Below are 57,671 nucleotides of genomic sequence, written 5' to 3'. Positions count from 1 at the left end.
GTATAGAACTATTGAAGGAGTGACTAAATGAAAAGCAGTAAAACAAAAGACGTCATGGTCGTTGGCTTCGCGCTGTTCGCTATCTTTTTCGGCGCGGGCAACTTAATCTTTCCGCCTTACTTAGGATTCCAGGCAGGTGACTCGTGGACATCGGTTATGCTGGGCTTCCTTTTAGCGGACCCGGTTATCCCCATTATTACCTTAGTCGTCACCATTTTTGCCGGCGGTAAAGCCGTGGACTTGGGCCGACGGGTCAATTACCCCTTCGCTCTGATCTTAGCCGTTGCGGCCATGATCAGTCTGGGTCCGGTCTTCGCCATCCCGAGAACCGCCGCCACCACCCACGAAGTCGGTATTCTTCCCTTCTTCTCGGGCGCACCGATTTGGGTTACATCCGGCATCTTCTTTGCCATTACCTTGGCCCTGTCTATTAAGGAAACGGGCGTTATCGACATTATCGGTAATTACATTACGCCGGTTCTCTTACTTTTCTTAGGCATTATTATCGCAAAAGCCATTATCACCCCCATCGGGCCCATTCTTCCCGCGGAAGGTACCGGCTACTTTACCCAAGGGATTAAAGAAGGTTATCAAACCATGGACGCCATGGTATCCCTTCTCTGTACCGCCATCGTAACCGGCGACTTGATTCGAAAAGGCTACGGCGACGCGCCGAAGGAAGAAAAACAAAAGATGATCGTTCAGGTTTGTGTCTTGGCAATGGTGCTCTTAATCATCATCTACGGCGGCCTCACCTACGTCGGCGCCCAAGGCGGCACCCACTTCGCACCCGATGCAACCCGCGTCGAAATCCTCGTCGGCAGCGTCGGCCTGCTCTTAGGCAAATGGGGTCAAGCGGCATTGGCTGTGGCAGTCAGCTTGGCCTGCCTCACCACCTCCGTCGGTTTAACCTCGGCATGCGGAAACTTCTTTAACTCCGTTACCAACGGCAAGTGGAAATACGAATACGTCGTCTGCGTATCCGTCCTCGTCAGCTTCACCTTCTCCCTCGTCGGCGTCGAAGGCATTATCGGCTTGGCTGGTCCGGTTCTGGACATCGTCTATCCCGCCATTATCGCCATGTCCTTCATTATGATCTTTGATCGTAAATTGCCCTACGACGGCACCATTATCGGCATGGCCGTGGGAACCCTCCTTACCGCTGCCATTACCACGATCTTTAACATGACCGGTTCCTTCGAAGGCGCCGCCAACATTATCGATCAAATGCCCTTAGCGGAATTCGGCTTCAGCTGGTTCGTACCCGGCATCATCGGCGCCTTAATCGGCACGGTTTGCGGCAAAATGGGCATGGGCAAGAAACGCTCGGATCACGACATAAAGCCCGCCTTCTAAAATAATAAGATAGCAAAATGCGTACTTCGGTGCGCATTTTTTTATTGCCGAAGCGGGGATTTAATAGCCGGGGATAAAAAAAGAGATCGACGAAAAAGCAAAGATGCCTCGGAAGAAAGGCCGCGAAAAATTTTGCATCGCCGGGTAAAAAAAGAGCCCGAGGCAATCGTTTTTATTATTTTCGCGGCGGGCAAAGTTAAAGGAAAAGAAAAAAAGCATCTCGTTTTCGGCGAAAGATCGACACAGAAATAACGAATAAAGCAAATATTGAGGTGAAAACCCAAGCGTATACAAATATATAGTACACAGACGACAAAATAGGCACAGTTTTCGTTAATTGAAAAATTTACTTCAAAAAGGTATGTGATTTAGATATAATGTTACACAAAGGTAGAACGAACCTTAGAATTTTATAAAGGAGATGAGTTTATGAACAAAAGAACCCAAGATATCTTTGTCAGCGGTCTTGCCCTGTTCGCTATTTTCTTCGGCGCAGGTAACTTGATCTTCCCGCCTTACTTAGGTGTTACCACCGGTGACGGTTGGTTTGCTACCATGTGCGGCTTCCTTTTAGCCGACCCGGTCATTCCCATTCTAACCGTTTTCATAACAGCCTTTGCAGGCGGCCGTGCCGTTGACTTAGGTAAACGGGTCAGCCCCGGTTTTGCGAAGCTGTTATCCCTCGTTGCTATTATCTGTATCGGTCCTGCTTTCGCAATTCCCAGAACCGCAGCTACGACCCACGAAGTCGGCGTTATGCCGTTCTTCCCGAACGCACCCGCCTTCATTACGTCCATCATATTCTTTGCTATTACCTTCGCTCTCGCTTATAAAGAAAGCGGCGTCGTCGATATTATCGGTAAATACATAACGCCGGCATTATTGATCTTCCTCGTTCTCATTATTGCTAAAGCGATTATTACGCCCGTCGGAGCCATTGTTCCCGTCGAACACGACGGCGGCTTCTTCGTCAGCGGTTTCTATGAAGGGTATCAAACCTTAGACGCCCTGGCAGCTCCCTTATTCACCGGTATCGTCGTCGCCGACTTGATTCGAAAAGGCTATGGCGAAGTCAGTGAAAAGGAACGCCGTTCCTTCATTATGATGGTCGGCTTGGTCTGCTTCGTCGCCTTGGCCGTCGTCTACGGTGGTCTCACCTACTTAGGCGCACAAGGCAGCAGCATGTTTACCGGAGACGACTCCCGCGTCGAAATTTTGGTCAGCTTAGTCGGTATGCTCTTCGGTAACTTCGGTAAGGTCGCATTGGGTCTCGCCGTCGCACTGGCATGCCTCACAACCTCCGTCGGCTTAACCTCCGCTGCAGGGAACTTCTTCGAAGACATCAGTAACGGCAAGATCAAATACGGCGTTACCGTTATCGTCGTTACGGTCATCAGTTTTGCACTCTCCTTAATCGGCGTCGATGCCATCATCGCTTTGGCAGGCCCCGTGCTTACCATCGTTTACCCGATTATCATCGCCTTGGTATTCTACATGATGTTTGAAAAACGCGTTCGCTACGACATGGCCTACATCGTCATGGTCGCAGGCGTTCTTGTCGTCGCTATCATCGAAACCGTCGGCGAAAAGATTGGCCTGGGCGGCATGGCTGCTTCCATCCAAAATTTACCCTTAGGTCAATTCGGCTTTACCTGGTTCGTTCCTTCCCTCGTTTGCTTTGCCATCGGCTACCTCATCGGCAAGATGGGCGTCGGCAAAACCATCGACGATCACCCGGATACGGGAGGCTTCTAAAATACCTTTTAAAAAGAGTCCGCTTCGGCGGGCTTTTTTTATGGGGAAATTTTGCTGCCGAGGGAAGGGATGCAGAAAATATATTTTTATTCCGGAAATTAGTCGGATCTTAGAGTTCGTCGGCCTCTGTGGGCTCATTTTCGTGGCGCGTGGCGGCGTTTTATATTATAATGTCCTCATATATTCTTACTTACTAATGCAGGAAAGTATTCCACGAGGAGGATTGTAGCGATGAAAGCGACGAATGCGCCGAGAAAGGCGAAGCTGTGGGAGGCCCTGACGGTCTTTTTCGGCCTCGTCTTAATTATGTGCGTGAGCATTTTAAAATTTGAGATCGAACCCCACATTCCCATGTTTATCGGCGTGATCTTTGCCGCTTTAATGGCCATGCGGATCGGCTATTCATGGGACAGCATCGAAAAGGCCATGGTGCGGGGGATTTCTCAGGCCCTGCCTTCGGTGATGATTTTAATCACCATCGGGATTCTGGTGGGCATTTGGATCGCCACCGGCGTGGTGCCCTCCATGATCTACTACGGCCTGGGGATTTTAAAGCCGTCGATTTTTCTCGTGGCGGCCTGCTTGATCTGCTCCATTACCTCCCTGGCCACGGGGAGCAGCTGGGGCACGGCGGCCACCATGGGGATCGCCCTTATGGGCATCGCTCAGGGCCTGAACATTCCGGCCCCCGTCACCGCCGGCGCCATTTTGTCCGGCGCCTACTTCGGCGACAAGATGAGCCCCTTATCGGACACGACGAATCTGGCCCCGGCCATGAGCGGCACCGATGTCTTTACCCACGTGAAGGCCATGATCAAGCCCACGATGATTACTTATGTACTTACCTTGGCGATCTTCGCCTTCTTAACGACCCGTTACAGCGGCTCGGCCGGCGGGGCGGACACTTCGGGCATCGTGGCCCTTCAGGAGGGATTGAAGAGCACCTTTGTCATCAGCCCCCTGCTCCTCTTGCCCCCCATCGTGGTCATCGTCACCATCGCCTTTAAGCTGCCGGCCCTTCCCGGCATCGTCCTGGGGATCGTGGTGGCCACCTTTATCGGCCCGATGATTCAGCCCACCGTGGGCATGAAAGAAATATTGGGAAGCGGCATGAACGGCTATCTGTCTCAAACGGGCATCGAGAGTTTGGACAAGCTTTTAACCGCCGGCGGCCTCATGAACATGATGCAGTCCGTGTCCCTGACCCTAATCGCCATGATGTTCGGCGGCATCGCCGAGGAGACGGGGCAAATGGAAGTCATCGTCAAGACCGTGGTGCAGGGCATTCGCTCCGTCACGGGCCTCGTGACCGCCACGCTGTTTACCTGCCTCCTGTCCAATATGACCATGCCGGAGCAATACATTTCCCTGGTGGTGCCCGGCCGCATGTTTGCGCCGGAATACCGCCGGCGGGGACTGCACCCGAAAATGCTCTCCTCCACTCTGGAGGCCTCGGGGACGGTGACCAGCTGCCTCGTGCCCTGGAATACCTGCGGTGTGTACATGAAAGGCGTGCTCCACGTCTCTCCCATGGCCTATTTGCCCTTTGCCGTGTTTAACTACCTGATGCCCGTGGTGGTCATCGCCATGACGGCCCTGGGACGAAACACCTTCTATATTAAGGACGATCCCGACACGGTCATCGAGGTGGAATAAATCGTGAAGAAGAGAAAACGGAAACTCTTTCTCGCGGTCTTCCTCTTGGCGCTTTTCTTTATGCGGCCCCGCTACGAGCCGAATCGGGAGAGCGTCCACAGTCGGGAGGATTTTTTCTCGGCCTACGCGCCCCTGGCTCAGGAAGTGGGGAAGAAATACGATCTCTATCCCTCGGTGATTTTGGCCCAGGCGGCGGTGGAGTCGAATTTCGGCGAAAGCGAACTGTCCAAGGAATACAACAATTACTTCGGCATCAAGGGAAAGGGCGTGGTGCTTCCCACCATTGAAATGGAAGGGGAGCAGAAGATGGCCGTGGAAGACGGCTTTCGCACCTACGACTCCGCCCGGGAGAGCTTTTACGACTACGGCAAGCTCATCGCCAAGGCCGCCCGGTACGAGCCGGTGCGGCAAGCGGAAAGCGCCGAGGCCTACGCCATGGCCCTTCACCCGGCGGGTTACAGCACCAATCCCCGCTACGGCGACATTCTGATCGAGGTTATGACTGTCTACAATTTAAAAAGCTACGACGAAAATTAAGGCGCTTCGGCGTCTTTTTTATTTGCTCGAAAAGCGTCTTGAAAATCCCGCGGCCATAGCGTAGTATAAATAGCATATACTACATTTAGAGGTAAGATAGAAACAGACAGAACTTAACCACAATATGTTGATAGTTTGTGGATAAATCAGAGGAGGACAGGATGAAGGTAAGGAAACGAAACAAGAATGTGGTGGAATTCGACGCAGAGAAAATCGTCGTCGCCGTAAAAAAAGCCATGGCGGAAACGGAGGGGGGCGTGGACGAAGACGCGGCCCGGGCCGTGGCGAAGGAAGTGACGGAAAAATGCACCGGCGAAGAGGTCGTGGACATCGAGACCATACAAGACGCCGTGGAGCTTTCCCTTATGGCGAAGGATCCCGTGGCGGCGAAGAAATACATCCTCTACCGCCAAGAGCGCACGCGCCTCAGGGAACACGGCTGGGACATGACGGATCTGCAGCGGGACATTTACGAGAAGAAGTACCGCTTCGATTCGGAAAGCTTCGAAGGTTTTTTGGAACGGGTATCAGGCGGCAATTCCGCCATTAAAAAGGCCATCGCCAACAAGGAATTTATGCCGGCGGGACGGATTTTGGCCGGCCGCGGCCTGGACGCCTACGGAAAAAAGATCACCCTTTCCAATTGCTACGTCATGCCCCAGGTGGAAGACAATATCGAATCCATCTACGACACGGCCAAGTGGATGGCCCGCACGTACAGCTACGGCGGCGGCGTGGGCCTCACCTTAAACAAACTGCGCCCGAAAGGAGCCAGAGTCAATAACGCCGCCTCCTCCACCACGGGAGCCGTGAGCTTTATGGATCTCTACTCCCTCACCACGGGCCTTATCGGCATGCGGGGCCGCCGCGGCGCCCTCATGCTCAATATGGACGCCTCTCACCCGGACATTATCGACTTCATCAATGTGAAGAAGGATCTGGACAAGGTGACCAGCGCCAATATTTCCGTGAACTGCGGCGACGATTTCTTCAAGGCCTACAAAGAAGATGCGCCCTTTACCCTGACCTTCGACGTGGAAGCCACCGGGGAAAAAATCCGTCGGGAAGTCAGTGCCCGGGACATGATGCGCAATTTGGCCTACAACAATTGGGACATGGCCGAGCCGGGGATTCTCTTTAAAGACCGGATCAATTCCTGGCACATTATGAGCGAAGACGACACCTTCGAATACGCCGGCGTGAATCCCTGCGCGGAAGAGCCCTTGCCCGCCTTCGGCTCCTGCAATCTCTCCAGCATCAATTTAGGGGAATTCGTCAAATACCCCTTCAGCAAATTCGCCCGCTTCGAATTCGAATCCTTCGGCCGACTGGTGCGGGAAGGCGTCATCTATTTAAACGACGTGCTGGACGAAAACATGGCCCTGCACCCCTTAAAAGAGCAGCGGGAACTTTCCCGGGATCTGCGCCAAATCGGCCTGGGCATTATGGGCGTCGCCGACATGTTCATTAAAATGGGCATTAAATACGGCTCCTCGGAATCCCTAAACCTCATCAACCAAATCGGCCGCGTCCTCGTGAACGAAGCCCTGCGTCAGTCGGCCCTCTTGGCAAAAGAAGCCGGCCCCTTCCCCCGCTACCGAAAAGACAAGGTGCTGGCCAGTGAATTTATTCGCTCCAATGCCGACGACGACGTCTTGGCCTTAATCGAAGAGTACGGTCTGAGAAATTCCCAGCTCCTCACCATCGCCCCCACGGGCTCCATCTCCACCTTAATCGGCTGCAGCAACGGCGTGGAGCCCATCTTCCAAATCAGCTACGTGAGAAAATCCGAATCCCTCCACACGGAAGACACCTACTACACGGTGTACACGGAGATCATTCGCAAGCTCATGGAAGCACAGGGCCTTTCGAGGGAAGAAGATTTGCCCGATTACGTCATCACCACGTCCAATTTAAACTATCGGGACCGGATCAATGTGCAGGCCACCTGGCAGCAATTTATCGACGCCTCCATCTCCTCCACGGTGAACGTGCCCAATGAATTTACCGTGGAAGAAGTGGAAGACCTTTACGTCTACGCCTGGGAGCGGGGCCTGAAGGGCATTACCATTTATCGGGACGGCTGCGCCAGAAGCGGCATTTTGATTACGAACGACAAAAAAGACGGCGCCGACCGCATCAAAGAACTCCAAGACGAATTGAATCGGGAGATCGCCAAGCAGATGACGGAAAACCCGGACACCTGCCCCATGTGCGGCGGCACCATGAACCACAGCGGCGGCTGCGCCGAGTGCCAAGACTGCGGCTACAGCCCCTGCGCCATTTAAAATAGAAGAACTTAAGAGCGAAAAGCGAAGGCGAAATCCTTCGCTTTTTTGTGTGCTCGTGTTTCTTGTCATGAAACTGTCATCTTTTTGTAGTCTTTAGGCAATAGACGCGAGGGCATTCTCTGTTATAATAAGGCTCGTGCTCAAAAAGAGTTACAAAAAAGTAACGAATGAAGCTGCGAGGCTTCAAATCAATAGAGAAAGCGAGACATTCATGAACAAGATCAGACGAACAATCAATTTAGGCGCCCTGGCGGCAGTCATGGCGGCAGGCATGGTACATAGCCCGGTATTCGCAGCAGCGGCGCCGGCAGCCCCCGCCCCCGTCGCCGCGGAAGCGCAAAAGGCCGCGGAGGCCGTCAGCGTCACCGTGGGCGATGCGGTCTTCTACTTAAAGAACTCCGCCGATTACGACGCCCTTATGGCGAAACTGCAAAACCACTTTAAGGCTGAAGGCGCCACCGTGCGCCGCATGGATATCGAGCCTGAAATCAAGGCCCAAGCCGCAAAGACCGAGGAAAAGATCCTCACCGTGGACGAAGCCTTCAAGATGCTCTTAACCGGCGGCCGGGAAGAAGCGGTCTATGTGGCCGAGGAGACGGAATCCTTGGAATCCGTGGCCAAGAAATTCAATATGACCGTGGATGAAATCAAGGCATTAAACGCCAATTGGGAAGATCCCCTACACAAGGGATCGAAAATCAACGTCTTAAAGCCCGCACCCATGGTTACCGTCACCCTAGAGCAGGAAAAGAAGGCCCAATCGGCGGTCGCCTTTAAGACCGTGGAAAAAGAAGATCCCAATCAAGTGAAGAGCGTGCGTAAAGTCGTTAAGGCGGGCAAGGCCGGCACCATGGAGACCACTACCTGCGTGGAATCTGAAAACGGCAAGGTCACATCTTCCGTCACCGAAGCGAGCTGCCTGGTTCAGGAACCCGTGGATGAAATCGTCGCCGTGGGGACGAAAGAAGGCTTGGCCACGGGCAGCTTTATGACCCCCACCGTGGGCCGCCTCTCCTCGCCCTTCGGACCCCGCTGGGGCCGCTTCCACTACGGCATCGACCTGGCCAATGCCACGGGCACCAATGTCGTGGCCGCAGACGGCGGCGTCGTGACCCGGGCGTGCATGGCGGGAAGCTACGGCAATCTCATCATTATCGACCATCAAAACGGCACCTCCACCCGCTACGCCCATTTAAGCGCGTTTAATGTCAAGGCGGGCGACGTGGTGCAAAAAGGCCAGTCCATCGGGAAAATCGGCTCCACCGGCCGCTCCACCGGCCCCCACCTGCACTTCGAAGTGCGCGTCGGCGGCGTGGCGAAAAATCCCCTGGAGTTCATAAAACTGTAAAACAAAGCATATTGAAAAACGACCTTTTAAAACAGGGGCAAATCCTGTATAATGGTTTCGTTAAGTCAATATGCGGGGAGCGGTATCGAAGTGGTCATAACGGGGCTGACTCGAAATCAGTTTGCCTTCACGGGCACGTGGGTTCGAATCCCACCCGCTCCGCCAAATGAAAGACGGGATGCGTAGGGCATCCCGTTTTTTTGTGCACAGAACAAATAAAAGCACCCGCGTGGGTGCTTTTGTCGTTTATTTATTAAAAGGAAGCTTGTCGTAGAGATTTTTCGCGCCGCAGGCGGCTTCGGCGCCGAGCTTGTTCAGCCCCGGGCCCATGTCGTCCCAGGCCCATGTGGCGGGGATTTTTCTGAATTTATAGTCGGCGATCATTTTCATCAGGCCCATGTGGCCGGTCTTCAGGTAACCCGCCACGCCGGCCATGTCCCGCCAGCCGTCTCTAAAGTGGCAATTCGTGTCCGATTGAAAGAAAATCTTCGGCACCGCGTCGCCTGTGCTGTCTAAATAATAGAGGTAGGGGGTTTCGAAGCCCAGGTGGGTGAAGAGCTCCGTCTCGGGAGAGAAGCAGGCCTCCGCGCCGGTGATGTAGACCTTTCGGCTAAATTCGTCGCGCTTGAAGGTGGCGTGGAAGATGCCGCGAAAGCCCGCGGCCTTTAGGCGGGGATGGACGAGGCCGATGAGCTCGGGGATCCATTTCTGCTTCACATAGGTGGCCTCGCCGACAAATTCCGGGTATTGGCGCAGCACCTGCGTGGTGACGAAGCCGGAAAGTTCGCCGGCGCCTGCGTAGTAGAGGGAGGCGGCGTAATTGTCCGAGGCCTCGCCGGGCACGTAGCGCTCGGCGTAGAAATCCTCCGCCTCGATTTTTTCGAGAGCTCGGGAGAAGGCGGCGGCGCTCGGGATGTATTGAATCGGCGCCTCCTTTTTTCCGTCCCGGGATTTGATCAAACAGGGAAAGCCCAAGGTCGTGGCGATTTCCAGGGTGAGGTCATCTTTGCTGCCTGTAAGATCTCTTTGAGGCGGCATCAGATCCCGAAAGAGATCCGTCATGGCCCCGGAGGCGAGAGCTTCGGCGGAAGGCGCCGGGAAGCGGAAGTGGGCTTTCAGCACGGAAAAGTGCTCGGCCACAAAATCCGCATAGGCCGGCGTCGTGGGAAAAAGCACGGGCTTGTTCTCCGAGAGGGCGAGAAGGCTCTCTAAAAGAGCGGCCTCGCCCGCATCGGGCAGAAGGACGCTGTCTTTTGCGTAGCGACTGATGCCGTAGGGCGAGGGGGTCGCATCCAGGGTGGCGACTGAAATGCCGCGGCGGCCTAAATTTCTCAATATGGCTAAGGCGGTGGGGTTGTGCCCGTCGAGGACGAGGGCGGTAGCTTCTAAGGTCATAATGCCTCCTTTATCTTCCTATTATCATACCGCATCGGCCGGATTTTGGCGCAGAAGAATGAAAAAATAAAATCTCTCCCGGATTTTCTGTTAGTTTCCCGAGATTTAGGATATACATGTAATATATGATTTTGTGAACGAACCTAGGAGGTACATTATGTCCAGAGAAAATATTACATTTGGCGGAAACGCCATCAACATTTTAGGCGAAGAAATTAAAGTCGGCGACAAGGCACCGGATTTTGTAGCGGTAAACAACGATTTAAGTCCCTTTGAATCCAAGGAATTAAACGGCACCGTACGCATTTACTCCGTCGTTCCTTCCATCGACACCGGCGTTTGCGCCATTCAAACAGGAAACTTCAATCAAATGGCCACGGATTTAGGTGACAACGTCCACGTCATCACCATTTCCAACGACCTTCCCTTCGCACAAGAACGCTTCGGCGCCGCCGAAGGCATCGACCGCGCCAAACTCGTCAGCGACTATCAAATCTGCGATTTCGGTAACAAATTCGGTTTCTTGATCGAAGGCCTGCGTCTCTTGACCCGCGGCATCGTCGTCGTCGGCGAAGATGACAAGGTAAAATACGTGGAATACGTCCAAGAAGTGACCAATCACCCGGACTACGACAAAGCCCTTGAAGCAGTAAAAGCGCTGATCTAAGCATGCGCATACGGGTTCTGGCCCTCGGAAAGTTAAAGGATCCCGCGCTGAGCGCCTTGGTTTCGGAGTATGTAAAGCGGCTTCGGCCCTACGTCCCCACCGAAGTGGTGGAGCTCAAGGACGAACGGGCGCCGGAAAGTTTGTCCGAGAAAGAGGCTGAAGGGGTTCTTGCGCGAGAGGGCGAGGGCCTTTTGGCAAAAATCAATCCGCGGGATACGGTGATCGTATTGGCCGTGGAGGGAAAGCAGGTGGATTCACCGGCTTTTTCCGAAAAATTATACGATTTTCTTGAGACGACCTCGGGAGATGTGGTCTTCGTCATCGGAAGCAGCATGGGACTTTCCCCCGCCGTCAAGGCGCGGGCAGATTGGCTTTTGTCTTTTTCAAAGATGACCTTGCCCCACACCCTGATGCGCGTCGTATTAATGGAACAAATTTACCGGGCCGCGCGCATTCACGCCGGCCATGTGTATCACAAATAGGAGGATGTTGTGCCTAAAAAAGAAGAAAGCGCAAAAGCAAGAAGAGAACAAGAAAACCAAAACGACAAACACGCTCCGGCATCGGACATTTACAGCAAGGTAGCCGGCAAGGATCCGGAAACCGGCGTTGAAATCCCGACGGATGAAGCCGTTAAAGAATCCGTGGAATGGGTGAACGAAAACGCGAAATAAGCGTTTCATGTAAGGTACCGGCAGATGTCGGTACCTTTTCTATTTACAGATGGGGGAGAACATGGGCGAGAGAAATCGGGCCTATTATTTATACACGGATCAATTGCCCGACGCCGAGGGCTTTCTGCCCGTGGAGGCGGCTTATTCGGCGCGCTTAAAAGCGGGAGACGGCCTGTGGCTCATCGGCGATGAGCGGCGGTTTTACTTCGTCGACGGCATCACCGACGCCGGGGTGTATTTAACGGAGGCCGAGGGCCATTTCGCCGAAGCCGGGGACATGAATCTCCCCGCCATGCGCCACTCCGGGGCGCTGATGCCCATGGACAAAAAGCCCCTGGCCGTGGAAGTGGAACACGGCGACGGGACGGGCCCCGGGGAGATGATCATTCAGCTCTACGGAAAAGACGAAGGCGGGCTCTTTAAAACCGCGGGGGATGAAGAAGACGCCTATTTGGCGGAATCCCTAAAGGGGCTCTTGCGCATGCAGCTCAAGACCATGGAGTCTACGGCGGAAATCGGCAATTTGTGGATTCGCCGTCTGAGAGAAAAACAGAGGAGGAAGTAATGGCAGATAAAAGCCTTTTTGAGAGACAATTAAGCCACGTGACCATTCGGGAGTTTACCGACGAGCCCGTGGATCCCGCGTTGGTGGAAGCATTGAAAGACGTGGCCAATCGCACGGCAACCTCCACGGGGATGCAATCTTATTCCATCATTCGCATCGTGGATGAAGAGAAGAAAAAGGCCTTGGCCGACATCGGCGGACAGGATTACATCGCCCGGGCGCCGGAGCTGTGGGTTTTTGTCGCGGACGTGTACAGAAACAGCCGCATCGCCCGGGAACAAGGGGTGGAACTTGAAGCCGAGGCGGACAGCGACCGCTTCTTCCAGGGCTTTACCGACGCGGTCTTGGCGGCGCAAAACGTCACCAATGCCCTCGAGGCGGCGGGGCTGGGCGCCGTGTATTTGGGGAGTCTTTTAAACGACGCCCGCGCCGTCATCGAGCTCTTGAATCTGCCAAAGCTTACCTTCCCGGTCTTCGGCCTGGGCTTCGGCCATCCCAATCAATCGCCGCAGCTCAAGCCCCGCATGTCCATGGATCTGAAGTGCTTCACGGACAGCTACGTGGTATTTGACAATTACCTGGAAGCCATTAAGGATTACGACAAAGAAATGCAGACCTACTACGACCTCAGGGATGCCAACCGCCGGGTGGATTCTTTTTCCAACCAAGTGGTCGCCCGCTTAAAGGGCGCCACGAAAAATCGGGCGGCCCTCGCACAAATCGCCGAGGAACAGGGTTTTCGTTTATCGAAGGAGAAATAGCCCATGCTTCACTTAAAAGAAGGAAACAAAGAAATTTCCGTCGACGTCTTGGAGTTCGAGTACCCGCCGGGATGGGGCGTGGGCACGGGATTCGACGCCGATTATTTAATCTGCAAGATCCGTGCAACCGACGGAGAATCGCCCTTTGAGGCGGAAGACAGCTTCTTTAAATTCGAGGAGCTCGTGGCCATTTACGACGAGTGCATTCGGATTTTAGACGGCGACAGCTACGGCTTTGAAGCCGTCATCGAAAACAAACAACTGGGCTTTTACGTGGAAATCGAAGAGGGCATGCTCTCGGTGACCTTTAACTACCTGGACGACGATCTCTTTTCCGTGAACGAAAAGCAGACGCCGGTGGAATTTGAAGAAATGACCCACGAAATCTACGACACCATTCGCCGGTTTATGGATCTGTAAAAATTTGCAGGCAATAGATAAAGAACCCTTGACGGCATGGGCAATTCATGTGATAATGAACCTATCGATGGACGAACGTGCCGACTTACTCCTAGCTATAAGTTTTATTACTTAGAGTTGTTTCTTACTTACTGTTGCTTACCAAAAATCGGAATGGCATACCATCGAGAGGCTTCAAAAGCCGAAAAAAGTGGCCCGCGGGTCACTTTTTTTTTGAAAAATCCTGTGAGGTGATCCATGCAATCCAATCGAAGCGTCTTCCGCACCGCCCTGCCACTGTACTTTACTTATTTTATCCACGGCATCGGCGTATCCATCTTGTCCCAGTACAAATCCGCTCTGCAAAGCGCCTGGGGCGCGGCGGATATTTCCGCCGTCATCCAGGTCATCGCCGCCCTGGGATTGGGTCGCTTGGTGGCCCTTCCCGTCTCCGGCTACGTCTCCGATAAATGGGGGCGAAAGGTATCGGGCCTTTTGGGCGTCGTTTTGTACGCCCTGTACTTTTTCGGCATCGCCTTTTGCGCCTCCGCTTCCGCCGCCTACGCTGCGGCAGTCATCGGCGGCATGGCCAATTCCTTTTTAGACACCTGCGTCACGCCGACGATCCTCGAGCTCTTTAAGGAAAAGGGCCCGAAGGCCAATATGTTTACGAAATTCGCCATGTCCTTGGGCCAATTCGTGTTGCCCTTCGCCATCGGCTTCGCCGCGGCACGCTCCTTCTCCTACACGGCAGTCTTCGCCTTTTTAGGAGCCCTTATCGCCGCCGACGGCCTTTTGATTTTAACGGCCCCCTTCCCGGCCATGGAAAAGGCGCAGGAAAAGGCCAAGGGATCGGCGGGCATTCGCCGAGGCATCGTCCCCGTGGTGCTTATGGGCTTTACCGCCACCGCCACCTTCACCTTGTGGCTCAATTGCAATCAAGAGCTGGGAAGCCTCTACGGCATGGCGGATCCTTCCATGATTCAGTCCGTCTACGCGGCGGGCACCATCGTCGCCATTTTGGCCACGGCCTTTGTGGTGCTCAAAAAAATCGAAACGGAAGATGTCCTCGTCCTCTACCCGGCCATTTGCCTCTGTGCTCTCGCCTTTACCTATGTGGTTAAAAGCCCCGTCTCGCCCTTAATCGGCGGCTTTTTCATCGGCTACGGCGGCGCCGGCGGCGTCCTGCAGCTGGTGGTGGCCGAGGCCAACGGCCTTTACGAAGAGCACAAGGGAAAAATCACCTCCGTGGTCATGATGGCCTCCTCCCTGGCCAATTACGTGGTCCTCGCCGCGGCGGGAGCCGTGACGGCCACAGGGGGCGTCGATGCGCCGAGAAAAGTCGTGCTTTTAAACATGGCCATCACCGCCGCAAGCGTTGCTCTCGCCCTGTGGATCCGGCGGGGAAAAAAGGCGTAATGGATTTGAATAGTTGAGCAATCAAAAAGGAACCGATGGCATCTATCCGTCGGTTCCTTATTTTTTTAAACAGTCCGGGCAAATTCCCTCCAGCTGAAAGCGGTGGCCCGTAATGGCGTAGCCCGTGGCCCGCATAATGTGTTCGTCCAAGGCGTCCAGGGGGCAGTCGTCGATGGGGGCGAGCTTGCCGCAGCGGGCGCAGACGATGTAGTGGTGGTGCCCGCCGCCCTTCATTTCGTAATAGGTGCTCTCGTCCTGCTCCAGAGAGGCCTGCAAAATCCCCGTCTCCGTGAGCTGATTTAAGATCCGATACACCGTAGACAGGGACGCGCACACTTCTTTCGGCGTCTCCTTAAACACGTCCATGGCGCACATGGGCCCGGGGGCTTTTTCTAAAATCTTCAGCACTTCCAGGCGGCCTTTCGTGGCCTTTAAACCTTTTTCTCTCAATAATTCTTCCATGACCATCCTCCCGGATCCATCATAAGCCATGAAAAGAAAAAAGAAAAGCGATAGAAAAATTTTTATGAGAAGACTTCCCGACAAGGGGGAAACGTGGTATACTAAGCTCCGTTAAATAACAATGATTTTTATTTAGGAGGCAATATGAAAGTAAAACAAATCGTCGCCGTAGCCTGCGCCGCAGTCATGCTTACGGCCTGCGGATCGAATGCGGCAAACAACAATAATAATAACGACAACAACAATGACAATAAAAAAGTCGTCGCCACCGAGAGCCAAAAGCCCAAGGCGGAGGGCCTGAATGTGGTGACCACCACCTATATCCTTCGCGATCTCACCGAGGAAATCGCCGGGGACAAGGCCACGGTCACCTGTTTAATTCCCAAGGGCCAAGGGGTTCACGGCTTCGAGCCCTCGCCCAAGGACATGAACTCGGTGAATGAAGCGGATCTTTTCATCTACAACGGCGCCGGTCTGGAATCCTTTACGGATCGCCTGAAGGAAACCGCAGAAGGGGACGCCACCTTTGTGGAAGCCTCCGAGGGCATCGAGCTCTTAAAGGGCGGCCACCATCACCACCACGATGAAGACGCCGATCACGACCACGATCACGACGCCGCCGACCACGATCACGATCACGACGCCGCCGACCACGATCACGATCACGACGCAGCCGACCACGACCACGATCACGACGCAGCCGAACACGATCACGATCACGACGCCGCCGAACACGATCACGACCACGAAGGCATGGATCCCCACGTATGGATGTCTCCGGAAAATGCCGAAGAAATGGCGGAAAACATCTGCGAAGCCCTGTCGGCCAAAGACCCCGACAACGCCGCTTTCTATAAGGCCAATTTCGAAAAACTCAGCGAAAAATTCGACGCTCTCGACGACTCCTTCGAAAAGGTGCTCTCCAATGCCAAATACAAAGACATCGTCGTCAGCCACGAAGCCTACGGCTACTTGGCCAAGGAATTCGGCTTAAATCAAATCCCCATCGAAGGCATTAACTCCGAATCGGAACCGGATCCCAAAGCCATGAAGACCATCGTGGACGAAATGAAGGCCAAGGGCATTAAAACCGTCTTTACGGAACCCCACGAAGATGATAAAATAGCTCAAACCATCGCATCGGAAGCCGGGGCACAAGTAAAAGAACTGGATCCCATGGAATACGAAAGCGATAAAAACTATTTCGAACGCATGGAAAGCAATCTGAAAACACTGGAGTCTGCATTGCAATGAAAGAAATCTATCGGGTCAGTGACCTGCGCTTTTCCTACGGGAAAAACGATGTGTTAAAAGGAGTGAATCTCTCTGTTAAACAGGGAGATTTTCTCGCATTTATAGGGGCCAACGGCTCGGGAAAATCCACCTTAATCAAACTCCTTTTGGGCATCGAGAAACCCACGTCGGGCACCATCGAATACGACGGCAAGCCCCTGGGAAAAGACACGGACTTTTCCCGCATCAGCTACGTGCCCCAGCTGATGGTCGCATCCTACGACTTTCCTATTACGGTAAACGAGCTGGTGGATCTGGGCCTTTACGGGGAAAAATTAACGGCCGATGAGCGCGAACGTCGCATCGACGACGCCCTGTCCCTCGTGGATCTGGAGGGCTTTCATGATCGCCTCTACGGCGCCCTCTCCGGCGGGCAAAGGCAGCGGGTGTTAATCGCCAAGGCCCTGATCTCCATGACCGACGTGCTTATTTTGGACGAGCCCACGACGGGCATCGACTTTAAGGCCCGGGAAGAGCTCTTTCACATTTTGCGCCACCTCCACGACGTGCACGGGATCACCATTTTAATGATCACCCACGAGCTGCACCTGGTGGAAGACATGATCGACGGCGTCTACGTCCTGGAAGACGGCGTCCTTGAAAAGAGGCGAGGCTGATGGAACTGTTTCAATACGAATACATGATTCGGGCCATGATCGTGGGCCTGGTCCTTTCGATCGTCATTCCCGCCATGGGTGTGGTCATCGTGAATCGGCGGCTGGCCATGATCGGCGACGCCCTATCCCACGTGTCCCTGGCCGGGGTCATGTTCGGGCTTTTGGTGGGGATCAATCCCATCTTAGGCGCCATCATCACCTGTGCCGTGGCCGCCCTGTCCATGGAATGGATTCGCCGCCGCTTCCCCTCCTACGGCGAAATCTCCACGGCGGTCATTATGTCCACCGGCGTGGGCCTGGCCTCCATCCTCTCGGGCTTCGTGGAGGGCGGGGCCAATTTCGAATCCTTCCTCTTCGGCACCATCGTGGCCATTACGGATTTCGAATTCTACATGATCCTCGCCGTCTCCGCCGCCGTGGTGCTCTTTCTTCTGTTGAATTACAGAAAGCTCCTCTACCTGTCCTTCGACAGCATTTCCGCCCGCCTGGCCGGGATTCGCGGCGATCGCCTGAGCGGCCTCTTCGTCCTCTTAACGGGCCTCACCGTGGCCATTTCCGCCCGCACCGTCGGGGTTTTGATCATCTCATCCCTTCTCGTGCTTCCCGTCTCCTGTGCCCTGCAGCTGGAACTCAGCTACAAAAAAACCCACGTCGCCTCCGTGCTCTTCGGCATTCTGTTTACCGAAGGCGGCCTCATCCTCTCCTACTATCTGGGGCTCAAGCCCGGGGGGAGCATCGTGCTCCTCGGCGTGGTAACTCTTATCGTTCTGTTGGTAAAAAAACAACTCGCCGGCGCCGAAAAGTAAAAAATCGGCGGCGAGGGCGGGTTTTTTCGCCTTCCGTTGACTTTAAATGTCGTAACACGTAATATAAAAACGAACAGAGATGCCCGACGGCGGCATCAGCGAAGAAAACGCCATAAGGAGCGAACAATGATTAAACTTTTTACCGACGACGGCGCGGATATAAATTTCACCACCTCGGAACGCTACGGCATCGTGCAGTTGCCCATCGCCGTCTCCGACGGAGAAAACGAATTTGAAACGGGCCGGGCCATGGACATTTCCAATTTCTACGACAATATGCGGGCGGGCACGGTTTACAGCACCTCTCGCGTCATGCCGCAAGTCATGGAAGAGGCCTTTCGTAAAGCCCTGGAAGCGGGAGACGACGTGCTCTACATCAGCCTCTCCTCCGGCCTCTCCGGCTCCTACGAAGGGGCGGTCATGGTAAAGAACGCCTTGGAAAAAGAGTATCCGGGAAAAATCGAAGTGGTGGATTCGAAAGCCGCCACCTTCGGCGAAGGCCTTCTCGCCCTAAAGGCCGCCATCCTGCGGGATCGGGGAGAGAGCCTTCAGGCCATTGCAGATTACCTGAACAAAATCAAAACCACCTCCCACGAATGCTTTACCGTGGGCACCCTGGAGTATTTGCACCGCGGCGGGCGCGTGTCAAAAAAGGCGAAAATCGCCGGCGGCGTTCTGCAGCTTTGCCCCATGCTGGAACTGGAGAAAGAGGAGGGCACCTTGGAGCTTCTGGACGTCTACCGCGGCCAGAAAGCCTTTTTGAAAAAGCTGAAAAAATACATCCTCGAACACTCGAAAGACGGCAAATTCAATCCGAATCAACGGGTCTACGTTTATTCCGGCGATTGGCCCGAGCGGGTGGCGCTGGTCAAAGACTTTTTAATTAAAGACATGGGCATGGAAGAGAAAAACATCGACACGTCCCAGCGCGTGGGCTGCGTCATCGGCGCCCACACGGGCCCGGAAGTCTGCGTCGTCACCTTCGGCGGCGATCCCGACGAACTCTCCCTCATGAACGAATAAGTTTTCGCAAATGAATAAATTTTCGCACAAAAAAACCGGCTGCAAGGCCGGTTTTTCGCGTTAGGAAAGACTTTCTTCTTCCACCGGTTTCGGCTGTTTCAAAATGTGTTTGTAGTACACTTTTTCCACGAGCATGGAAATGGCGTTGTCGCCGGCCACGTTGGCGGCGGTACCGAAGGAGTCTTGAGTTAAATAGAGAGAAATCAAAATGGATGCCATGGGCGAGTTCGTCGCCACGCCGACGATGGGAAGGAATGGCAGTGCGCTCATGACGGCACCGCCGGGTGCCCCGGGTGCGGCGACCATGGCCACGCCTAAGACGGCGATAAATTGAATAATCAAGCCGAAGCTGTGGGGCATGTTGTACATATAGAGCAAGGTGTAGACGCAGGCCGTCAAGGTAATCATGGAGCCGGGCAAGTGGACCGTGGCACAAAGGGGAATACAGAATTCCCGAATTTGGCGGCTGACGCCCATTTGCTTGTTGCATTCCACATTGACGGGAATGGTGGCGGCAGAGGATTGGGTGCCCACGGCGGTAAAGTAGGCCGGGAACATCTTCGTAAAGGTCTTGAAGGGATTGCGCTTCGTCGTCGTACAAGCCACGAGGAACATGGCGAAGACGTAGAGCAGGTGCAGAACCAAAATGCAGCCGAAGATCCGAATAAAGACGGAAAGAATGGCAAAGACGCTTCCGGAGTAAGCCATGTTGGCGAAGTTACCGAAAATGAAGAAGGGAAGCAAAGGAATAATTGCCTTGGACAGGACCAAATTAATCATTTCGTTAAATTCGTTAATGAGCTTGTAGAAGGTGTCGCCGCTGTTTCTTTGGCGAAGAATCGACACGCAAAGGCCCACCATAAAGGCGAGGATCAAGGCGCCGGTGACGTCGATGGCCGGTTCCAGGGGAATTTCGAAGAGGGCGCTTAAGTTCTTTTCGGAGGCCGATTTAATCTGCTCGACCATTTCCTGGGAAATGAACGAGGGGAAGATGCCGTGGGCCATGGTATAGGACAAACTCCCGGCGATTAAAGTGGAGCAATAGGCCATGCCCACCGTGGCGAGGAGCAATTTTCCCGCCCCTTCCGACAAGTCGGCGATGCCCTTGGCAACAAAGGCGATAATCATCAGGGGAATGACAAAGTTCAAAAACTTACCGAAGTTCGCCGAGAAAGTGACGGCGATCTTCGTCACCACTTCCGGCAGGTAGGAGCCTACCAAAATACCCAAAACAATGGCAATGATAAGCTTGGGGATGAGGCCCAGAGTAAAGGCCTTTTTTTCAGACATAATAAACCTCCTTAATAAATGATTGAATTGGTATTATTATATCAAAACGAGGCGAAAAAGGGGGAAAAAGCCTAAGAATGCGTGTCGAATCGGTGAAAAGATTCTTTTCAAGGGCGGGTCGTTGTGATAGTATTTTTGTAAATAGAAGCAATCCCTTAGAATGGAGGAATATCGTGACCAACGATAAACGCAATTATCTTACATCCATTAGTTTCGGTGTCGCGACGGTTTGGTTCTCTACCCACTGCGGTGCGGGTTTCGCATCGGGGACGCAAGAGCTTCAATTCTTCGCAAACCACGGATGGTTCGGCACCTTAATGCCGATTCTGACTTTTATTTTGATCGCCGTCACCTACTACGTCGGCCTGGAAACGGCGCGGCAAACGGATAAGTGGGGCTACGACGCCTGGTCCAAGGAAGCTTACGGCAAGTACGCCAAGATCTTCACCCCGGCCATGGACGTCAGCGTCATCATTACCACCATCGCCGCATCGGCAGCCACCATCGCATCCGGCGGCCTCTTGGTTAATCAATACCTGGGCCTGCCCGTCCTCGTCGGCTCCGTCTTTATGGTCGTGGTCGTTACCCTGTTGGTTATTTTCGGCGAAGAACTCGTCCGGAAAAACGCCACCATTATGACCATTATGATTTTAGCTATTATCTCTATTGTTATCGTCTCCGGCCTCATTAAATTCGGTCCGGACATTGCGCGGCTCTTCTCCGAAGGCTACGTCAATCCCAATGCCACCAAATGGGGCATTTCCGCATCGGATCAAACCGTCCCCGGAAACATCGGCAACTCCCTCTTGTGGGCCTTGACCTATGCGGGCTTCCAAATCAGCGCCATCGGCGGCATTACGGCATCCTTTAAAGGCGGTCAATACAAAGAAGAAGCAAAAGGCGCCATGATCATCGGCTGCATTATGAACATTCTCATGCTCGTCGGCATCACCCTTTTGATCTTCTCTCAAATGCCCGACATTTATTTAGACGAAGCGTCTCGGGCGCTGCCCACCATCGCCGTCGTCAACAAATTGGACATTTCGATCCTCTCCGTCCTTTATCCGATCCTGCTCTTCTTGGCACTGATCACCACCGCCGTCGGCTTTATCTTCGGCATCGTGACCCGTATGGAACCCCACGTCATGAAAAACGAAACCAATTTGGTCAAGAAAAAGGCCATTATCGCCGTCGTTTCCTTGATCGTTTGCTACTTGGTTTCCACCCTGGGCTTAATGTGGATCGTACAAAATGCCTACAAATACCTGGGTATTTTCAACTGGGCATTGATTATTCTGCCCCTGTGGATCTTGGGCTTCAAAAACATCAAGCGACGGGATCAGGAAGCCGCCGGCAAATAATCGCAAGTTTATATCTCAGGGATTCGCTTTTATTCATATTCGAGGAAAGAATGGACTCAGGTCCATTTTTTTCGCGTATAAAAGGAGGCTTTCAGTGCACAAAGAAAAAGAAATAAAATCTTTTACGGGACTCCGCGCTCTGGCCCTGTGGGGCGTGATACTCTACCACTTGTATCCCCACAAAATCGTCGGCGGCTACTTAGGCGTGGTCATGTTTTTTTTGCTCTCGGGCTACCTGCTCATGAGCCAACATCTGTCGGAAAAAAACCACGCGCCCTTTAAAAAGCTCGCCAAACAGTACAAAAAACTGACGCCGCCCTTGGTCTTTGTCGTGGCCATGGTGGTATTCATCGCCGCCTTGGCCTTTCAGGGGGAATTTCGCGACGTCGCCGCCTCGGGAATCAGCGCCGTCTTCGGCGTAAACAACTGGCAGCAAATCCTCCGGGGCTTCTCCTACTTCGATCTTCACGGGAAATTTTTGCCCTTCACCCACTTCTGGGCCTTGTCGGCGCAGTTGCAATTTTATTTGATTTGGGCCGTTTTAAGGCAATTCTGCGGCAAAAATCGGGGCAAGCTCGCCCTCTCTTTGGCCGTCACCGGGGGAATTTCCCTTCTGCTCATGCCCGTCATGACGCCCTTTACGCAAGATGCGACCCGCATTTACTACGGCACGGACACCCGCTACTTCGCCTTCGCTATCGGCGCACTGGCCGGGCTCATGGGCGAGAAGGGCAGCTTCAAGGGCAGCCAAAAGGCGAAAGGGATGCCTGCGGCCGTTCTTCTCGGCCTCATGCTTTTGTCCTTCGTCTTCTTCGCCGAAGGACGTTTCCTCTACTACGGCGGCATGGCCCTCTTCAGCCTCATGGGGGCGGCCCTCTTGCTCTATACGGCAAAAGACGACAACGCCACGGCCAAGGCTTTGAGTGGCCCCGTGCTCCGCTACTTCGGCACCCGCAGCTACGAGCTCTACCTGTGGCAGTACCCGGTGATGCTCGTCTTTCAACAGGCCTTCTCCCACAGCGAACTTTCCTACTTCGCCGTGGTGCTCATTCAAATGCCCGTCCTCTTCATCCTGGGCGAAGTGACCTATCGCCTCTTTAAGCGCCCGGCGAAAAAGCGCGTCTTAACCGTCTCTGCCGCGGTCCTCGCCCTCATCACCCTCATCGGCACCTTCGCCTTCAGCCCGAAGCGCATGGCCGCCAAAGAAAAGGCCGAGGCGAAAAAAATCGAGGCCCGGGAAAAAGAAGCGGCCAAGGCCAAGGAACCCGAACCTTTGGACGATGAAAACCTCTCCGACGAAATCAAAGAAATCAACCGGCGCTGGCCGGCGGTGGCCCTCGGTGAAAAGGACGTGAACGCCCTGGCCGAGCGCGACGGCCTGATGATCGGCGACAGCCTCACGGAAATGGAAGCGGAATACATCAAAATGCTCCTGCCGAAATTTACCATCGACGGCAAAAAGAATCGCCAAATGGCAAAGGGCAAAGAGATTTTGGAAAGCCACGATTTAAGCGCCCTCGCAGACGACGCCCCCATCGTGATTCAGCTGGGCACCAATTACGACTTCAATACCAAGGTGCTTGACGACCTCATCGCCGCCACGGGAGAGCATCCCGTTTACCTCATCAACACGGTCATGCCCGATCCATGGGAGGGCGCCGTCAACGAAAAGCTCGCCAACGCCGCCAAGGCGTCGAAGCGGGTGCACCTCATCGACTGGTACAAAATCGCCAAGGAAGAAGACGAGCTCTTTATTTCCGACCACACCCACCCGAAAAATCTGGGCCTCTACCTCTTTCCCCAAGTGGTGGCCAAGGGCATCATGCCCTCGGTAAAGCCGGTGAAGGCAAAGCCGAAAGCCGACGCTGAGGATAAGGACAAGGCAAAAAGCGAAAGCAAAACCGAAGCGGGCCGCGAAAAAACGGCAGAGGAATAATGTATTCTTCGCCCATCTCCCTTGAAGACGCCGGGGTTTCAGGTGTATAGTGTTTTGCAACAACCGTATTGAAAGAAAGGGGAGCAATACCATGTATATGCCGAATTACCATCTGTCGAAAGACGGTTACGACGAATTGCCCGAGGTGTTGGCGTCGAGGGGCTTTAAAAAAGTCGCCCTCATCGGCGGCGAACGCGCCTTAAAGGCCGCTTCGGGAAAAATAAAAGACGCCCTGAAAGGATGCGATGTGGAAATTACCGGCACCTTCGTCTACGGCGTGGAGTGCACCAATGCCAACATCGAGCGGCTGAAAAATGAGCCCGCCGTGAAAGAAGCCGACGTGCTCTTCGGCATCGGCGGAGGCAAGGCCCTGGACACGACGAAGGTCCTCTCCCTGCGCGCCGACAAGCCCGCCTTTTCCTTTCCCACCATCTGCTCCAATTGCGCGGCCATGACCGCCATCGCCGTGGTCTACGACGAGTCGGGCCGGGTGGAAAGCTACGAATTTCCCAAGTCTCCCTCGGATATCTTCATCGACCTGAAAATCATCGCCGAAGCCCCGGAAATTTACTTCTGGGCCGGCATCGGCGACGGCATCAGCAAACAGGCGGAAGTCCTTTCCGCATCCAAAGGCGACGACTTGAGCCACATGGCCCGTCTGGGCGTGGGCATCGCCAAAACCTGCGAACAGCCTTTCCTGAAGTGGGGCAAAGAAGGCCTGGACGATGTGAAGCACAACCGCGTCTCCCGGGCCGTGGAAGAAATCGCCCTGGACGTCTTGGTCTCCACGGGCTACGTGAGCAATCTCACCAATCAGCCGGATTTCTACTACAATTCCTACATCGCCCACATCTTCTTCGACGCCGCCTGCCTGATCCCGAGAGAAGGGGAGTACCTTCACGGCGAAGTGGTCTCCTTCGGCGTCATGGTCCTTCACGCCTACGACGACAACGAGGCGGAGCTGGAAAAAATCGCCCACTTCAACCAATCCCTGGGCCTGCCCATTACCCTGGAAGACGTAGGCCTCACGGCAGAGGATCTGGACGAAATGATGACCTTCGTTCCGGAAACCACGGAGTACAAGCGCTCGAGCAAAAACATTTCTCCGGAAAAAATAAAAGCCGCCGCCTTAAAGGCCGATGCCTTTGGCCGCAGCTTGAAATAAGCGCAAAAGAAAACCCTGTCCGTCGACAGGGTTTTTTGTATGGCTTGAATTCAAAACTCGCCGTTTAAAGTGCGGTAGGAAATCCAGCCGTCGCCGATATTGCACCAGGTCCTCACGGAATCCGATTGGGTGTCGATGACGTAGACTTCGGCGCCGCGACTCAAGGTGTAGGCCACCGGGTAATTCTTTCCCGGGCCCGTGCGCACATTGGCTTCCGCCGCGGTGACGTATTGATAGGTATAGAGAATGCGGCTCGCCTCCGAGGCCCGCTTGGCGTTTTTTTTCGCCGATTCGGCGGCCTTGGCGGCTTCCGATTCCGCGGTGGCGGCGCGAATCTTTTCTTCGCTTAGATTTTGCGCCCCCTGCTTCACTTTCTTCTTCAGATCGGCCAGCCGGTCGTTGTTCGGGGCCACGGCGATGAGCTCGTTGACCATGTCCATGGCGTCGTCGAAATCGTCTGCGTCCATTCGGGCCCAAATCTCATCGGCGGCGGAACTCACCACGTCCTTCGCGCCCTCTTTGGCCTTATCGGACAGATCGTTGTCGTGCTCTTCGATGGCGGTGTAAATCCGCAAAGCCTCTTTAAAGGAGTCGCTTTCAAAGGCATCCTTCGCTTCATCCAAGAGCGCCTGATCCTTGGCCATGGTCTTGGCGTCCTTTGCCCGCTCCTTGTATACGTCGCGACCTGTCATGTCGTAGAGCTTGTCGTACTGTTCACGGGCCTTGTCGTAATTTTTATCCTCGATGGCAGCGGCAGCGGATTTTTCCAAGCTGATCCGCCGGCTCGTGCGGTAGATAAAAAACGAGAGCACGAGAAGAACGATCACCGCAAAAACGGAGGCGGCGATGATCACGCCCTTCTTTTTCCCGGGCTTTTTCTCCTCGACCTCGTCGTAGGCATAGGCGGAATCCGCATCGTAGGCGCCACCGGTTCCAGGATCGCCGTGTCCCGGGGGGCATTATTTTCCAGTGGTTGTCCGCAGGATTTACAAAATTTTGCGTCGGCGGCATTGTCTGCGCCGCAAGATAAACATTTCATCATATATCACCTAAAACAGGAGCTGTAAAAAGGGTTAAGCCGGACAGAAGCACGAAGAAAAGCCAGAATCCGCCGATGAGTAATTGCGCGATAAAACAGACGAAGCCCGCCCGATTCCACGTGTCCTGCACTTGGGAAAATTCCTCCATGTCGCGGTAGCGGTTGTTTTCGTAGGCCCAGGCGTTGCCCTTAAAGCCCGCGACAAAGGGCATGACAAAGCCGACGATGGGCACGAGGCACAATAGAGTTATGTAACAGCGATTGCCGATGCCCCAAATCAATGTCAGGGAAAAGGCGCCCCAATTAAAGCGTCCGGGCACTTGGCGACTCGCCCTATCCGCCTGAGCGCCATTGTCGTAAGCCGCGGGCGCGATTTGGAGGGGGCGGGTTTGGTCCTCTTTATAGGAAGGTTCGGGACCGTCGACGGGCGCGCCGCAGCCGGTACAGAATTTATCTTCCGGGGACAATTCGTGTCCGCAGTGAGTACAAAACATAATAACCTCCTTTATGTAACCATGGTATATTTTTTTGAAAACAATTTCAATATAAAAAATCGAAAAGAGGACATAAAAAAAGCGCCCCAAAAGGAGACGCTTTTCGCGATCTTACTGTTCCGTCTTCATAACCTCGTCGCCGCGGTTTTTGACGACTTTCGAAATCATAAAGCAGAAGAAAGCCGCGCCGACGACGCCCAGTACATAGGCGATGGACATGGGCAGGCGCAGGCCGATATCGGCACTGGCGATGTAGGATGTGACGATAAAGGCGTAGAACATGCCGGGGATCAGGGTGATGAAGTAATTCTTTCCGTGCATCTTTAAATAGACGCTGATCAGAGCCAAGGCGAAGACGGCCACCAATTGATTGGTGAAGCCGAAGTAGCGCCAGAGGATTTGGAACCCTTGGGCGTTGCTCTTGGCGAAGAAGAGAATCAAGACGGCGGGAATAAACAGGATCAAAGACAGAAGCACCCGGTGCTTTGCCGTGGATTGATCGAAATTAATTTGTTCCGCCACCATGAGGCGCAGGGAACGGAAGGCCGTGTCCCCGGAGGTAATGGGAAGGACGATGACGCCGGCGACGGCAAAGAGGCCGCCGATCTTGCCCATAAATTCGCGGGAAATGTTGCCCACCATAAGGGTGGCGTTCGTGTCCAGGGCCGCGCCCCGGTTGAAGACCACCATGGCGCCTGCAGCCCATGCCATGGCGATAAAACCTTCGATTAACATGGAGTTGTAGAAAATATTCCGGCCTTCAAATTCCGATTTCGTCGTACGGGAAATCAGGGTGGCTTGGGAGCCGTGGAAACCCGACAAAATCCCGCAGGCCACGGTAATAAAGAAGATGGGGATAAACAATTGGCCCGTGGGGTGTTTGCTGATCAACACGCCTTGGGTTATGTTGTGCAGATCCGCTCCGCCGGTAAGGACGACGCCGCCAAAAATGCCGATGGCGGAAATAATTAATACGGCGCCGAAAATCGGGTAGACGCGGCCGATGATCTTGTCGATGGGAAAGAGCGTTGCCACGATGTAATAGAGCAAAATTCCCGCGTAGGCGTACCAAATGGCGGCGCCGTTGACGTCCATGCCCAAAAGATCGTTGACGATCAAGTCCCCGGGGGTGTAGATAAAGACCACGCCGGTTAAGAGCATCAAGATGCAGATAATCACGATGTAGATCTTATTGGCCTTGGGGCCCATGTAGCGGGAAATCAATTTCGGCACCTGATTGCCGTTGTTACGAATGGAAATCATGCCGACGAAATAGTCGTGGGTTGCGCCGGCCAGGACGCAGCCGATGGGAATCGTTAAAAAAGCGATGGGGCCGAAGAGAATCCCTTGAATGGGTCCCAAAATCGGGCCCGTACCCGCGATGTTCAACAATTCGATTAATGCGTTTTTGCCTTTGGACATGCCAACGTAGTCGACGCCGTCCGCCAAGCGAATGGCGGGGGTTTCACGGTCGTCGGGGCCGAAGACTTTTTCCACGTACTTGCCGTAGAAGAAGCCGCCCACTGCGAGGATGACCAGGCCGATTAAAAATAAAGCCATAATGCCTCCTAAAACTGTTTCTTATTTTTATACAACGTATCCCATTGTAGGGTAAATGGGGCCTGAAAACAACCGTCGATCGCAAATCGAACCGAAATTAATCATCGATTTTGCGCGGTTTTTACATGGCGCGGCGGATTGTTCAGGGAAAAGGAAAAATCAATGGGCACCGTCGGGTGGGCATTTTCCGCTGGCACGCCCACCACTGTGGTGTTGTCGGCAACGGGATCCAGCACCACGGCGCCGGCGCCTACCTTGGCTCCTTCGCCGACGGTAATGGGGCCCAAAATCGTGGCCCTCGCCCCGATCATGGCCCCGTCTTTTACCGTGGGATGGCGCTTCGTCTTGCTCAGGCCGCGGCCACCTAATGTGACCCCGTGGTACAAGGTGACGTCGTCGCCGATTTCCGCCGTTTCGCCGATGACCACGCCCATGCCGTGGTCGATAAAGAGCCGCTCGCCGATGGTGGCTCCCGGGTGAATCTCGATGCCCGTTTTTCTGCGGGCTCGGTGGGAGAGAAAGCGGGCCAGAGTCGTGTGGCCCTTTTTGTACAGCCGATGGGCGCGGCGGTGGCTCAACAGCGCCGCCACCATGGGGTAGAGAAACATGGCTTCCACGATATTTCTGCAGGCCGGGTCCTTTTCCAAAATCACCCGGGCGATTTTTCTACGCTCTTTAAACATGCCTAAAAAAGCTCCGTGGACATGTACCGCTCGGCGGCATCGGGAAGGACGGTGACGATATTGCCTTCGAAGCGCTCCGCAAGCGTCATGGCGGCCGCCACATTGGCGCCGGAAGAAATCCCCACGCTCAGGCCTTCTTCCGTACTTAATCTCTTTGCCATGGCGATGGCTTCGTCGCCTTTTACGGTGATCACCTCATCCACCACCTCGGGATCGTAATTGCCGGGGATGAAATTGGCGCCGATCCCCTGGATCTTGTGGGTGCCTGCTTTCTTTTCCGTAATCAAAGGGCTTTCCGCCGGCTCGACGCCCACGATGTACGCGTCGGGATTTTCCGCCTTTAAAGCCCGGCCCACACCGGTCACCGTGCCGCCGGTGCCGATGCCCGCCACAAATACGGACACGTCGCCGTCTAAGGCCGAAAGAATTTCCGGACCCGTGGTGAGCTCGTGGATGCGGGGATTGGCCGGGTTGTTAAATTGATCGGGCAAGAAATACTCGCCGGTTGCCGCCATTTCCTTGGCCTTGTCCACGGCCCCTTGCATACCGCCTTCTTCGATTAAAATGAGTTCCGCGCCGAAGGAGCGAATCAAGGCCTTGCGCTCGTCGCTCATGGAGGCGGGCATGACGATGGCCACCTCATAGCCCAATTGCTTGCCCACCAAAGCCAGGGCGATGCCCGTGTTGCCCGACGTGGGCTCCACGATCTTCATGCCCGGCGTGAGGGCGCCGCGGTTGACCGCATCTTCGATCATGTGGTAAGCCACCCGGTCCTTAATGGAGGCGGCGGGATTGTTCTTTTCCAACTTGGCGTAAATGCGACCGCCGCCCATGGACAATTGCACGAGGGGCGTTTTTCCGACTGTATCTAAAATATTCATCACAAAACCAACCTTTCTGCTTCGGATTCCTTCGGCCATTGTATCGCGTAGAAAGGGGGATGTAAACCGGTTTTCTGTTAATATATTGAGGACAAAATATAACCCCGACGGTGCCGATTGATATGAAAAGCAAACCGAATTTATTATTGTCAAGTTACCTTCTTACTTAAAAATTGATTCTTTCATGGCTTTGAGACCCGGGGAAGGGCCCAGGGCGCCCGCATTCGCCCTCTGGCCCTTCTCCGGGGCCCTCATGACCTATCCCGACGAGCGAAGCGAGTCGTTGGAAGGTCAGATGCAGTCTTACACCGTTTCAAGGAGGCGAAGCCGAATCGAAACGGATGTATAGTTGTACATCCCCCTCGACCCTAACGCTTTTTAGAAGTGCAAATGCCTGACGGCATTTGATTTGTATTGGGCCGCGTTGCTGAAAAAAGAATTAGAGTTGAGCGAAATTACTTTTTCACCAAAAAGAATTCTTCGCCCAATTTACTTTCTCACGTTAGCTGCACAGCCCAACAGGAATCGAAGCCCGTCAGGGCTTCGCACATATAGAAAGCGTTAGGGATAAAGGGTAGGGGTCCGGGGGAGGGATAAGGGCGAATCGCAACGCCCTTTTTCCCTCCCCCGGGAGTAATTGATGAAGCTGTGGTGTGAAAGAAATAGAAAAAGTCATTTTAATCCATTCCTTCGGCTATGGAAATAAAACCGCCAAGGGTGTAGAGTTTAATCAGTAGCTTATGGAAAAAATCGCACCGCTATAAATAGATTGACACTTGATGACCCGAGGAGATGCCATGAAATACTACGTCCACACCCACGATCAAATGTACCGCGTAACGACAGATGATTTCTCAAATAAAGACACGTGCCGGTGGGTCCACCTCATCGACCCGACGGAGGAAGAGATTCGGTCCCTGTCACAAAAATACAAGGTGCCGGAAAGCATCCTCTCCTCCGTCGCCGACCCGGGGGAGGTGGCCCGAAGCGACGGCAGATACAGCGCGACCTACGATTTATTCATTCTCCGCTACCCGGTAGAGGTGGCGGAAGGCCTTTACGAAACCCGCCCCTTGGCCATGATTAACACCGAGGCGTCGGTCATTACCGTAAAATACCGCGACGACGGGGCCTTCTCGGGCTTTTTGGAGAACAAAGGCCATCGCCTGATCGAAGACGAAAGCTTTCCCAAGGAAAAAATCCTCGTCGACTTGGCCTACCATATCTGCAAATCCTACATCGAGCTGACGAAAAACATTAACGCGCGCATCGAGGAGCTGGAACAGGACATGGCCCGCTCCACAAAGAGCGAGACCATCCGCCAATTGATCAGCCTATCGAGAAGCTTGATTCGCTTTTCCATGGCCACGGAAAACAATGAATACGTCTTGCACGATCTGTTTCACCTGGCCCCATTGAACAGCTCCCCCTCGAGAAATCAACTGCTCAACGACCTGAAAGTTGAAAGCACCCAAGCCCGGGTCATGGTAAAAGAAGCGTCGGTCACCGTGGAAAAGCTGTCCGATCTCTATTCCAGTCTCGTGGGAAACAATTTAAACGACGTCATGAAGACCCTCACCTCCATTACGATTCTCTTGACCGTACCGACCATCATCGGCGGCTATTGGGGCATGAACACCTCCCTGCCCTTTTCCGATGAGCCCTACGCTTTTTGGTGGCTCTTGGGCCTGACCCTTGCGGTCATCGTATTGATGTATTTCTACCTGAAAAAGAGAGATTACCTTTAATTTCGCCGCCCATTCTCGGATCATTTAAATAGTCCGATTCCCGTCGGAAGCCTTTGCTACGGCAAATCACCATAACACCGCCAAAAAATAATTTTCCGTGTTGTTTTCCAATTCATGTAGGAATGAATTTTTAAGCGAAGAAAGTTTCTTGAATTTCTAAAGAGAAAAATAAAAAGGCACCCTGCTCCTGCAAGGCACCGCATAGTTCAAAATTACTTATTTCCTTTATTGACGAGAACGGGGATCTTTGCCGTATTCAACACTTTGTTCGATACGGAGCCCAAGAGGGTTCTCGAGAAGCCGCCTAAGCCGCGACTGCCCATGACGATAAGATCCGCGCCCTTTTCCTCGGCACATTTGACGATTTCTTCCGATGCCCAGCCCGTGCGGACGACGGTTTCCACCTCGCCCTTAATGTCCACGGCCTCCATGGCCCTATCCAGAATTTGTTCGCCCCGCAGTGCCTGGGCCTTCCTGAAATCCGTGGTAAGAAAATCGCCGGGGTAATGCTCGATGACTTTGGAATCCGTTAAAACCGTGAGCACGATCAACTTCGATTCCAAGGTTTCTGCCAAAATTTCCGCCTCTTTCAGCGCCGCAAAAGAATCTTGAGATCCGTCGACAGGTACTAAAATAGTCTTAATCATATACATACGCCTCCTTTTCATTCAATATACCATAACTGCGCGTTATTTATATCGATTACACAATATATTTCAAATCATGATGAAATCGTGAAACAAGGCGAGAGAAAGCATAGAAAAAGACATTGAACCGGCGGAAAAACAAAAATTATCGCTGAAGCGAAACGGAACCGGCGGTCGAACCGAGGGTTTTCCGATGCAAAAAAAGCGCCCTGCCAAAGCCGGGCGCCGACTTATTTAAATTCTACAGTTGACTTTGTTGACCAAAACCGGGACCTTGGCCGCGTTGAGCACTTTGTCGGATACGGAGCCCAAAAGGGTTCTCGAGAAGCCGCCTAAGCCGCGACTGCCGATGACGATAAGGTCCACGTCTTTTTCTTCGGCGCATTTAAGAATTTCCTCCGATGCCCGGCCCACCCGAACGCAGGTTTCAACTTCGCCCTTGGTTTCGATGGTTTCCATGGCCTTGTTCAGGATTTTTTCGCCTCGTAGCGCTTGAGCCTTTTTGAAATCCGTGGAAAGGAAATTGCCCGGGTAATGCTCGATCACATTGGCATCGGTTAAGACCGTAAGAATAATCATCTTCGAATCAAAAGATTCGGCCAACAGTTCCGCTTCTTTCAGCGCACAGTAAGAGTCTTGAGATCCGTCGATGGGGACTAAAATTTTCTTATACATACATACGCCTCCTTTGTATTTAGTATACCATATTCACCAATCATTTAAACAAATTGCATTGAAATTCCCGCCAAATAAAAAAATAATTTCAGGGTATCAATAAAAAATAGGCAAAAAAGCAACAGAACGAGAAAGGAAACTGTATGATACGAAAAATTAAACGGGTGGTACGCGGTGAAGCGGGCGTCGACGGCGCCGGCGTGCACCTGACCCACGTCCTGAGCCGCCACACCATGCACGACACCGATCCCCTGCTCCTTTTAGACGCCTTCGACGCCACGGATCCCGCCGATTACGTGGCGGGCTTTCCCATGCACCCCCACCGGGGCATCGAGACCATCTCCTATGTGGTGGAAGGCACCATGGTCCACCGGGATTCCTTGGGGAACGAAGACGCCGTAAACGGCGGCGGCATTCAGTGGATGACCGCGGGAAGCGGCATTCTTCACGAAGAAAAACTCCCGCCGGTGGAGCGCCTCTTCGGCGTGCAGCTCTGGCTCAACATGAAAAAAGAAGATAAATTCGCCCCGCCCGCCTACGTGGCCGTTCCCTCGCAGTCCATACCGGAGATTCCCTTCGACGGCGGCCATGTGCGTATCCTGGCCGGGAGCTATAAAGGGCATGAGGGCCACCTTTCCCGCTACGTGCCCGTGGACTACTACGACGTGCACATCGAGCCCGGATGCGCATTTCAAACCGAAGTGAGCGAAAAGGTAAATGCCACCCTCTTCGCCCTCGTGGGCAGCCCCACCGTGGGAGGGGAGCGTGTGGAACATTTCCATGCGGCCATCCTCGAGGGCGGCGACGAAATTCGCATCGTCAACGACACGGACGAGGAAATATCCGTGCTGCTCTTTATGGCCGAGCCCATGGACGAGCCCATCGTCTGGTGGCCCGGGCCCATCGTCATGAATACGGAAGAAGAATTGAAAGAAGCCTACGACGAAATCAAAGCGGGCACATTTATAAAAGACAAAATCGCCATGAGCCGAGAATAAGAAACCAAGAGCCGCAGGGAAAGCTGCGGTTTTTTATTGCACAAAAATGACATCAAAAAGTCGAAAAGTGTATGGCGTTTTTTGATTCGGGCGGGTACCATAGAAGAGAAGAAAAGAAAGGGAGGATGCCATGGAATTCACAGGTGGCTACCAACTCTTGTGGTTATTTTTTATCTACTCCGTTGGCGGATGGGTAACGGAAGTCTTTTTAAAATTCTTGGAATACAAGCGCTTCATTAATCGAGGCTTTCTCATCGGGCCCTACTGCCCCATTTACGGCGCCGGCGCCGTCATCGTCACCGTGGGCGGAAAACTTCTTTCTCCCGTGGATCGCACATGGGCCATGAGCTTTCTCATCGCTTTCGTCCTCTGCGGAATCTTGGAATACCTCACGAGCTACATACTGGAAAAATACTTCCACGCTCGCTGGTGGGACTATACCGAGCGGCCCATGAACCTTCACGGCCGCGTGTGGATCGGAAACCTGATCCTCTTCGGCATCGGCGGCGTGTTTATACTGGAGGATTTTAATCCCCGCCTGCTGGCTCTGGCCGATCGCCTCGAGCCCCGCCTCTTCTCCGCCATTTTAATCGCCGTAAGCATCCTATTCGTCGCCGACGGCATCATGAGCTACTTCATCATGAATCTGTTGAAACAAGGCGTGGAAAAGAGCCGGGCCGACAAGAGCGAAGAGATCGCCACCGAAGTGCGCTACCTGTTGGAAAACCGCTCCGTCTTCCACAAGCGGATTTTGGACGCCTACCCCGAGCTCACTTTCCGCACGGAGAAGGTAAAGGCCCGCTTGGAGCGCATCCGTAAAGAAGGCGAAGCCATTCGCCTCCTCGCAGAAGAAAAAGTTGAGGCCGTGGAAGCCTACGCCAAGGAAACTGCCTCGAAAAATCTCACCCCCACTCGGATTCTGCAGCGGGAAATCATCGAAAAACAGGACGCCCTTATCGCCTCTCTAAAAGAAGGCACCGATGCCGGCGATCTCAGGGAACTGGAAGAAGCCATAAGAGAAAACAAAGAAATACTGGAAAACAGAGAACGCCGCTTGCGGCTCATCAAGGCGGAATAAACGAAAAGGCACAGACCGAAATGTCTGCGCCTTTTTTGGTGGAAGAAAGTAAAATACCGCCTACTTCATCACCTCCGCCAAGGCCGCGTCGTAAATGACCTTGGTTTTTTCGTCGAACAAGACCCACATCACATCCATATCGTGGTCTTCCACAAAAGCCAAAGCCCTTTCCACGGCGATTTTTGCCGCCTTCTCCGTGGGGTAGCCGAAGATTCCCGTGGAAATCGAAGGAAAGGCGACGGATTTCAGGCCGTGCTTTTCGGCGAGGGCCAAAGATTTGTCGTAGCAGGAGGCGAGAAGGGCCGGCTCATTTTTCTCGCCACCCTGCCACACCGGGCCCACTGTGTGAATAATGTAATCGGCGGGAAGATCGAAGCCCGGCGTGATCACCGCATCCCCGGTGGCGCAGTAGCCGATTTCGCCGCAGGCCTCATCAAGCTCCCCGCCCGCCGCGCGGAAAATGGCGCCGCACACGCCGCCGCCTCGGAGCAAGCGCTCGTTGGCCGCGTTTACAATGGCATCGGCCTTCGTCGTCGTAAGATCCCCTAACAGCATGGTAATCGTCCCTTGCATAATAAACTCCTTTCATCGGATGCGTCGGATACTTTCTTCACTTTAGCCTATCGAAGCGCCGCTGAAAATGCAAGACACAAAAAAAGGCCGCACGCGCGACCTTATTTCTGCACTTTGTCGTTGGCCCGATAGTATTCCATGGCGCGATACTGCCGCACCATTTCCAGGAGAGAATCGTTGCCCGCAAGCAATTGATACTCCCCGTCCTTGCGAATGTAGGGCGGATGGAGCACGGTGGTGTTTTTCAAATAACTCGATTGCACCGCCATCATGGGATCGTAGGGCCAGCCCATGGTTTCAAAGAGATACTTCATCAAAAGGAAGGGGCTCAGATCCGGCCCTTCCCCGTGAAAATCCACGCCCAACTTCGCCTTGGCCGCGTCGTTGGCCCAAATCACGTAGGGCGTGGTGTAGTAATTCAAAACTCCCTCCAAAGTGGATTGGTCGATGTTGATCCCCATGCTCTTGTAGCCGCTGTCTCCCTCGCCGAGCCAGGGCTTGTGGTCGCCGAAAAAGATCAGCACCACCGGCGCGGGATTCTCCCGAAGGCTTTCCACAAAGTCGCCCAAGGCGTCGTCGGTGGCGGCGATATTGGAGAGGTAATTGTTGAAGATGGCCCAGTCCCTCGGGTCTTGGTCCTCCAACTTGTCTACATACTTTTCATCCGCCATATTGTAATCGGCGTAAGGCCCGTGGCCCTGGTAGGTGAGGGCGTAGGAAAAATAGTAATTCCCCTCACTCGCCACGGCATTCAGGCGCTTTTCCACTTCCGGGAAAAAGTGATCGTCCCGGGTGTAGCCCCAATCCGTGTCCCCGGCGGCCTCCTCCACCGCCTGGAAGTAATTGTCGAAGGACAGATACTCGTCGAAGCCCAGGCGGGGATTTACATTCTTGCGATTGTAAAACCAGCCGTAGATCGGGTGCAGGGCCTCGGCGGTGTAGCCGTTTTGCGTAAAATAGCGCACGTGGGAATGGGTGTCCGTCATCATGGCGGCGCTTGACGCATAGCTCGTGCCCGAATAGCCCGTCAAAAAGCCCCGCTCCGTGTTCACCGTGCCGCCGCCGAAAATATCGGCGATCAAATGGCCGTGAATCCCCTCTTCCTGAATGGCGTGGAAGTTGTTATACACGTCCCGGTGAATGGGAATGCCGTCGAAATCCGTGAAATCGGCGAAAGATTCCAGCATCACGGAGACCACGTGCACCTTCTTGTCCTCGGGAATGGACGTGTCCTTAATGTCCTTCCACAACATGGCCGCGAGCTTCTTGTCGTAATCCTCCGGCGGCGTGCCCCTCATCATGCGGCCGCTCATAATAAACGGATAGGCCAGGCCCTTGGCCATGTAGGTTTCCGTGGCGTTGTAAATATTAATCGGCGCCTTTTTCCCCACCCGGGCGTAGACCTTCGGGGAAAAATAGGGGCCGCGAAAGCCTTGGAAGATAATAAGCATGGCCACGATCGAGCCGATCAACAGCCGCCGCCGGCCCTTGCCCACCCAAGGGGCGCGCTTGGACAGAAAGAGAAACACCGAAATGGCGATCATGGCGATGAGGCCAATCAAGGTCATGACATCGGATGCGAGCACCGACATGTGGTAATTTCCCTTCATGAGCATGGATTCGCGAAAGAGCAAAATCTCCGGCAAGACAAAAGGCTCGTCACGATACATGAGCTTAAACTGCTGCACCACCGAAAGCACAAAAAACAACAGCCCCGTCACGGAAAAGCCCACCCACAGCCGGCCGCTCAGTGCGTAGAGCAAGACAAAGAGAAGAAAGACAGGCAGAAAATTCATAAACAAAAGCAGCGGGCTTTTAAAATAGCTTGCAAAAAGCGCCGCCCTTAAAGGCCCGTCGCCGCAGGCGTAATACAAAGTAAATAAAGTGATCAGGGCGCTGAGAATCGCCATGATCCCATAGGGCCGCCAACGAGAATCGATCCGCTTCACGACGCCCTCCTTTCCGTACAAAAACATTACAAACAGTTTACCACAAAATTACGCCGATCTATCGAAAAAGGGGCTAAAAGAAAGGGGCCCCGGGCCACTAATTACTTCCTTTTTGAGAACAAAAAAGAAAGAGCGCTTCGGGCGCAAAAAGGCGCCGCGAAAACACCTGTAAATTACCTCGCGAAGAGGCCCGCCATGCGGAAAAATCGTCGGACGAGGCGCAATTTTTTGCGAAAAAAAAGAAATCCACGCCAAAAGCGCGGAAACGCATGAAAAAGCTTGTTTTAGAAAGAAAACAAGGATAATATAGTAATGATTAGAAACTTTTCGATACCGTTTTCAAAGCGGCGAGCAAACATAGAACGACGTCACTTAATAACAGTAAGGAGGGCTTATGAAACACCTTATGAAACAACTCTGCCTCTGGACATTGATCCTCGCCATGGTTCTGTCCGGACCCGCATCGGCCTTTGCTCAGGTGAATCACGCCGATCTCAGCAAAGACAAAGCCGAGATTATCAACAAAAAGTCGGTGACACCGGCGAAATTGGAAGAAGGCCAAACGGCGGAGAAGCTGATTACAAATCCTGCCCAGCCGAAAATCTACACCCTGCGCACCGACTACAAAGTGCAAAACGGGGACGTGTACAGAGTCAACTACCAACCCTACATCGCCAGCGTCGGGGCAGCAGCCACGCCCGATGAACAAAAAAAGGTCAAGAAAACAATCCAGCTGCCTGACCTCGCCGGCTACGAAAAGCCAGACGACGATTACAAAATCACCTACGACAAGGTGAAAGAAGCTGCCGACGGCAAAGGCAAGACAGGCAATGCCATTAACGGCGAAAGATTCCAAGCCAACGAAGACTTCCGTTACAAGGCCAAGGCCAATGAAATCACAATCAAGCACGTCTTCCAAGACCTATATGATTTTTCCAAGTACACCAATCCCGACGGAAGTGTTGGAGAAGAAGGACAACTTATTACCACTCAAAACGGGAACACCGGCTCCACCATGGAAGTGAGCCCCCTGGAAGAAAAGGATCCGAATCGAAAGGGCTTCGTTCCGGAAGCGCCCTACATCACCATGCAGGTGCCGGAAAATGCCGAAAACTTTGTCTTGGAATATCGCTACAACCGCGCCCATTACGATGTCAACTTCGACACCAAAGGTGGCACACCGGTTCCCGACCGCAATCTTTATTACGAACAAGTCATTCCTAAAATTGACGAAAATAGCATCCCCACAAAGGTAGGGAGCGACTTTTTAGGATGGAAGCCGTCCATCGACTTAACGACGAAAGACGGAAGAGAATTTAAAGCGGACGAAACCATTAAAGACAGAGCCGGCAAGCCCATCTTAAATCTCGATGCAGACCTAAAGATGCCGGCGAGCAAGATCACCTTTACTGCAGTTTGGAAAGACAAACCTAAGGCGGAATACGTCATCCAATTTTGGACCGAAAAACCGGATTACGACGATAAGGATAATACCCTGCCCTTGCGCGACCGCTACGACTTTATCGGCGCGAGAAGAATAGATAATGCCGACACCGGTTCTACTCCGGATCTTACAAACTTAGATATCCACGGCATCACCTTCCCTGATTTAAACGACGGACGCTTGGAAAAGGCCCAAGATAACAAAGACGAATTCGAAAGATATTACTTTTTAAATGAAGAATTGACTAAGAAGCAAAATGCTTCAAAAGAGGATCCTACAGTACAGAAATCCGTACTATCCACCGGAGAAACGGTCTACAATGTCTACTACGACCGCAGAGTCTATACCCTTTACTTTACAGCCCCTAATGAAGCGGGATGGGATCCATCGTCTAGCTATTGGCCTACTTTAACAAGAAATGGACAAGTCATAGGAAAAGAAGGCTCTCCTTATAAAGTAGAGGCACGCTTCAGCCAAAGTTTAGATAAAATATGGCCAAAGGATGAGGAGATCTCAGGTCTTCCGCCTGCTAGTAGTGAACCAGGTGTAGACATGGGTCCAATAGGATGGACAATTAATGTTAATGAACCGGGAGAACTGATTTTTCGTGACACTCCTCCTTATCGACTAAGTGCAGAAGATTTTATCGACAGTCAAGATGTATTGGGTACAGGAGATTATCAGGGACATGGTCACGGAGATCAAATACCTATAGGAGAAAATCAAACAAAAGCTAGGGGCAAATATGAGATTTCCCTTGCATCGTCATCCTGGGACCAATCCGTTGTCCACCACATTGATATTATAAAAGATGATTTCGAAGGAAATGAGCAAATAGATTATGACCTTTCCTATTGGAAGAGTGACACGAATGCAACTTATGCCTTCATTTTGCCTAATCTTCAAGGCTTTACCCTTAAAAAAGATACTAGGGATGCAGAATGGGTATTGGAGAAACCAACAACTCCTAAGTGTAGAACTATTAACGATGTAAATAGAGCGAGAAATGAGATGACGCCTTTTAGAAGCGATGCTGACAAGATAGAATACATCGCTAAATTTCCTTGGGGCACAAAATTATTTGATGGGAAAAATCGCTACAACTTTGCAAACTACACTCGTAACAAGTACAAGTTAAAACTAAATAACGACCCTAAGACAGTTAAAAACGACAGCGAATATGGTGAAGGCAATATTTTAGATGTGCCTTATGAATTCCCATTAAATGATTTAAAACTCGATACAAAACACGTACCTGAAAAACCCGATTGGGTACGTGATGATTGGAGCTTCTTAGGTTGGGCACTGGATCCCTCCGGCAACAACCTGATAAAAGACGGAAATGAAACCAAACTTCATTACGACCAAATTCTCTACGCCAAATGGGGCGAACCTGATTATAAGTGGAAGGTTATCTTTGATCCAAATGGAGGTAGTTTAAGGACAATCGATGAGAACAAATTAACTACAGAACACAAGACCGTAAAAGAAGGCGATATCGGTCAAGAAGTAGAAAAGACCTATCCGATAAAAGAAAAGAGTGACGGCAACAAGCAAATCTTTACCGTTCTCCAAAGACAAAAACTAAAAGATCCCGGATTTAAACCAATAAAGAAGGGCTACGACTTCTTGGGTTGGGAAATCATCCGCTACAAGAAGGATGACAAAGGCGACTACACCAATGAGGTCGATACGTCCTACCGCGACACCTACAAAGTGCCCGAGCTCTACTCCTTCGGCAACGACGTAGTAAGCCCCATCTACCTCAAGGCCATTTGGGTACCCAACCAACGGGTGGACGTAGCAGTAGAGCATTATTTCTTGGATAAAGACTATAACTTAGATACAAATATAAGTCCAAACCCGGATTCGGACACCCTTGAAGGCAAGCGTGCCGGCTATTTAGTAGCAACAACAGGGGATAGACAAGATGACAAATATACCCTTGTACCCTATGACGAGCTTGAAGCTCATAAGGAAACTTCAGATGCTTATAGCATCTACAAGGAATATAATGATCGTGTTGGATTAAACAACTCCTTCTTCCAAACCTTTAGAGTTGAACCGGCAGAAATTTCGGATCCTGAGGATTCTGAAAAAATGATTCCTAATCCGGACGTTAAAAACAATGTCTTTAAATTTTTCTACAGACCATACAGACAACGTGAATACAAGGTCAACTATATAGACGAAAACTTTAAAGGCAAAGAAAACGAAAAAGACGGAGCAATCATCGGCCAAGAACTTGTCACTAACGGCAACCGCCACTATGATGCAAGAAACTATAGACCGATCCCGGGCTGGGTTTTAACAAGTGCACCACAACAACAACTTTTCTTTGACCTAAACGAAGAAACAAATGAATTATTAGGCATCAATGGAACGAGCAAAGATGAAATTACCTTCTATTATAAGGACGTCCGCGTCATCGAAGTGCCCGGCAACCAAGATCCGCCGGAAGGCTACGTGCGCGTGACCTTTAAGGCCGACAAAGGCGGCTCCTTCGGAAAAGATGAAAACGGAAAAGATATCACCGAGCTCCACTACGACGTCATCAAGGGACTGAAGTCCGACCTCCTTCCCGTACCGAAACTCTTGGGTGAAGGCGAGACGGCGGATCAAAGCAAGTACTATATCACCCCGGACGACGGCAAGAAATTTACCAAGTGGGACAATAGTGCACTATTGAATGACAACACCATCATCGACGAAAACCATACATTCACCGCCTACTTCGAATGGTCGGGCTTATCGGCGAAGGGAATGGTACGTACCGAAGCCTTTAAAGACCCGAAGGGCACGTGGACCAACGACTTCGCTCCGACGATTGATCAATTAAAAGCACAATTAGTTTGGAGAGAAAAGGACGAAGTTCAACCGCTTCCGGAAGGAACGACGATCGAGTTCTTCGATGAAGATGGAAATAAACTCGCGAAAGATGAAGATGTCTTTAAGCTGGTCAACGAAAAGAAAGCCGCCGACAAAGACGAAGTCGTCCGCACCGTCAACATCACGGTGAAAGCCACCTTCCCGGATAAAAAAGATCCGCAAGAGCTGACTATACCGATTACGGTTTACAAAAACGTCTACGAAGCATTAAACAAAGAAGGCGACAAACCCCTTTTCTTAAAAGAAGCTGAAGGCAAGAAAGCTGAAGAAGGCGGCTTGCAAGACGTAACCGGCGACTACGTCAAGGTTACAATCAAGGCAAGCAAAGACTTCGATGCGAAAGACGACAAAATCTACTATGTAAACAAAAACGCATGGGTAGAAATCCCCGAAGTGAAAACAGAAGGATCGTCAACATTTGTCAACTGGACAGCGGATCAAGTTAAACAAAACGATGACGGCAAAGCAAATGGAATCTTTGATTTCGAAAAACGTCATATGTTCACAGAAGACACCGTTATTGAACCGGTAGGCGCCGCCGATGTCGTTGAACAGGAAAGGGGAAAAGACAAGCCCGACGTGCCGAGTACCTACGTCAAAGTCATCGTCAAGACCACCGACAAAGCCACCGACGATACAGCTTTCGAAAAAACCTTCTGGGTCAACCCGAAAGCGGACGTCACCATCGGCGTAACGAACCCGACGGGCAAAACCGTGGCGGCCGATCCGGCGAAGGTCGGTGCAGTCGGCTACACCATGAAATTCTCTAAATGGGAAACGGAAGACAAGGCAAGAACTTGGGAAGATAAGATTGTAGGAAAATTCGAAAACGAAACCACAATCATAGCCAAGTACTCCGTAACACCTGAAGTGATCAAGCCTCAAGTGCCCACCACCGACACCGTCCACACGCCTCAAGGCAAAATCCCGACGGTAGATCAAATTAAAGAGAAGATCACCCCGCCGGAAGGAAAAACGATCAGCAAGGTAACCATCGTCGAAAATCCCAATGTAACGGAACCCGGCGAAAGCAAAGTCAAAGTTATCGTGGAATACACCGACGGCTCCCATGTCGGCACCAACGACAAGCCCGTGGAAGTTCCCGTGGAAGTCCACAAAAACATCATTCCCGAAGCACCGGGTGGACAACGGCCGAAAGATGCCATGGACAACTACGTCAAAGTCATCTTCAAGGCAGGCACAGGCGGATCCCTTAGCGGCGATTTGGTTTACTACGTCAGCCCCGAAGTGGAAGTCGATATGACCGCCTCAGCAGACAAGATTACCAAGACTCCGAGCGTCGGCTACACGGCAAACGGCGGAACTTGGTCACCTGAAATCAAAGCCGAAAAGATCGAAAACGAAAAGACCTACGAATTCAACTTCGTCAAGACCAAAGACATCGTCGAAAAAACAGGCGACGACGTGAAAAAACCTGAGGGCTATGTCACTGTCAAATTTATCGCCGGAGAAAACGGCGAAGTCGTCGGCGGCAACAAAACTTATTACGTCAACCCCGAAGCAAACATCAAGCTTGTTGACAAAGATAAGGCAACACAAGGTGCGACGAACGAATTGATCGTTCCCGAAGCGAAGGCTAGTGACAATTACGGATTCACCGGCTGGGTTGAAGAAATCGACTACACCAATCCCATCAAGGGCGATCGTGAACACGTGGCCCACTTCGCTATCGGCCAATTCACATTGACCTATAAGGCCGGTGAAGGAGCGACAGGCGATGTACCCGAGCCGCAAACCGCAGCTTACGGCGGTACCGTTCAATTAGCGGGTCAAGGCAAATTGACGAAAGAAAATTCCAACTTTATCGGTTGGAAACTCGACGGCGAAGACAAGATCTATCAACCCGGCGATTCCGTAACACTTGAAAAAGCAAGAACAGCCACTGCTCAATGGGCTTTGGTAAAATACAAAGTCGACTTCGATACCAAGGACGGAAGCGATGTGCTCTTCCAAGAAGTGGAACACGGCGGCACACTGGCGCCTTTCGAGAAACCGACAAAAGACGGCTTCGTCTTCATGGGTTGGAAAGAAAAAGGCAAAGACGAATTCTTTAACCTCGACAGCGAAATTAAGGAAAACAAAACTCTCGTCGCCCAATGGGATAAAGCTGTTGAAAAAATCGGCGAAAACGACCCTGTCGATGAAAACCACTTCATCAAAGTCACCTTTAAACAAGGGAAACACGGTCAACTCGATGGAGGCGAAGTAAGCTACAAAGTGGCGAAAGATTACAGCTTCGACCAAGCTAAAGCAAATGGCCTAGTCGTGCCCGCCATCCAGCCTAACGAATACTATAAAACCCAAGATGCCAATTTCGGTTGGGATAAGGAATTGAAACTTGCAGGACAAGACATTACCTTTATCGCCCAATACGAACTGGTAGCCAACGTCATCCCCGTGGATCCCACAAAAGATGATGAAACATTGAAAAAAGAAAAGCCGGAAGAAATGGTATTAGTCGTCTTTAAAGTTCCTGAAGACAAGGCCTTTATGACGGGGAACACAAAGTTCTATGTGAAGAAGAGCGAGCCGGTAAACATCGAAGCGCCGGTTGTTCATCCGTTGACCTTAGAAAACGAATACAACGACTATGTATTCAAAGGCTGGAGCATGAATACAGAAGATGAAAATAATAAAGTAAGCTTTGTAAGCGATACAGAAATTATTGACTCAATACAAGAAAAGCCGGATATACAAATAAATAGACCGAAACCAAATTCAAGTAATATTATCATTAGTGTGTTGACAGAGGGAGCAGCCGGATATCTTGAAATTATCGGAGACGGCATTCGAAGCAATACAATAATTGAAGCTTCTAAAAGAGGTCGTCTAAACATCTTCTATATAAATAAAGAAATAGGTAGAGGATTAAAAAGAGATGATGTCATTAAGATTTATGCAGTTAAAAACGGCGTTAAGTCTGAAGAAAGGGAGTATAGAGTAAAATGACAAAAGACATGAGCAAGAGAATAACGTCTTTGTTCTTAGCTTTTGCAATGCTATTGCAAATTCTCATGCCACAAAATATATTTGCTGAGGGAGACAAAAGTCTTCCTCAGGACAAATATGTTAAAGTTGGCATGATAGATGGCAAAAGCTATGATGCAAAGATAATGAACGAATTAAATAGGATTGCGGCTAAAAACAGAAAGTCGAGTCCCGGTAAGCCGGGAGTTAGATTATTTAGCAAAGGACCATATTTTGGCGACAACAACGAACCAAAGAACGAGGATAAACCAAAATATTTTGGAAATGTAAGTGCAAAGTTGGACTTAAAAGGTCTTGATGGAAATGCCTTCCAGTGGAACGAAATATTTGGTGTAGATGAAAGCGGAAATCCAAAACCTGCCCAAATAATCTTTAGACAAATGGATGCGGAATCAAGTACAGATACCGGTTTGTATTATATGTTACAGATCACCAAAGAAGGTAAATATACTTGGTCTGATGGAGAAGGCAAACCGACAAAACTACCTCTATTTTCCAAGAGTTTGAAACCTTACAAATATGAAGTAAGGATTGATGAAAGAGTTTCTGATAAGGTTAAACTTTTGACTGAAGTAATTTTTGGGACCGAAGGATCTTCACCGACATTTTCACCTGAAAATGCAGACGGCGAGATAATTGCAAATATAACATTGGGACTCACTTACCAACAAATCGCTTCTACTAAGTTTAAATCTGAATGGCATACAGATGTGGTTGAAGCAGATAGACCGGGTATGAAGGCTAATTTTGCCTTTGACGATAAAGGAGATGGCGTATCCCCGGTCAGTGTAGAACTGCCAAAGAACGACAAAGATACTAAAATCATAAGAGACTGGTACAATGAGTTTGATCCTGATCTTGTAATATCATATTATCTGGAAAAAACTCCGGATGTGACAATTGATGACACTACGGACGGTTTAACTTTTGAAGAAAAAAATGGAGTTAAAACTGTTAAGTCAGGTGACCACAAGTTCAAATACGACTTCAATTACGACGTCATTAATGGCGGGAAGCTCACCATGACGGAGATCATCCCCGTGACTTTCAATGCCAATGGCGGGAAGTTTGCTAACTTCACTGCTCCCGATACGGAGAAAAAGATCGTCAAGGAAGTGGAATACGGCAATGACTTGACGGACAAAGCGGAAGACCCGACGAAGGATCGTGAAACTTTTAAGGGCTGGGCGACATCTAAAAATGGAACTCCACTTTCTAAAGAAGATTTTGAAAAAGTCACAAAAAACATCAAAGAGGCCAAGACCTTCTATGCCATTTGGGACAACAACGAAATCAAGGCGGAAGAACTGACAGTTCATGAATCCTTCAAAGATGGCACGGGCTATGTCAACGCCTTTATTCCTTCCCTAGACACCTTAAAGGGACAGGTGAAGATCAAGGATGCAAAGGGCGTCCCGCAACCTTTGACGAATGATGACAAACTTCAAATTTTAGACGACAGCGGCAATCCCATTGCTGACACCGATTTAAAAGACAAGCTGTACGAAAAGCTGAAAGAAGACGATGGGACAGAAGTCTCCCGCAAGGTCACCTTAAAGGCGAAGGTCACCCACGCAAACGGCACGAGCCAAACCGTGGACATTCCCATCAAGGTCATCAAAAACATCTATGAAGCCAAGACCAAAGAAGGCAAACCGACCTACGTTCCCGACGATTATGTAAAAGTCACGGTCGATCCCACGACGAAGGCGGAAAAGCCGCAAAAATACTTTTACTATGTGAATCCCGATGCCAAAGTCGTGATCCCCGGGGAAGACCCTGTAGGAACGGGAAATAACCAATTTACCAAATGGTTAATCAAGGGAACGAAGACGGAATACAAACTTTCCGAGCACCCGAGATATCAATTTAGTGGCGAAACCACCATCGAAGCCCAATACGTTTCCGATGTGATTCCGCAAAAGGGTGATACAAAACCCGAAGGCGTGCCGGATAATTTCGTGGAAGTAAAATTCGTCCCCACGGACAAGGCAACGGATGAAACAAAAGCGGAAAAGATCTTCTGGGTCAATCCGGAAAAAGAAGTCACTATTCCCGTGGCCAATCCCGTAGGGAAAACCTACTACACCTTTAATGAATGGAAGATCGGTGACGTAAACACAGGCGAAACCTACAAAGTGGGAACGCCGAAGCAGTTTAAATCTACCACCACCATCACCGCCACCTACACGGAAGCGAAAAACATCATTCCTTACGATCCGAGCGTTCCCGATCCCATGGTTCGCCCCGAGGGCTATGTCAGGGTCACCTTTGCGGCGGAAAAGGGCTTAAAGCTCACGGAACAAAAAGCCTATTATGTCAAGAAAAATGCAGGCATCATACTTGGAGATAAAGACCTTGTAAAACCGGCATACAAAGAAGAAACCGGCTACAAGTTCGACAAGTGGGACCAGGAGGACACATTAAAGATCGAAACAACGGACATTGTCGTTACGGCCAAGGCGACGAAGCTGGATAATGTGATTCCGGAAAAAGATGATAAGGGAAAACCGAACGAGAAACCCAAAGGCTACAAGGAAGTCACCTTTGTAATAAAAGATGGCGACGAAGCCAAGGGCTCCATTGATGGCGTGGCCAAGTTCTACGTCAACCCCACGGAATATGTCACCATCAATCCGCCGGCGACCACGGCCAACACCGGTTTTAAATTCGGCGCATGGGATAAAGATGCGACGATTCCCACGGTTTACGACAAAGACGCAACCATCACCGGCTCCTTTAACGGACTGAAAGACATCATTCCAAAGACGAAAGAAGACGATTCTGAAAAGCCCGAGGGCTATGTCAAGGTTACTTTTGAACTTGAAAAGTTAGATGGCAAAGAAGTCGGAGAGTTTGCGCCCGATGCAACCACGGTATACTATGTTAATCCGAACAAAGATGTCTACCCTCTTTCGCCGACGCCCATTACCAAGACAGGTTATAAATTTAAGGGCTGGACGCCGCAGGTAGTGTTCAAGAAGTATTCCAAGGACACAACCTTTAAAGGCAGTTTCGAAAAGCTTCCCGATATTATTCCCGGTGGTCCGGAGATTCCTATCCCCAAGGGCTATGTCACCGTCACTTTCCTAAAGGGCGAAAACGGAAAAGACATCACAGGCCAAACGGTCTACTACGTCAACCCAAAGGCCGTACCGACGAAAAAATTAGGTGATGAATCAATCGTAAAACCGACGGTAACTCCGGAAATCGGATATACCTTTGTTAAATGGTCTATCGGCGATAAGACGCTCATTGAGAATAACCTGCGGCCGGTGGCGGAGTATAAGGAACTCCCTGACGTCATTCCCAAGGATAACCCGACAGGTGGAGAAAATGATAAGCCCGAAGGCTATATTACCGTCACCTTTGTAAAAGGCGAGCACGGAAAAGAATTAACGGGCCAAGCCGTTTACTACGTCAATCCCAACAAAGCAGTTGTTTTGAAGGATAAAGCCCCCACAGCTGTTCCAAACGCCGGCTACAAATTTGGTCGATGGGATGTATCCATCGATCAAGCCATTCAATACAAAGACGGCGCTGAAATCACGGCCCTTTACAATGATCCCGGCAATATTTCCACGACGGAAGTCGAAGGCTATGTAAAGGTTGAATTCAAAGAAGGTGATCACGGCAGCTTAGAAGGAACGACCAATTATTGGATCAAGCCTGGTGTGGAAGTGAATATCCCCGCGCCTACGGTGAAACCTAATGTCGGCTATAAGTTCGACAAATGGGACAAGGGTTTAACCGTAAAGCTTGAGGCCAAGGATTCACCTTATGAAATTACAGCAGGATATACAGACCGAGGAAATATCATCCCTCAAAAGAATACCGACGGAAGCGATAGGCCCGAGGGCTATCACACGGTCACCTTTAAATCGGATGCCAACGGATCCTTATCGGGAGATACGGTTGTCTATGTCAAACCGAACACAGAGATCGATCTGACACACACGGCCGATGCCATTACCAAGAAAGCCAATGTCGGTTACACGGCAGAGGGCGGTACGTGGAGCCCTGTAATAGCAAAGCAAAAGTATGAGGCAGATGCTGAATATACCTTTACTTTCAAGGCGTTGAATGACGTCATTGAAAAAACAGGCGAAGACACGAAGAAACCCGACGGCTACGTCACCGTGAAGGTCGTGCCCACGGACAAAGCGACGGACAAGACGGAGAAGACCTACTACGTCAATCCGACCAAAGAAGTGACCATTCCCTTCGCCAAGCCCACGGGCAAAAATGTTGCCGTCGATGAAAGCAATCCGAAAGCGTTTAAGTGGATCTTCACCAAGTGGACATCCAATGAAACTCCATTTAGAACATGGACGGATGACATCAAAGCCAAGTTTACAGACGACACAACCATCGTCACCGCCAACTACGAAAAGAGCATTACCGATCAAGGGACGGTAATTGCAGATGAGATCACCGTTCACGAATCCTTTAAAGACGGAAGCGGAAATTGGGTCAATAACTTTATTGACACGGAAGCGACCGAAACCATCTTAAAAGGAGCCCTTAAGGTAAATGGCGGTGCCTTGCCGAATGAGGCGACGGTTCAATTCCTCGACGATGAAGGAAATCCGCTTGCAGGCGACGCACTCAAAGCGGCTCTTTACGACAAGTTGAAAGAAAAAGATGACGGCAACAATCCGTCTCGAGTAGAAAAACTCAAGGCGAAAGTCATCTTTAAAAACGGCGAAGTGCAAGAAGTAGAGATCCCCATTAAAGTCATCAAAAACATTTACGAAGCCAAGACCAATGGGGACAAGCCGAACTACGTTCCCGATGGCTATGTAAAAGTCACCGTCGAACCCACGACGAAAGCGAAAGAACCGCAAAAGTACACGTACTATGTGAATCCCGAAGCGAAAGTGCTGATTCCTGGGAAAGATCCCACGGGCACCGGGGACAACAAGTTCGTGAAGTGGACGAGTTTAGTTGATGGCTCTGCCGAAGGAACGAAACCAAGCGACTTTGATTTAGCGGAAAGACATCAATTTGAAAAGGCGACCACCATCACGGCCCAATACGTTTCCGATGTCATTCCGCAAGAGGGAACGACGAAACCCGATACAGTTCCGGAAGGCTTCGTTGAAGTAAAATTTGTTCCCACAGACAAGGCGACGGATGAAACCAAAGCGGACAAGATCTTCTGGATCAATCCGGATAAGGCAGTCACCATTTCCGTGAAGGATCCCGTAGGGAAACAATACTTCACCTTTAAGGAATGGAAGATCGGCGATGCAGTTTACAAACCCGGTGAAGCGAAGAAATTTACTGAAAAGCTCACCATCATCACCGCCACCTACACGGAAGCGAAAAACATCATTCCCTACGATCCCAATGAGCCCATTACCAAGCCTGACGGCTATGTAAGGGTCACCTTTGCGGCGGATCCGGGCTTAAAACTCACGGAACAAAAAGCCTACTACGTCAAGAAAAATGCAGGCATCAAGCTTGGAAACGATGAACTTAAGAAACCGGGCTATGAAGAGCAAACCGGCTACAAGTTCGACAAGTGGGATAAGGAAGATTCTCTTGTCATCGAAGCAACGGACATCGTCGTCACGGCCAAGGCGACGGAGCTGGATCCGGTCATCCCGGAAAAAGACGATAAGGGAAATCCGAATAAAAAACCCGATGGCTATATCACCGTTAAATTCTCTACGGAGAAGGATGGTAAGATAAAAGGCACTGGCGAGACGGAAAAAATCGTCTATGTTAATCCGGACAGGGCCGTCGTGTTGAAAGGCCATGATCCGGAAGTAACACCGAATACCGGGTTCACTTTTGCCGATTGGAATACGTCGATTCAGAGCGAAATCAAGTATCATGACAACGACGTGATTAGGGCGAAATACAATGCAATCGGCGATGTAATTCCCCAAGAAGACCCCAACGGCAGCGACAAGCCGGAAGGTTATTTAACTGTCACATTCAACAAGGGTGATCATGGCGAATTAAGCGGCAGGACCGTTTACTATGTCAAGCCCAACAAAGAAGTGACCGTCCCGGCTCCTACTGTAACGCCGGCAACGGGTTATGTATTTAAAAAATGGGACAAGGCGCTAACGCAAACATTTGCTGAAGACACGACCATTACAGCGCAGTATGGCGCCAAACCTGCCGACCCGCGGCCCACGGCGGATTACGTCTTTACGGAACAAGGTGTTCAGCCCAAACCGCAAGATTATAAAAATGCCATTACGCCGCCGGCAGGCAAGCGGATCAAGGATGTCGAAATAGTAGATCGACCCAATGTCGATAAACCGGGCAAGACCTCGGCGACGATCAAGGTGATCTACGAAGACAACACCACGGATCAAATCAACGTGCCGGTCTTCGTACAAAAGAAGGACACCCCCACCCCCGATCTGCGGCCTTATCCCGTTCCCGGCGATTGCAACAACGCTTGTGAGCAACCGAATCAACCGAATGTACCGAATCAACCGAATCAACCGAATGTCGGTAAGGATGCGTTGAACACGACGGATCACTACCAATACCTCATCGGTTATCCGGACGGCAATTTCGCCCCCAACAAGGGCATGACCCGTGCGGAAGCGGCCACGATGTTTACCCGCCTCTTGAACGAGCGTCCCATAAAATGGCGCCACTACAACGCGGGCCTCTCGGACATTCGCCCCGGCGACTGGTACGCAAACACCGTGGGCTATGCAGTGCAACGAGGCATTGTCAGCGGCTATCCCGACGGCAGCTTCAAGCCCAACAAGCCCATTACCCGCGCGGAATTTGCCGCCATCGCTTCGCGATTCGACGCATTGGCTCAAGGAAACGCCATTTCCTTCAGCGACCTGGCGCCGAGCCACTGGGGCTATAACGCCATTCGCTCTGCGGCCACCAAGGGATGGATTTCGGGTTATCCGGACAACACCTTCCGCCCCGAACAAGCCATTACCCGCGCAGAAGTCACGGCCATTACCAACCGCATGTTGAATCGCCACGCCGATCTCTATTGGATCGACGCCCACCCGAGTGAAGTGATTCGCTTCGGCGATGTGAAGCGCAGCGATTGGTACTTTGAACCGATTATGGAAGCCACCATGGGCCACGATTTCATTCGCGACCGCGACAAGAAGACGGAACACTGGACGGGCATTAACGGTAAGAGCTTTATCTAAAGCTCATCCTCGGCCCATCTGAAAAAAGTAAAAAATCCCCCTCGCCCCTTATGGTACAATCATAGGAGGAGGGGGGGTTTTTTGCGCGATAAAAAAGCCATGGACGTGGCGCCTTTAAGGGAAGAACACGTCCGCGATTTTTTAAACTGGACCGATTACGACGACCCGCTCTTTAGTATGTATAATTTTATGGAAGACGAGGACACCGTGGGGGATTGGTACCGCTGGAAGACGAAAGGCCACCGGGATCAGTACTTCGCCATTGTGGAGGCGGGCCGCGCCGTGGGCTACATGGGCCTGAAAAACATTTCCCTCATTACCCGCACCGCCGAGGTGGGCATTATTCTGGACCGGGCCGTGGTCGATCGGGGCCTGGGCCGGGCGGCCATGCATTGGCTCTTGGATTACGGTTTTTACACTTTGGGGCTGGAGCGGATTCTTCTGGAGGTGCTTCCCTGGAACGGGCGGGCCATTCATCTCTACGAGTCTTTGGGCTTTGAGCGAATCGGCAGGGTCTTTCGGCGCGTGGATCTCCCTCAAGGGGCCGCGTATGAAGCGGCCTTCGCCCCGTATAGAAAGCACATGCGCCTGGCGCGGCAGTTTTGTGCCGTGTCCGTGCATCAAATGGAAATCACGAAAGGCAGGTGGCGGCGTGGAATTTAAATTGAATCCGCCGAAATTGGATTTAGGGGATACGCCCATTGAAAATATTTTTTTAAACGATTACATGCCCCAGGCCGACGGGGATTTCGTGAAGGTGTATTTGGCCGGGCTGCAACTGGCGACAAACGGCGGCGAGGGCGACCACAAATCCATGGCCGATCGCCTGAATCTTTTGGAAAGTGACGTGAAGCGGGCTTGGGATTATTGGGAATCGGAAGGCATCGTGGAGAAGATCTACGAAGGGGAAAGCTACGGCATTCGCTTTTTGCGCCTAAAGGAGCTCTATACGAAAGAGGTGTACAGCCCCGAGGCTACGAAGAGCGATTTCGTGCGTCGGCTGGAGGATACGGAGATCGCTAATCTCTTTTCCAAGGTGGAATACTACATGCGCAAGCAGGTGCCCTATCAGCAAAAGCTGGACATCGCCGCCTGGCGCGAGGTCTACAACATGACGCCGGAGATGATTTTGGAGGCTTTTCGCTACGGCACCGAGGAGAAAAACAAGCGCTCCGTCCCCTACATCGAGGGGATTGTCAGAAATTGGGCCGACGCCAATGTGCGTACCCCCGAGGCTTTGGCGGAAAATTTTCGCACCCACGACGCGGCCTATTACCGCTACCGCCACCTCTTGCAGCTCATGGGCCTTTCCGACAAGCCCTACATTCGCGCCGAGTCCGATGCCGTGGCGTCTTACGCCGAGGAAATGGACTTCGCCCTGTTGGAAGAGGCGGCGCGGCGCACCGGGGGCATCGGAAAGCCCAATTGGCGGTATTTTGAAAGCATTCTCGCCGCGTGGAAGGCGAAGGGCATCAAGAAGCCCGAGGATCTTTCCAAGGATCAAAAGCCCAAGGTGCTCCGCGGGCAACGGGTGCAGCCCATGGCGGGATCGGCCACGGCCAAGTACAGCGCCGACGCCTTGGAAAAAATGGCGCAACGAAAGCGCCGTCAATTTATAGACGGGAAAGGAAAGAAATAGATGGCATCCATCTTCGATAAAATTCGGGCGGATTACGACGTCCTCAGGCGAGAAAACGAACAGACCCTCCGCGAGCGCCGGGAAGAAGCCTACGCCATGGCCCCGGGGCTTGAGGCGGTGGAAGAAAACATCCGCGCCCTGGGCTTTGAAGCGGCCAAGGCCACCCTTTTAAGCGGCGACGCCGACCTGGCCGATGCCGCCGTGAAGGAACTCGAAACCTATGAAGCCATGGCCCGCGCCATGCTCGTGGAAGCGGGACTTCCGGCGGATTATCTGGATCCCATTTACCGCTGCAGCCGCTGCAAGGACAAGGGCTATTTGGAAAACGGCGAGCGCTGCAGCTGCATGAAGCAGCGGATCACCGCCTATCTGCATCGCTCCAGCCACATCGAGCGGCAGATCGAAAAAAACAACTTCGGCAACTTCCGCCTGGACATCTACTCCGATCTGCCCTTTGCCGACGAGGGCATCTCCCCGCGGCAGAATATGGAAGAGATCCTGGCCGTGGCGGAAAACTTCATCGCCACCTTCGGCGAGGCCAACGACATGAATCTGCTTCTCTACGGCCCCACGGGCCTGGGCAAGACCTTCCTTTCCCACGCCATCGCCGCCGAGCTCATGGCGGCGGGAAAATCCGTGGTCTACGAAACGGCCTTCGGTCTGGTGCGCATCTTCGAAGAAAAAACCTTTAACCGCGACGCAAGCGACGAAGTGAAAATGGCCTACGACAGTTTGTTTTCCGCAGACCTCTTGATCATCGACGATTTGGGCACCGAGCTCACCAACTCCTTCACCAACTCCCAGCTCTTTAACATCGTCAACAGCCGCATGATCGACGGCAAAAAAATGATCATCAGCACCAACCTGAGCCCGAGAGAACTTTCCGCCGTCTACGGCGACAGAATCTTCAGCCGCATCTTCCATAAATTCGTGCCCATGGCGTTTTTTGGGAAAGACTTGCGTTGGGAAGCTGAATAAAGCCACTTGCGAGTCGCTTTATTCAGCGAGAGGTGCGGGAGGATGGTGTCCTACTTTTTTCTTTTTCTTCGCGCACATTTTTTTCTTTGCGGTCAAAGAGGCACACGGATTATGATTCGCGATTCCTCTTTTCTTAACTCACAATTCCATTCTTTAATGGCCTTTAAACCCGGGGGCGGGGAAAAGGGCGTTGCGATTTCATGACCTATCCCGACGAGTGAAGCGAGTCGTCGGAAGGTCAGATGCAGTCTTACACCGTTTCGGGGAGGCGTAGCCTTCACGAAACGGATGTATAGTTGTACGCCCTTATCCCGCAGGGCGGTGGTGCCTATTTTCAAAATGCGAAGTGAACGTAAATGGATTCAAGTTACTTTTTTCGCTTAAAAATTGATTCTTACATGGCTCTGAAACCCGGGGAAGGGGCTAGGGCGTTGCGATTCGCCCTCTGCCCCTTCCCCGGGGCCCCATCCCCATCCACCCACAAACGCCTTCTAGCAGTGCAAATGCCTGACGGCATTTGATTTGTATTGGGCTTCTTCGCTTAGGTTAGGTTGTCCGTTTCGGCGAAGATGCTTTTTTGCTAATAAGAATTTTTTGCCCAATTTACATTCTTCTTTCCGCGACACGGCCCAACAGGAATCGAAGCCCGACAGGGCTTCGCACATATAGAAAGCGTTAGGGATAAAGGGTAGGGGTCCGGGGGAGGGATAAGGGCGAATCGCAACGCCCTTTTTCCCTCCCCCGGATTGATCTGATGAACATAAGCTACGAGAAGAAAAAATAAATGCTTTTTCCTCTGCGTCGCGCTTAAGAGAAAGAACAAAGTCCCGAGAGGCCCGCGTGGTGAGTGTCCATCCCCAAGCAATAAAAAAGAGAAGTTGTTTTTACACAACTTCTCTTTTTTCTTACTCTCCTTTGAAGTGGGTGCTTCCCACGATAAAGAATTTGTACGATCCGTTATTTTTTCTCGGGGCCGCTTTGGCTTCGACGTAGAAGTATTTATAATCCGGATCCATCATGTTTTCGCGATGGCCCTCGGAATTCCACCACATGTCATAAAAGGTTTGCGCCAGTTTCGCACCGTCGGCTATGATGGGAAAGTCGTATTGATCCATGGGTTGCGTGCTGTTCTTGCTCCTATAGAGCAGGTTTTCACCGCCGAAGTACAGACCCATGTAACGGAAGGCCGTGTCCCACCTGCTGCCGTCTAGGCGCACGTGGCTTTGGCCATTGACATTGATGGAGCCGTGGGCGGCGAGCTCATTGCAACGCGCGGCGGCGCCTCGGGCAAATTCATCGGACCACTCCAGAGGCGCGCGGCCCAATTTGGCTCGATCCTCATTGATCAGGCGGATAAATTCGCTTTTAAAGGCTTCGCGGTCGTAACCGGTGCCGGCATTAAAGGCATCGATCAAACGATCCATGTTTTCCGCTGTCTTTTTGTTCTCCGGTTTCGGCGTGGGCTTGTATTTCCAAGGCTCGGGCGCCGGCAACTGTTTCCCGGGCAGGGGCACAGGGGTGTTTATATCGGGCGCCGGCACGGACGGCCTTCTTTCGGGGGCCGGAGCGGGGGTGTTTCTTTCGGGCAGCGGAGCGGGGCTTCGTTTTTCCGGCGCGGGGCTCGGCGCAGGCGCGGGATTCGGCACAGGCGCAGGCGCGGGATTCGGCGTTTTCTTCACGGCAAAGCCATTGAAGAGCATGACGAAGACATCGCCGCGGGTGGCCGGGGCGTTGGGGCTTAAGTTTTCAAGGCCCGCCCACGGGCCCGCGATGCCCACTTCTTCAGCCCATTGAATCCAGCTGTCGGGCCAGGTGGCTTTGGCCGCCCTTGCCTTCGTGAGCCGTTTGTCTTTAACGGACACGAGAATTTTCATCATTTCGGCGTTGGTGATGTTCTTTTCCGGGCGGAAAGTGCCGTCCGGGTAGCCTTCAATGGGCACCACCCCGTTTTTATTTCGAATCGCCTTGGTTACGGCGATGTAGCCGTTGGCCCAGTGGGTCAGGGGCACATCGGGATAAATCAGCATCCGCCGATTGGTCAGGTGCTCGACCTTTCCCACCCGCACCAAAAGAGCCGCCGCTTCCGATCGCTTAATGGGCTTCTCCAGGCCCAGGGAACCGTCGGGGTAGCCGTTGACAATGCCCAAATCTTTCATGACGGCGATCTTTTCGTCTCGGCTCTCGGCAAAGGCTTCCCCTGCGGGAAGCAGCAGGCCCAGGGACAAGAGAAGGGCAGTGAATAGTTTCAATCTTCGTTTCATGGAAACCTCCGAAATTTTGGAATAGTGACTTTCCTTTGTTTTATCTCATGCGCGCAAATTCGCCGCATGATTGGGAAAGTACATACGATTCTTCCGAGAAGAAAATCTTTTTATTATCGAATTTTTTTATATTCGAAGCTAACAGAGGCACCTTTTTCTTTGGCCGTGCATCCGCCCTTGTAAAAGCGCATGATGCCTTCGCCTAAATCGGCGGTACCCGTTTTCGGATTGTACACGATCCCAAAGGGATTGGCTAAGAGCCGATAACCTTCGGGACTGTCGTCCAACATGGCGGCAGCGACGGCGTGGGTGAGACCGTCTTTTTTGTACTCAACAACGGCAAGCAAGATGTCTTCATCGCCTTTTCTTTCATACAAGCCGGCGATCTCTTTGGCGGAAGGCGCCTTCGCTTTGGCCGGCTTTTTCGCGGGCGCGGGCTTTGGCGCTTCAGCTTTTCGCAGCTTCGCAAATTCTTCGGCCTTGTAGAGGCTCTTGTCGCCGATGATGACGACGCGGTTCGCGGCGTCCCAATTCACGGCGGTGCCGAAGCTTTCGCCGATGAAGCGCACGGGAACGAAGGTGCGATTCTTCGTAATCTTCGCTGCCGCCTCCAGGGCCACCTCCTTGCTTTCGCCGGCGGCGTCGTAAACCAGGGCCTTGTTGCTGCCGATGGTAAGCTCGATTTTCACCGCGGCGGCGTCGGCCTTGGCATTTGTAATGGTGACGCGGCGGGCGCCTGCATCCCACGTGACGTTATAGCCCAGGCTTTCGCCGATAAAGCGTACGGGCACCAAGGTGCGGTTATTTTCGATAAAACAAGGTGCGTCCGTTTCCAACTTCTTGCCGTCCACGGCTAAGTACAAATCCCCTTGGGCGAACGACACACTGCCCAGGCCCAACGCCAGTACCAGCGCCAACAACGACACGATCAAAGACTTCTTCATGATATACCTCCTTAAATATTGTATTACGATTATTATATCGAGTTTTCGTAACAAACAAAAGAGAAAATGAAGTTTTCTTCAGACTGCAGACAAACTCCGAACAAAACTCGGGGTTTGTCTCTTTTTTGTGTATTTTTTCCATAAATCAGCAAAAGAAGGGCCGTCGCCTCCTCCGTCCCGCTCTTTTCGATCCATCATTAGTGCCAGTTTTTTCATGTTCATGCATGCAAAGGTCAGCACCGCTTTCAGGTCCAT

At 52.0% G+C, this 57,671-nt stretch carries 43 protein-coding genes and 1 tRNA gene; 29 read left to right on the top strand and 15 right to left on the bottom strand.

What is annotated here, in order from left to right:
• Positions 1 to 27: 27 nt before the first annotated feature.
• From brnQ (DG046_RS04240) to DG046_RS04210, 7 genes are all read left to right on the top strand, one after another.
• The gene (gene brnQ, locus DG046_RS04240) at positions 28 to 1,356 is read left to right on the top strand and encodes a branched-chain amino acid transport system II carrier protein (protein WP_108831313.1); all 1,329 of its coding nucleotides are present in this window, start codon (positions 28 to 30) and stop codon (positions 1,354 to 1,356) included.
• A 429-nt stretch (positions 1,357 to 1,785) separates the two neighbouring features.
• Positions 1,786 to 3,111 carry a branched-chain amino acid transport system II carrier protein gene (brnQ, locus tag DG046_RS04235; RefSeq protein WP_108831312.1) on the top strand — a complete coding sequence of 442 codons (1,326 nt, stop codon included), beginning with the start codon at positions 1,786 to 1,788 and terminating at the stop codon, positions 3,109 to 3,111.
• A gap of 231 nt (positions 3,112 to 3,342) precedes the next feature.
• Positions 3,343 to 4,767 (top strand): Na+/H+ antiporter NhaC, encoded by a 1,425-nt coding sequence (nhaC, locus tag DG046_RS04230; RefSeq protein WP_108831311.1) that lies wholly within the window; start codon positions 3,343 to 3,345, stop codon positions 4,765 to 4,767.
• A gap of 3 nt (positions 4,768 to 4,770) precedes the next feature.
• Positions 4,771 to 5,304, top strand: a complete 534-nt coding sequence (locus DG046_RS04225) for a glycoside hydrolase family 73 protein (protein ID WP_108831310.1) — start codon at positions 4,771 to 4,773, stop codon at positions 5,302 to 5,304.
• Positions 5,305 to 5,465: 161 nt separating this feature from the next.
• Positions 5,466 to 7,592 (top strand): adenosylcobalamin-dependent ribonucleoside-diphosphate reductase, encoded by a 2,127-nt coding sequence (locus tag DG046_RS04220; protein WP_108831309.1) that lies wholly within the window; start codon positions 5,466 to 5,468, stop codon positions 7,590 to 7,592.
• A 214-nt stretch (positions 7,593 to 7,806) separates the two neighbouring features.
• Positions 7,807 to 8,943 carry a peptidoglycan DD-metalloendopeptidase family protein gene (locus tag DG046_RS04215; protein ID WP_108831308.1) on the top strand — a complete coding sequence of 379 codons (1,137 nt, stop codon included), beginning with the start codon at positions 7,807 to 7,809 and terminating at the stop codon, positions 8,941 to 8,943.
• A gap of 76 nt (positions 8,944 to 9,019) precedes the next feature.
• Positions 9,020 to 9,108: transfer RNA gene (locus DG046_RS04210), tRNA-Ser, on the top strand.
• An 81-nt stretch (positions 9,109 to 9,189) separates the two neighbouring features.
• On the opposite strand, the gene DG046_RS04205 is transcribed toward DG046_RS04210, so the two are convergent.
• Positions 9,190 to 10,338: a hypothetical protein gene (locus DG046_RS04205; protein ID WP_108831307.1), complete on the bottom strand. Its 1,149-nt coding sequence runs from the start codon at positions 10,336 to 10,338 to the stop codon at positions 9,190 to 9,192.
• Between the two features lie 157 nt (positions 10,339 to 10,495).
• Here DG046_RS04205 and tpx point away from each other — a divergent pair, with 157 nt between their 5' ends.
• The 7 genes from tpx to DG046_RS04170 all read left to right on the top strand — a co-directional run bounded on the left by tpx (position 10,496) and on the right by DG046_RS04170 (position 14,823).
• Positions 10,496 to 11,005: a thiol peroxidase gene (gene tpx / locus DG046_RS04200; RefSeq protein ID WP_108831306.1), complete on the top strand. Its 510-nt coding sequence runs from the start codon at positions 10,496 to 10,498 to the stop codon at positions 11,003 to 11,005.
• 2 nt (positions 11,006 to 11,007) lie between these two features.
• Complete coding sequence (gene rlmH / locus DG046_RS04195; protein ID WP_108831305.1) at positions 11,008 to 11,487, top strand: 23S rRNA (pseudouridine(1915)-N(3))-methyltransferase RlmH; 480 nt, start codon at positions 11,008 to 11,010, stop codon at positions 11,485 to 11,487.
• 9 nt (positions 11,488 to 11,496) lie between these two features.
• The gene (locus tag DG046_RS04190) at positions 11,497 to 11,679 is read left to right on the top strand and encodes a CDIF630_02480 family spore surface protein (RefSeq protein WP_108831304.1); all 183 of its coding nucleotides are present in this window, start codon (positions 11,497 to 11,499) and stop codon (positions 11,677 to 11,679) included.
• Positions 11,680 to 11,740: 61 nt separating this feature from the next.
• Positions 11,741 to 12,244, top strand: a complete 504-nt coding sequence (locus DG046_RS04185; protein WP_108831303.1) for a hypothetical protein — start codon at positions 11,741 to 11,743, stop codon at positions 12,242 to 12,244.
• A complete protein-coding gene (locus DG046_RS04180) occupies positions 12,244 to 13,005 on the top strand; it encodes an NADPH-dependent oxidoreductase (protein WP_108831302.1) in 762 nt (253 codons plus the stop codon). The genes DG046_RS04185 and DG046_RS04180 overlap by 1 nt, the downstream gene beginning before the upstream one ends.
• Before the next feature lie 3 nt (positions 13,006 to 13,008).
• Positions 13,009 to 13,425: a WapI family immunity protein gene (locus DG046_RS04175; RefSeq protein WP_108831301.1), complete on the top strand. Its 417-nt coding sequence runs from the start codon at positions 13,009 to 13,011 to the stop codon at positions 13,423 to 13,425.
• A gap of 237 nt (positions 13,426 to 13,662) precedes the next feature.
• On the top strand, positions 13,663 to 14,823 hold the full coding sequence (locus DG046_RS04170; protein WP_108831300.1) for an MFS transporter: 1,161 nt from the start codon (positions 13,663 to 13,665) through the stop codon (positions 14,821 to 14,823).
• 57 nt (positions 14,824 to 14,880) lie between these two features.
• Here the strand turns inward: DG046_RS04170 and DG046_RS04165 are convergent, their stop codons facing one another.
• Positions 14,881 to 15,285, bottom strand: a complete 405-nt coding sequence (locus DG046_RS04165) for a Fur family transcriptional regulator (protein WP_234411456.1) — start codon at positions 15,283 to 15,285, stop codon at positions 14,881 to 14,883.
• A gap of 144 nt (positions 15,286 to 15,429) precedes the next feature.
• On the opposite strand from DG046_RS04165, the gene DG046_RS04160 reads away from it, so the two are divergent.
• From DG046_RS04160 to DG046_RS04145, 4 genes are all read left to right on the top strand, one after another.
• On the top strand, positions 15,430 to 16,539 hold the full coding sequence (locus DG046_RS04160; RefSeq protein ID WP_108831298.1) for a metal ABC transporter substrate-binding protein: 1,110 nt from the start codon (positions 15,430 to 15,432) through the stop codon (positions 16,537 to 16,539).
• Positions 16,536 to 17,195 (top strand): metal ABC transporter ATP-binding protein, encoded by a 660-nt coding sequence (locus DG046_RS04155; protein WP_108831297.1) that lies wholly within the window; start codon positions 16,536 to 16,538, stop codon positions 17,193 to 17,195. The genes DG046_RS04160 and DG046_RS04155 overlap by 4 nt, the downstream gene beginning before the upstream one ends.
• Positions 17,195 to 18,001 (top strand): metal ABC transporter permease, encoded by an 807-nt coding sequence (locus DG046_RS04150; protein WP_108831296.1) that lies wholly within the window; start codon positions 17,195 to 17,197, stop codon positions 17,999 to 18,001. Before DG046_RS04155 ends, DG046_RS04150 begins: the two co-directional genes overlap by 1 nt.
• Before the next feature lie 126 nt (positions 18,002 to 18,127).
• Positions 18,128 to 19,024, top strand: coding sequence for a DegV family protein (locus DG046_RS04145; protein ID WP_108831295.1), 897 nt, complete (start codon positions 18,128 to 18,130; stop codon positions 19,022 to 19,024).
• 60 nt (positions 19,025 to 19,084) lie between these two features.
• Here the strand turns inward: DG046_RS04145 and DG046_RS04140 are convergent, their stop codons facing one another.
• Positions 19,085 to 20,314, bottom strand: a complete 1,230-nt coding sequence (locus DG046_RS04140; protein WP_108831294.1) for a dicarboxylate/amino acid:cation symporter — start codon at positions 20,312 to 20,314, stop codon at positions 19,085 to 19,087.
• A 173-nt stretch (positions 20,315 to 20,487) separates the two neighbouring features.
• Here DG046_RS04140 and DG046_RS04135 point away from each other — a divergent pair, with 173 nt between their 5' ends.
• The 3 genes from DG046_RS04135 (at position 20,488) to DG046_RS04125 (ending at position 24,776) form a co-directional block, all read left to right on the top strand.
• On the top strand, positions 20,488 to 21,675 hold the full coding sequence (locus DG046_RS04135; RefSeq protein WP_108831293.1) for a hypothetical protein: 1,188 nt from the start codon (positions 20,488 to 20,490) through the stop codon (positions 21,673 to 21,675).
• Positions 21,676 to 21,769: 94 nt separating this feature from the next.
• Complete coding sequence (locus DG046_RS04130) at positions 21,770 to 23,611, top strand: acyltransferase family protein (RefSeq protein WP_159082055.1); 1,842 nt, start codon at positions 21,770 to 21,772, stop codon at positions 23,609 to 23,611.
• 91 nt (positions 23,612 to 23,702) lie between these two features.
• Complete coding sequence (locus tag DG046_RS04125) at positions 23,703 to 24,776, top strand: iron-containing alcohol dehydrogenase family protein (protein ID WP_108831291.1); 1,074 nt, start codon at positions 23,703 to 23,705, stop codon at positions 24,774 to 24,776.
• 50 nt (positions 24,777 to 24,826) lie between these two features.
• Here DG046_RS04125 and DG046_RS04120 read toward each other — a convergent pair whose 3' ends face one another.
• The 6 genes from DG046_RS04120 to cysK all read right to left on the bottom strand — a co-directional run bounded on the left by DG046_RS04120 (position 24,827) and on the right by cysK (position 29,433).
• Entirely contained in the window at positions 24,827 to 25,630 is an 804-nt protein-coding gene (locus tag DG046_RS04120) for an SH3 domain-containing protein (protein ID WP_108831290.1), read from the bottom strand.
• Complete coding sequence (locus tag DG046_RS10005) at positions 25,627 to 25,815, bottom strand: zinc-ribbon domain-containing protein (protein WP_159082054.1); 189 nt, start codon at positions 25,813 to 25,815, stop codon at positions 25,627 to 25,629. Before DG046_RS10005 ends, DG046_RS04120 begins: the two co-directional genes overlap by 4 nt.
• The gene (locus DG046_RS04110) at positions 25,815 to 26,309 is read right to left on the bottom strand and encodes a zinc ribbon domain-containing protein (RefSeq protein WP_108831288.1); all 495 of its coding nucleotides are present in this window, start codon (positions 26,307 to 26,309) and stop codon (positions 25,815 to 25,817) included. Before DG046_RS04110 ends, DG046_RS10005 begins: the two co-directional genes overlap by 1 nt.
• A 111-nt stretch (positions 26,310 to 26,420) precedes the next feature.
• The gene (locus DG046_RS04105; RefSeq protein WP_108831287.1) at positions 26,421 to 27,869 is read right to left on the bottom strand and encodes a carbon starvation CstA family protein; all 1,449 of its coding nucleotides are present in this window, start codon (positions 27,867 to 27,869) and stop codon (positions 26,421 to 26,423) included.
• Positions 27,870 to 27,970: 101 nt separating this feature from the next.
• Complete coding sequence (gene cysE / locus DG046_RS04100) at positions 27,971 to 28,552, bottom strand: serine O-acetyltransferase (protein ID WP_108831286.1); 582 nt, start codon at positions 28,550 to 28,552, stop codon at positions 27,971 to 27,973.
• A gap of 2 nt (positions 28,553 to 28,554) precedes the next feature.
• Positions 28,555 to 29,433, bottom strand: coding sequence for a cysteine synthase A (gene cysK / locus DG046_RS04095; RefSeq protein ID WP_108831285.1), 879 nt, complete (start codon positions 29,431 to 29,433; stop codon positions 28,555 to 28,557).
• A gap of 797 nt (positions 29,434 to 30,230) precedes the next feature.
• Here cysK and DG046_RS04090 point away from each other — a divergent pair.
• Entirely contained in the window at positions 30,231 to 31,181 is a 951-nt protein-coding gene (locus DG046_RS04090) for a magnesium transporter CorA family protein (protein ID WP_148471842.1), read from the top strand.
• A 212-nt stretch (positions 31,182 to 31,393) separates the two neighbouring features.
• Here the strand turns inward: DG046_RS04090 and DG046_RS04085 are convergent, their stop codons facing one another.
• Together DG046_RS04085 and DG046_RS04080 are read right to left on the bottom strand one after the other, a co-directional pair.
• Positions 31,394 to 31,828 carry a universal stress protein gene (locus tag DG046_RS04085; protein ID WP_159082053.1) on the bottom strand — a complete coding sequence of 145 codons (435 nt, stop codon included), beginning with the start codon at positions 31,826 to 31,828 and terminating at the stop codon, positions 31,394 to 31,396.
• 234 nt (positions 31,829 to 32,062) lie between these two features.
• On the bottom strand, positions 32,063 to 32,503 hold the full coding sequence (locus tag DG046_RS04080; RefSeq protein WP_108831282.1) for a universal stress protein: 441 nt from the start codon (positions 32,501 to 32,503) through the stop codon (positions 32,063 to 32,065).
• A gap of 143 nt (positions 32,504 to 32,646) precedes the next feature.
• Here DG046_RS04080 and DG046_RS04075 point away from each other — a divergent pair, with 143 nt between their 5' ends.
• Both DG046_RS04075 and DG046_RS04070 read left to right on the top strand, forming a co-directional pair.
• Positions 32,647 to 33,501 carry a pirin family protein gene (locus DG046_RS04075; protein WP_108831281.1) on the top strand — a complete coding sequence of 285 codons (855 nt, stop codon included), beginning with the start codon at positions 32,647 to 32,649 and terminating at the stop codon, positions 33,499 to 33,501.
• Between the two features lie 130 nt (positions 33,502 to 33,631).
• Entirely contained in the window at positions 33,632 to 34,579 is a 948-nt protein-coding gene (locus tag DG046_RS04070) for a putative ABC transporter permease (RefSeq protein WP_108831280.1), read from the top strand.
• 60 nt (positions 34,580 to 34,639) lie between these two features.
• On the opposite strand, the gene DG046_RS04065 is transcribed toward DG046_RS04070, so the two are convergent.
• Entirely contained in the window at positions 34,640 to 35,152 is a 513-nt protein-coding gene (locus DG046_RS04065) for a macro domain-containing protein (protein WP_108831279.1), read from the bottom strand.
• A 101-nt stretch (positions 35,153 to 35,253) separates the two neighbouring features.
• Positions 35,254 to 37,101, bottom strand: coding sequence for an LTA synthase family protein (locus tag DG046_RS04060; RefSeq protein ID WP_159082052.1), 1,848 nt, complete (start codon positions 37,099 to 37,101; stop codon positions 35,254 to 35,256).
• 394 nt (positions 37,102 to 37,495) lie between these two features.
• On the opposite strand from DG046_RS04060, the gene DG046_RS04055 reads away from it, so the two are divergent.
• The 5 genes from DG046_RS04055 (at position 37,496) to DG046_RS04035 (ending at position 54,211) form a co-directional block, all read left to right on the top strand.
• On the top strand, positions 37,496 to 44,404 hold the full coding sequence (locus DG046_RS04055) for an InlB B-repeat-containing protein (RefSeq protein WP_108831277.1): 6,909 nt from the start codon (positions 37,496 to 37,498) through the stop codon (positions 44,402 to 44,404).
• 932 nt (positions 44,405 to 45,336) lie between these two features.
• Entirely contained in the window at positions 45,337 to 51,594 is a 6,258-nt protein-coding gene (locus DG046_RS04050; RefSeq protein WP_159082051.1) for an S-layer homology domain-containing protein, read from the top strand.
• Positions 51,595 to 51,675: 81 nt separating this feature from the next.
• Positions 51,676 to 52,257, top strand: a complete 582-nt coding sequence (locus DG046_RS04045) for a GNAT family N-acetyltransferase (RefSeq protein WP_108831275.1) — start codon at positions 51,676 to 51,678, stop codon at positions 52,255 to 52,257.
• A complete protein-coding gene (locus tag DG046_RS04040; protein ID WP_159082050.1) occupies positions 52,247 to 53,233 on the top strand; it encodes a DnaD domain-containing protein in 987 nt (328 codons plus the stop codon). Before DG046_RS04045 ends, DG046_RS04040 begins: the two co-directional genes overlap by 11 nt.
• Positions 53,234 to 54,211: an ATP-binding protein gene (locus tag DG046_RS04035; RefSeq protein ID WP_108831273.1), complete on the top strand. Its 978-nt coding sequence runs from the start codon at positions 53,234 to 53,236 to the stop codon at positions 54,209 to 54,211.
• Positions 54,212 to 55,116: 905 nt separating this feature from the next.
• Here the strand turns inward: DG046_RS04035 and DG046_RS04030 are convergent.
• Both DG046_RS04030 and DG046_RS04025 read right to left on the bottom strand, forming a co-directional pair.
• Positions 55,117 to 56,472, bottom strand: coding sequence for a CAP and S-layer homology domain-containing protein (locus tag DG046_RS04030; RefSeq protein ID WP_108831272.1), 1,356 nt, complete (start codon positions 56,470 to 56,472; stop codon positions 55,117 to 55,119).
• A 113-nt stretch (positions 56,473 to 56,585) separates the two neighbouring features.
• Entirely contained in the window at positions 56,586 to 57,416 is an 831-nt protein-coding gene (locus DG046_RS04025; protein WP_108831271.1) for a copper amine oxidase N-terminal domain-containing protein, read from the bottom strand.
• Positions 57,417 to 57,671 lie beyond the last annotated feature (255 nt).

Origin of the sequence: Aedoeadaptatus coli (assembly GCF_900343085.1) — a bacterium.
Classification (GTDB): Bacteria; Bacillota; Clostridia; order Tissierellales; family Peptoniphilaceae; genus Aedoeadaptatus; species Aedoeadaptatus coli.
The sequence above is the reverse complement of the archived record's forward strand: the minus strand, read 5'-3'. Positions and strand labels throughout refer to the sequence as shown.

Excerpts from the sequence above, each read along its gene's own strand:
- DG046_RS04105 (WP_108831287.1), bottom strand. The coding sequence starts at position 27,869 with ATGGCTTTATTTTTAATCGGCCTGGTCATCCTCGCAGTGGGCGGCTTC.
- DG046_RS04080 (WP_108831282.1), bottom strand. The coding sequence starts at position 32,503 with ATGTATAAGAAAATTTTAGTCCCCATCGACGGATCTCAAGACTCTTAC.
- DG046_RS04090 (WP_148471842.1), top strand. The coding sequence starts at position 30,231 with ATGAAATACTACGTCCACACCCACGATCAAATGTACCGCGTAACGACA.
- nhaC (WP_108831311.1), top strand. The coding sequence starts at position 3,343 with ATGAAAGCGACGAATGCGCCGAGAAAGGCGAAGCTGTGGGAGGCCCTG.
- cysE (WP_108831286.1), bottom strand. The coding sequence starts at position 28,552 with ATGTTTAAAGAGCGTAGAAAAATCGCCCGGGTGATTTTGGAAAAGGAC.
- rlmH (WP_108831305.1), top strand. The coding sequence starts at position 11,008 with ATGCGCATACGGGTTCTGGCCCTCGGAAAGTTAAAGGATCCCGCGCTG.
- DG046_RS04155 (WP_108831297.1), top strand. The coding sequence starts at position 16,536 with ATGAAAGAAATCTATCGGGTCAGTGACCTGCGCTTTTCCTACGGGAAA.
- cysK (WP_108831285.1), bottom strand. The coding sequence starts at position 29,433 with ATGAATATTTTAGATACAGTCGGAAAAACGCCCCTCGTGCAATTGTCC.
- DG046_RS04140 (WP_108831294.1), bottom strand. The coding sequence starts at position 20,314 with ATGTCTGAAAAAAAGGCCTTTACTCTGGGCCTCATCCCCAAGCTTATC.
- DG046_RS04055 (WP_108831277.1), top strand. The coding sequence starts at position 37,496 with ATGAAACACCTTATGAAACAACTCTGCCTCTGGACATTGATCCTCGCC.
- DG046_RS04220 (WP_108831309.1), top strand. The coding sequence starts at position 5,466 with ATGAAGGTAAGGAAACGAAACAAGAATGTGGTGGAATTCGACGCAGAG.
- DG046_RS04165 (WP_234411456.1), bottom strand. The coding sequence starts at position 15,285 with ATGGAAGAATTATTGAGAGAAAAAGGTTTAAAGGCCACGAAAGGCCGC.
- DG046_RS04075 (WP_108831281.1), top strand. The coding sequence starts at position 32,647 with ATGATACGAAAAATTAAACGGGTGGTACGCGGTGAAGCGGGCGTCGAC.
- brnQ (WP_108831312.1), top strand. The coding sequence starts at position 1,786 with ATGAACAAAAGAACCCAAGATATCTTTGTCAGCGGTCTTGCCCTGTTC.
- DG046_RS04070 (WP_108831280.1), top strand. The coding sequence starts at position 33,632 with ATGGAATTCACAGGTGGCTACCAACTCTTGTGGTTATTTTTTATCTAC.
- DG046_RS04025 (WP_108831271.1), bottom strand. The coding sequence starts at position 57,416 with ATGAAGAAGTCTTTGATCGTGTCGTTGTTGGCGCTGGTACTGGCGTTG.
- DG046_RS04160 (WP_108831298.1), top strand. The coding sequence starts at position 15,430 with ATGAAAGTAAAACAAATCGTCGCCGTAGCCTGCGCCGCAGTCATGCTT.
- DG046_RS04180 (WP_108831302.1), top strand. The coding sequence starts at position 12,244 with ATGGCAGATAAAAGCCTTTTTGAGAGACAATTAAGCCACGTGACCATT.
- DG046_RS04110 (WP_108831288.1), bottom strand. The coding sequence starts at position 26,309 with ATGTTTTGTACTCACTGCGGACACGAATTGTCCCCGGAAGATAAATTC.
- DG046_RS04065 (WP_108831279.1), bottom strand. The coding sequence starts at position 35,152 with ATGCAAGGGACGATTACCATGCTGTTAGGGGATCTTACGACGACGAAG.
- DG046_RS04035 (WP_108831273.1), top strand. The coding sequence starts at position 53,234 with ATGGCATCCATCTTCGATAAAATTCGGGCGGATTACGACGTCCTCAGG.
- DG046_RS04175 (WP_108831301.1), top strand. The coding sequence starts at position 13,009 with ATGCTTCACTTAAAAGAAGGAAACAAAGAAATTTCCGTCGACGTCTTG.
- DG046_RS04145 (WP_108831295.1), top strand. The coding sequence starts at position 18,128 with ATGATTAAACTTTTTACCGACGACGGCGCGGATATAAATTTCACCACC.
- brnQ (WP_108831313.1), top strand. The coding sequence starts at position 28 with ATGAAAAGCAGTAAAACAAAAGACGTCATGGTCGTTGGCTTCGCGCTG.
- DG046_RS10005 (WP_159082054.1), bottom strand. The coding sequence starts at position 25,815 with ATGAAATGTTTATCTTGCGGCGCAGACAATGCCGCCGACGCAAAATTT.
- DG046_RS04205 (WP_108831307.1), bottom strand. The coding sequence starts at position 10,338 with ATGACCTTAGAAGCTACCGCCCTCGTCCTCGACGGGCACAACCCCACC.
- DG046_RS04170 (WP_108831300.1), top strand. The coding sequence starts at position 13,663 with ATGCAATCCAATCGAAGCGTCTTCCGCACCGCCCTGCCACTGTACTTT.
- DG046_RS04085 (WP_159082053.1), bottom strand. The coding sequence starts at position 31,828 with ATGATTAAGACTATTTTAGTACCTGTCGACGGATCTCAAGATTCTTTT.
- DG046_RS04125 (WP_108831291.1), top strand. The coding sequence starts at position 23,703 with ATGTATATGCCGAATTACCATCTGTCGAAAGACGGTTACGACGAATTG.
- DG046_RS04150 (WP_108831296.1), top strand. The coding sequence starts at position 17,195 with ATGGAACTGTTTCAATACGAATACATGATTCGGGCCATGATCGTGGGC.
- DG046_RS04215 (WP_108831308.1), top strand. The coding sequence starts at position 7,807 with ATGAACAAGATCAGACGAACAATCAATTTAGGCGCCCTGGCGGCAGTC.
- DG046_RS04185 (WP_108831303.1), top strand. The coding sequence starts at position 11,741 with ATGGGCGAGAGAAATCGGGCCTATTATTTATACACGGATCAATTGCCC.
- tpx (WP_108831306.1), top strand. The coding sequence starts at position 10,496 with ATGTCCAGAGAAAATATTACATTTGGCGGAAACGCCATCAACATTTTA.
- DG046_RS04030 (WP_108831272.1), bottom strand. The coding sequence starts at position 56,472 with ATGAAACGAAGATTGAAACTATTCACTGCCCTTCTCTTGTCCCTGGGC.